We start from the raw sequence: 57671 nt of genomic DNA, 5'->3' as shown, positions 1-57671 counted from the left end.
GACGACTATGTCACAAAGCCTTTTAGTCCAAGAGAAATTCTTGCCCGCATTAAAGCCATATTTCGCCGAACCTCCGTTCAACCTTCAAATGGCCAAGAAGAATTGTATCACTTTCAAGACTTTGACATGAATGTAAACCGTCGGGAAGTCATCGTAAAGGGGAACAACCTTTTTTTAAGACCTAAAGAGTTTGATTTGCTTGTTTATTTAGTTCGACATTCCCAAACAGTTGTGACGCGTGAACAATTGCTTGAACATGTTTGGGGTTACGATTACATCGGTGATATTCGAACTGTTGATGTTCATATTAAACGAATTCGATCCGAGTTTGACCAATTTGATATTGGCTGCATTAAAACAGTGTGGGGGGTAGGTTATCAATTTCAATGTTCAAAAAATTAATGAGGTGGCTGAATCAAAGTTTATTTAGACGGTTGCTTTTTAGCTTTTTCACCATCTTTATTTTAGGAATAGCCTTAATAGGGATCCAAATTTCCATCTCAACAACAGATTACTTAACAAATCAACAAAGGCAAGAAATGTTACGCCAAGCACGAAATGTGAATGCAACGATTCAGAGTACAGAGGAGAGGACAGCAAACATAACTCAGACAATTGAAAACTTAGGTCAATTTTCTTCTTATAATATTTGGTTAATGAATGAATCTGGTGAAATTGTTGCAGCTTCTTCTGGCGATATGATGATTGGAGAGCTTATTCATGATTCATTAATGGAGGACCTTCTCCGAGGGCAAAACAGCATTCAAGTTATGCAGATTGATGAAGAAGAAAGACCCATGTTGTCTGTTGCTGTTCCTTGGTATGATGACGACGAGATTCGCGGTGGAATTATTCTTCATTCTCCAATAGCTGGTATTAAATCCACCGTTCGAAACATTCGTGAAATCGTCCTTTGGGCCATTTTAGGCGGTCTCATCATTGTTGGTCTTTCAGTCTCTTATTTATCTTGGACGATTTCCAAACCTTTGCGAAGGGTGGAAGAAGCAGCTAACGAAATTGCCTTAGGTAATTACCAAAAAAGAGTATCTCATCATTTACCAGATGAAGTCGGTGAATTAGTAAAGTCTTTTAACCGTATGACTGAAAAATTGGATCAGATTGAAAAAGAACGTGATTCATTAGAACAAAAACGCAACGATTTCATAGCAAATATCTCCCACGAACTCAGAACTCCCTTAACTGCGATGAAAGGGTTTCTTGAAGCATTGCAAGATGGCTTAGTTAAAGACCCTGAATCTCAGCAAAAATACTTCAACATCATGTATAGGGAAACTGAGTATCTAAACCATTTAGTGAATGACCTAATGGATTTGATTAAATTAGAGAAAAATGAAGTTTCTCTTGATTTATATGACATTCATATCAGAGAAGTAATAGACGTTGTTGTCTATAATTTAAAACCATCGATTAAAGAAAAAGAAAACAAAATTCATATTCACTGTGACAAAGATGTCCCTCTTATATTAGCTGATTCACTTCGATTAGAACAAATTTTTAAAAACATCATTCACAATGCCAATAAGTTTACCGAAAACGGATCCATCGCCATATGTATAACCCTCGAACAAAACGAGGTACTCGTTTCCATCACTGATAACGGCATTGGAATTCCGTCTCATGATTTGGCACGTATATGGGATCGATTTTTTAAAGTAGACCGAGTTCGAACGAAAAAAGGACGAGGTACTGGACTTGGGTTAGCCATCGTAAAAGAGTTAGTCAATCTTCATAATGGTACGATAACAGCAAGTAGTCAATTAGGAGAAGGAACTACATTCACTGTCAAGTTCCCCGTTCATCGTTATCCAAAACTTTGAAGAAACATACATTAATGAAGGAACTAAAGGATGATTTTATCCTTTAGTTCCTTTTTATGGTTATTTTCACATACGTTGTAGTTTTTTCTGGTAGTTAAAGAGGACGAGTTTGTTCCATTGACTTCAGCTTTAGCTTTCGGAGGTACTTGAATAAGGATCATTCATAGCAACATTCTTTACAAAAACCACTCTTTATATTTAATAGTTTTTTAATATTTTTCTAAAAGTTTGCTCACATTCATTCGTTACAATAATAAACACTTACAAGACTAAACTCTAGGTGATGATGATGATAAAAAATGGTCAAGATCTTTCGCTTAAAACAATCTTTCTACTGTTATTATCGTTAACTGGTCTCATTTGGTTTTTGCCACACGTTCCCCAGCATCCAATTTGGGAACGTTTACAGTTCTTTTTAATTTTGCTGTTTCCGATTATCCTCTCCTATAAATATTTTTATTTCAAAAAGCCTTTAATTAAACAGTCCCTTGTTTATTTAGGCTTTTACATCGTACTGAGCTTAACTACATTTGTCATTCACATTTGGCAATTACAATGGGAGATTGCCAATCCAAATGGATTGTTTGAGTTCAAAGTGTATATCGATCCATTGTTAGCAAGTATCCCATTTAATGATGGCATGTGGTTGTGGGAGTTATCGACGCCTTCGCTTGATCGTTTTTTTGTTTATATTTATATACACGGTTTTGTATTTTGTATTCTTGGATTATGCCTTTATTATTTGGTGACAGGTCAGCCACGCAAAATACTGCTTGCCATGTTTGCCGGCCACTTTTTGCAATATCTTTTGATCCTTCCCTTTCACTTTTGGGTGGATGGTCATCAAGTATGGTATATTCAGAACCTTTGGTATGGAACGAATTATATTGATCCATTATTAGGCTATCGAACTGTTACTGAACCGATCATTCCAAGTTTAAATCACGTTTTTCCAAGTATGCACACCTCGATAGCAATAGTTACCATTTTACTAGCATTACGTGAAAAATCTAAGATGATTAAATATTTTTATACGATTTTAAATATTGGGATTATCTTTTCAACGGTGTATCTAGGGATCCATTGGGTTATTGACTTAGTTGGTGGAGCGTTATTTGGCTATCTCGTCCTTAAGGTAGCTGATAAGATTATGGATGTTGATTGGAAAGAGACATGGTCGGCTGTTGAACAAAAAACGCTCACTTACTTGGAAAAAGATCAACTACCTATGCCAAATAGCCCCATTAGGTATTTTTGGTGGGATGATCAATGAAACAAACGAATACAGTAAATGAAATTTTTTTATTACGGAGCATTGCCTGTTTAAGCATTGTTCTATTACATTCAATTGGGCTAGGACTCAACTCGAGTGAAACACAAATGTACATGGTCACACTACTCGACTCTTTGCACTTGATTTTATACTTTGGGACACCGCTCTTTATCTTTATTTCACAATTTCTAATTTCTTACTCTTATAAAGATAAGGAGCTTCCTCCTTCTTTCTTAAAAAAACGATTTTTGTTTATTTTCTTGCCGTTTTTAAGTATGGCTCTTTTTTATTCACTCCCCTATGCGACCACAGTTTTAGATTGGGGGCAAAAACTATTTTTAAATGCTATAGTGGGCGATTTTCATGGTTACTTTATTTTGATCTTGTTTCAATTTTATTTGTTGCATGCCTTTTTCTCGCACCATCTAACTACATTTAAACCAAAACATGTCCTTGTTACAGCGTTTTTCATAAACTTCATCTACCTAGCCATTTTCAACTTTGGTTCTCCACCACAGTCATGGCCATTTTCAACATATATTTGGGAGCGATTTTACTGGGTACCAATGCCCGGATGGATCTTTTACTATTTCTTAGGCTATTATTGCGGACGAAATTATGAATGGTTTCGTAAGTGGTTGCAAGAAAATAGAAGGTTTATCTTATTAGCACCATTTATAACTACAGGTATATTGTTATTTGCTTATCATAGTGAATTACTAGTCGTTCATAGCTCAAAGCGAATTGACTTGCTTTTCCATACTACTGCCATTTGTTTCTTACTGTTTTACCTCGCACAAAAGATAAGGAAGCTTCCTTTTTTCTTTAAATGGATTAGCAAATATTCGTTTGGTATTTATTTGGTGCACATGTTTTATCTATCGGTCCTAAACATTCTGAATGAATCCGTTGCTCTTCCACAAAACGCAATGTATGTCTTCTTCTTATTTAGTTTCAGTACGCTATTGTCCATTGCGACTATTCATTATCTATCAAAATGGAAGTATAGTATCTACATCATTGGAAAACTTCCAGATCATGAAAAAAGAAAGCCAGTCATTCTAGAAAATCCTAGAGAACATAAAAAGGCGTCTTCTCACTAAGAGAATTTACGCCTTTTTTCCAATTATTTCACTTCGACAGTCCAGTTGTATGGGTCCTCGATTTCCCCTGTTTGAATGCCAGTTAGTGTATCATACAGACGTTGCGACAAATCTCCAATTTGCCCATCATTGAAGATCATTTTTTTCTCTCCCCAATTCAATTCACCGACCGGAGAAATAACAGCCGCTGTTCCTGTTCCAAATGCCTCTTCCACTTGGCCTTTTGAATAGGCGTCGTACAGTTCCTCAAGGGAGATTTTCCTTTCTTTTACTGGAACATTCCAATCTTTTAATACTTCAATGATGGACTTTCTCGTAATACCTTCTAGAATACTTCCATTTAATTCTGGTGTAATCACTTCTCCATTGACTTTAAAGAAAACATTCATGCTTCCTACTTCTTCGATGTATTTCTTCTCTACTCCATCTAACCAAAGAACCTGGGAATACCCTTCTTTCGTGGCTTTTTCTTGAGCTTTGTATGCTGCAGCATAGTTCCCAGCGGTTTTAGCGCGACCTGTACCACCGCGAACAGCCCTTGTATATTCTTCTTCAACATGAATACGAACTGGCTGAATTCCCTCTTTATAATAAGAACCAACCGGAGATAAAATGATGATAAATTGATATGTTTGAGAAGGAGCCAAACTTAAATTGGGTTCTGTAGCAATCACAAACGGACGTATGTATAGAGAGTTTCCTTCTTTCGTTGGAACCCAGTCCTTCTCTACTTCAAGCAACTCCTTTAAACAATCAAGTGCTAAGTTTTGGTCAATTTCAGGGATGCTTAATCGTTCACTCGATAAATTTAGTCTTTTAAAATTTTCTTCAGGACGAAATAATAAAATTCGATCCTCTTTCGTTCGATATGCTTTTAACCCTTCAAATACGGTTTGTCCATAATGAAAGATCATCGCAGCTGGGTCAAGAGTAATCGGTTCATATGGAACGATTCGTGGATCAAACCAGCCCTTCCCTGTCTCATAGTCCATCACAAACATATGATCTGTGAAATGCTTTCCAAAAGCAATTTGATCTGCATTCGGTTTCGGTTTTTTTACACTGTTTTCCAAAAAGTGAACAGTTGTCGTCACAAGCAAACACCCCTTTGTTGAATTTGGCATCATATGTAATAATTGTAAATAGTTCAACGCGAGAATACAAGAACTACTTAACTGACAAGAGTGTTTTCGAGAGATTTACTGTGAAGTTGAAGCGAAAGGTTTTAAAAAAAAAGAGTGCGACAATTAGGAAGTTGCAAAAAGAAAACCCTTTTTGCACACTAACTTGTCCACTCTTGTTCATCGTTATTTCTTTGCCCTTTTGTCTAATTCAGCTTGGACGTCTTGTTGGAATGCTACTAGTTCTTCCGCATCAAGCTGATTAGGACAACTTTCCAACATTTGCTCTAATAACTTCTTATTCTTGTAAAATGGTTCTTTCTCAGCATTATAGTAGAACCTGACTACGTCTTCTTCTTTACAGTATTTTTTTCCTAGTTTCAAAAGAAATGTTACCGGAAGACCACGAACTGATACAGACTCACTAATTGTTTCAGCTTTCTCTTCTTGTTTAACGTTTGCCGTTACTTCTTTCTTACCTTGAACCATCAATAAAATTTCTTTTGCCACTTCATTTTGAGTAAATGCCTTCTTTAAAGCTTTCTGACGAATACGTTTTTTCTTTGATTTCACATTCATTTTTTCAAGACTTAATAAAGCAAATTCTCGTAATTCCAAACCACTTTTTTCAATTGCTTGTTTCACTTCGCCATTATTAATCTCATATGTACGTTTTTGCAAATTCAAAACCCCTTTATACATGTTCTTAAGATGTCTAGTAAATGAGAATAAACATTGACAGATTATCTCCCTTTACTATCATACCAAAAATCTTGTTATGTTTCATAGAACAACGTTGGAAATCTACTATATTTCTCATTATACGTTCTTTTTTTCGAAAAAGGTGTCGGAAATTGTTAGGAGCATTCTTTTTGACTCTATTATTTGTAGGATGTAAAATACAATCCTATTCTACATACTGAAAGGAGATTGAATTGTGGCACAATCATTACAAGGAAAAGTAGCCATTGTTACTGGAGCTGGAAAAGGAATTGGACGAGCTACCGCCATCGCCTTAGCAAAAGAAGGCGTTCAAGTTGGGTTACTGGCACGTACAGAAGCTGATTTAGTAGAGGTAGCAAACGAAATTGAAGCAATTGGACAGAAAGCAGCCTATGCAACAGTCGATGTTTCTTCATTAGAAGAAGTCGAAAAAGCTGTTGAGCAGATTACGAACGAATTAGGACCTGCTGATATTTTAATTAACAATGCAGGTACAGCAAAATTTGGCTCATTTTTAGACTTAGATCCACAAGAATGGAAGAACATCATTGATGTGAATTTACTAGGCGTGTATTATGTAACACGAGCGGTTCTTCCGCAATTAATTGAGAAAAATGGTGGAGACATTATTAACATTTCTTCCACAGCTGGTCAAAAAGGTGCACCTGTTACAAGTGCTTATAGTGCTTCTAAATTCGGTTTGCTCGGTTTAACAGAATCGTTAGCTCTAGAAGTTCGTAAACATAACATACGCGTAACAGCTTTAACACCAAGTACGGTTGCAACCGAACTTGCATTCAAAGAGAATTTAACTGACGGAAATCCAGAGAAAGTAATGCAACCAGAAGATTTAGCTGAATACATGGTTGCTCAATTGAAATTACACCCGCGTATTTTTATTAAATCTGCTGGGCTATGGTCAACAAATCCATAAAATAAAAACCATTAAGGACAGGACTCGTGCTTCCTTAATGGTTTTTCATCATTAAAATTATTTATCAAATTGTTTGTTTGGATTGACGACCATTTCTTCGATTTTTGACTTATTTAATGAAGTCGACAACTGTTCTTTAATGGTCTGTGCTTGCAACCCATGTCCCAATGTACCATATACATTTCCATTACTAGGATCAATTAGACCATGACTATTATAATACGGACGAGGTGTTTTCCATAAAGCGATTAATGCATGATCAAAGCGCATTTCATGATATCGTTCTGGCCACTTTTCCTTAATTAGGTTTTTAACCAATGGATAATATTTAGAGCTCATTCCAGGAAATAAGTGGTGTTCTGTGTGATAAGAAAAGTTGAAATGAAGCACATCTACCCATTTAGGTACTGTTACGGTTAAACTATTAGCTAACGGATCGTTCACTTCAGTCGTTGGGTTCAGGCGATGATTCGTCGATATGTAAGCCATCACAATGACATTTGCTATAAGTAATGGAATCAAAAACATAAAAAGCCATTTTACCGGTCCTACCCAAACAAGTAATCCAATCCATGTCATCCATGGTAAAATCATCTCAAAAAAGACAGCTGGACGCTTTTTCGGGTTGAATTCCTTCACATAGGTCGCAAACATATTCAATGAATGAACCGTAAACTGAAACGATAACGAACACAAGCTAAAGAAAGCACGGATCGGTAATGGCAGCTTGTACACCCAACAAAGAAGACGACTTCTTTTAATTCGGTCAAACGTCGGCCATGAATCGGGGTCTTCTTCCTCGTGCTGTGTGTGAACATGATGAGACAAGTTATGCCACTTTCTCCAAAGCTTCGGGCCCGTACTTAATGGCCAAAAAGCTACTGCCCCTAAAAAGTCACGAAGCCATGGTTTTCTGACAACTGTCCCATGCAAAATTTCATGCCCTAAAAAGCCGAGGGAGGCAAAGCTAAATCCAATTACGATAGATAATGGGACATAAAACAGTGGCGACATCTCGACCATCCCTATTGTAATCAGACAGCCGATGACGATGAGCAAATAAGCTAGGCCTCCCCATAAACGAGCTGGGACAGGATTAAATGCTTTTTTCGGTAAATACGGTTTTAATCTAGCTGCGTACCATCCGAAAGAGTGTAATTCATTCAAATACAAAACATCCTTTCAACCTGTAAAAATTTTTCTACATTTTCTCTTTTTACTATAACATGTTACGAGCCGATTCCCCAAAGTCTATTCATCAACCTGTTCAATAAAACTTTTCGTTCTCATACCATCTCTTCTAATATAAACCGATGCTTCCACTGAAAACTCTGCCTTAGCAAATTCCGCGTCCCAATCATCTTTGTGTTCTTTAAACTTTTTATATTGCTGTTTGCTTAAATGTTCACCAAATCCAAAAATATCAACTCCATATTTTTCTTGAATATCCTCTATTGATTTTTTAATTTTCTCTTCTAAATGCTCTTCCATAATTTTTTGATACTTTTCATACGTAGCAATCTCGTCTAATCCATCCGGACATTGGTTGTCGTGAATATCTCCTTCTATAATGACTCTTAGCTTAAAAGAAGGAACATCATTCTCATAAGATGCTTCAACTTTTGAATTGGAATTATATATTTGTACGGCAAAGTAGCCATCTTCCCCACAAGAAGCAGTCGCTGTCGTTCGATCTAGATCCTGTGTCCACATAAAATTTCTCGATTGTTCCACATCCAAAAAGCCAATTAATTGATCTTTATGAAATAACGCTAAGCCGTCAAACACGATAATGGCGTCGAGATCGATTTCTTTGTTGTCATCAATATGATGGCCTTCTTCCTCATTTCCTTCAATTGTAACCGCTGCAGCAACAGGATGCCTCCCGGGGGACGTTAGCGCGAAAACAAAATCAGTTAGATTGGAATCTGGATAACCTCCCCAATTTTCTTGAATCGTCGAAAATTGTTCATACATCTTCATCGATGGAACTTTTTGAATCGGATAGGTTGTTGTAATAATATCGGTTGCGGGGACACCCTTTGAAACGAGTATCTGAAAATCATTTCGAAATTGTCCACTTTTCTCAAGAAATTGCAGAAAACGTGAAATCCCTTCTTCTGCCACTTTTTCATCCACAATCAATGTTCTCGTGTGAGAGAAATTCAACTCTCTTGTGATTCCCATGTTCATCTTTGTTAACAATTCAGCCATTGTCAAACCTTTTAATTCATATGTGATTGTTGGTGCTAGCCCCTCTGCTGTTCGTTCGCTTAGTTCACTTGCATTTATCGCTTCAATCGTTAAGCTAAATGCCTTATCTTCGCTCTGCTCTAACGCTAATCCTGTAACTAACGATACATCATCAAGCTCCTTCCGATCCCAGCAACCACTAACAAGAAGCAACAAAAGCAACACAACTACAACTACCTTTCTCTTCATGATTGTTCCTCCTTCTGATTTTGTGAAGGGAGCGGCTGTGGCTGTGGTTCTTTTACATCGGCTTTCGGATGAAGATAATTCGGTCTACGTTTCATTAATTGAATTGGCAAGCGAACAAATACATCTTTTTGATCTTCTAATATAAACGGTCCCATTGGCGCTAAATAAGGAACGCCAAATGAACGTAAACTAGCTAAATGAGCAATAATTAGTAAAAAGCCTGTTAATGTGCCAAAAAGGCCTAACGCCGCAGTCATAAGAATGAGCATGAAGCGCAGCAACCTTGTTGCATTCGCAAATGAATACACTGGTGAAACAAACCCTGCCATCGCTGTTAAGGCTACAATGATCACAAGAAAGTGAGAAACTATTCCCGCTTCTACTGCTGCCTGTCCAATAACGAGGGCCCCGACAATGGACACAGTCTGTCCGACAACTCTGGGCATCCGCACACCTGCTTCACGCAATATTTCAAACGTCACTTCCATTAACAGCAATTCTACGACAGCTGGAAAAGGTACTCCTTCGCGCTGCGCTTGAATGCTTACAATTAAACCAGTTGGAATTAACTGATGATGGTACGTTGTTAAACCTATATACATGGATGGCAAAAGTAAAGCAATTAAAAAAGCAAGGTAACGCAACATTCTGAGCATGGATGCCATCATAAAGCCTTGATAATAATCTTCACTTACTTGAAAGAAGTCTGTAAACACAACAGGAGCTAATAACACAAAAGGAGTCCCATCTACAATGACCGCTACTTTACCTTCAACAATGTCAGCGGCAACTGTATCAGGTCGATCTGTATGATAGAGCATTGGAAAAGGTGTAATGACGCGATCAGAAATAAATTCTTCAATGTTTCCAGAATCAAAAACCGCACTACCCTTTATTTCTTGTACTCGCTTCTTAACTTCATCAACGATTTCCTTACTTGCAACATGATCTAAATATGCGACGCACACAGCTGTTTGCGTATCTTTTCCTACTGTGAAGTTTTCCACTTTCAAATGGGGATTTTTGATCCTTCTTCTTATTAAGCTAACATTCGTCGATTTTGCTTCTGTGAAACTGTCTTGAGGTCCACGAATAATCGTTTGCGTTTTGGATTGCTCAACCCCTCTACTCTCGTTTGTTATCGTACTAATTGCTAGTCCTTTTGACACACCATCGACTAGCAAGATCGTATAACCGGAAAGAATATACCATAATACTTCATGGTTGTACTGCAGAGAAACCGTATCATTGCTTGAAAAGTATTCTTTTTGAAATTGATCAAAATCCGTAGCTTTTGAAATGTCTCTTTTTACTTGGTAGGCGTCCGCAAGAGCTGGTCGAATGGTTTCTGAGACCGTTTGCGGATCAACCATACTTGTTAAATAGCAAAGAAGGCCTTCCTGCTTCCCAATAAAGACTTTCTCAGAAATAAAATCATAGGATTGAGCAAACTCTTTGTTAACCACTTCTTCGTTTTTCTTTATGGAAGGTGAGATCGACCTTTTGCCATGTTGATCTTCAATAAGATCTTCTGGAGTCGTGACTTGATTTTGGTCATCAACTTTCATTGAGGAGATGATTTGTTTGAATACTTTCTTCATGATGCAACCCCTCCTGAAACGGATTTTTTCTGCTTCTTCTTTTTCATCCAAATGATGAAAAAGAGCAAAAGAGGTATTCCAAATTGCAGAGGAAGATGGAGAACATAAGGAACAATGACCAATCCTTCTTCGAAATGTTCTACAATATTAACAGAATTTAATACGGCAAAAAACGGAATTAAACAAGCAATTGGAACAATCAGTTTACGATACGGTAGCTTAAACACATGTTCAAGCCCCTTTAACCCAGCATAGAAAAACACACTAACTTTAATAAATACACCAGTCATTAAAATGAAAACAACTAGAATATCAACACGTTCAATAAATTCAAGGAGCATGATTTCTCTAGCCGCCGTCATAAGTGGAAAAAGAGTTCGTGTTTTCAAATCCACACCTAATGCGGTAATTTGAATCATATTTGCATAGGTAATTAATAGACCACTGAGTGCAACTGCCGCCGCCCCTACCTTGCCAACATACGAAAACTTCGTAGTCGCTGTCATAATGACCGTAAATACGATCACTTCTCCGTATGGAAAGGTCAAAAGGGTTGGAAAAAGAGCTTCCCAAACGGGCCCAAATCCGTCTCCCAATACCGGTAGCAAATGAGTTAATTCTAATTCCCCACTAACGAAAAGTAACAATCCAACCAATATTAATATTCCTAATACATAAGGAGAGACAATTTCCGTTACCCGAGCCAGTACTTCAAGCCCTAAATAGACGGTGTAAACGACTGGAATCATCATGACAATCGTTATGACTTCTAGTGGTGTAATCGGTAAAATGGTAATTTTCATTAGTTCCCCAAAGTCACGTATGTTTCTAGATGCAATATAAAAAAAATAGAGTGAATAAAACAAAACAAGCAAAGTCCCCATATACTTCCCAAAAGCAAAAAAGAGCATTTCATATAAATTTCGTTGGTCTGCAAATTTAATTAAATAAAAATATGCGAAGACGATTCCAACACCAAATGATGCTGCAATTAATTCTGCGATCCAATAATCCTGTTTAGCCTCTTCTCCTGCCCCAACAACGACAGTGGTTCCAATGGCAAAAATCATGATCAAAATAAACAATTGCCATAATGAAATTTTGTCATTTCCATTTGCCTTCATAGGTAGCCTCACTCACTTGTTTGTTGATTAGTGCTCTTTTTTCGATCTTTGTAATCAATGTAGACCGCTATTATAAATCCGAGGACGGCGACAGATGAGACAATCGTCCTTCTCGTTCCTAATTCAAACGGATAAATATCAAATAAACTTTGAAAAAAACCACGTTCATAAATAACCGAATCAAAAACTGCCATTAACAACAGCATTAATCCTACATTAATGATAAAGACGAAGGTAACCACTTCATCACCCCCAGGTCCGTTCTTTTGTATTGTTAGGTTTGCCTGAAAAAGCTTATTTATGTAATCTTTCCATTATCCAACATATTAAAGAAAAGAAGCTGCTAAAATTCGACTTTTAGCAGCTCTTAAATAAGTTATTTAATTGTTCCAGTTGACACAATTCGAATTTCAACATGTGTTGTGACATCAGCATTTTTAAACGCTTCAATCCAACGGTCTTTTGACCATCCTCTTGCATTTTTTATGCGAAAATGCTCCCCTATTGCAATCGGATCGATGCCCTGTTCTTGAAATTGAGTTAATGCCGCCATGATCTTGTTTTCTAAAAATGTACTAGCCTCTTCTTCTACTTCTTTCCTATTTTCTGGTTGAGATATATACCGGGTTCCGTCATAATCAACTACTTTTCCTCGTGCATACAAATAAACAAAGATTTCTGGGTTATTTAAATCTCCGTTTACATCAAAATCGACTCTAGTTGTCGTAAACTTCATCACAAATGTTTCATCTCCGTTTCCATCTGCAGATGGAATCAGAAAGGAAACTGGCGGCAAATCTTTTGTCCCTTTCATCGCTTCTACTAGCTTCGCTTCCTCAGGCTCTATCGTATCAATCATTTTATCGTCTTCAAAAAGCGCAACCTTCGTAATTTTTACGGATCCATCCATTCCCTCCAAGTACGGTGCCGAAGGGTCGGCGACTTCATCTGTATTTTCATGAATAAAATCATGAATCGTTGTAAAAGGACTAAAAGCTGTCATCGTCCTTGGAGTCAACAATTCCGTTAAATAAATATTGATTTCTGGTTTATCCTTATACGTACCTGTTAAAATTTCTTCGGCATTCCCTTTGGCAACCGCTACAAAGATATTCGACCCTACTAATGGGTCTCGATAAAGATTTTCGATGATTTTCATTAAGCCTCTTTTTCTTGCAAACTCTTCACTAAACAACAACACACGTAATTGAGCTGGCGTTAACGTTTTCTCCGTTAACGTCGAGATGTCCATTAAGGCTTCATGTGGCAGTTTTACAGTTGAGGTGAAATGCTGAACTTGTTCTTCTGCATCTTTGGATGGCTGTGGTAACGACACAGAAATTTTCACTTTTTCCTCGTCCACATAGTCAAACCCCATGACTCCAATCATTCCTAAATCTTCGATAACCGGTTGTTCTAAGTTTGGATCAGCACAACCACAAGCAGAAAAAAGAAAAACGATAAGCAACATAATTTTTTTTCTATTCATGTCACTACCTCCTTCTTTTGTTGCTGATTCCCTAACTTTGTTTTTACGGCATGAATGAGAAGAAGAAAACTAGGCAATGCAATGACCCCATATCCATAATAAACAACCCATTCGTCATACAACTGCCTTTGAAGATCAATCGGTATTGGACCAAGTATAATTAAAACAGCCAGTATTGCTGCAACATACACATGCCATGTACGGTTTTTATGTTTGTTAAATAGGGCATCCATCCCTTTTTTAGCAATCCACAAGTATGTAGCTGCTGTTGAAAGTACAAGAAATACCCATAATGTTGTTCCGAAATTTTCAATTCTTTCTACAAAAGGCAATTGAATCGCTTGAAATAAATTCAATACTGGGTATAACAAATTATCAATTTGCCACGGAGAAAAATAAATAACCGCCGCAACCGAAACTAAGAAATAGTAAATAACTGCGATCCAAATCCCAATAGAGGCATGTAAAAAGGCTTTTTTCTGCTCTTGGATATAAGGGAAGTAAAACAAGATTAACCCATAACCAAACATCGCAATTGAACCTTCATACATCCCAGTAAGCCAGTCATTCCAGCCTACTTCAAATGTGGGATATAAATGAATCCAGTTCCCAGCTTGAAGTGGCCATTGTAAAAAGGCAATCATCCATCCTGTCATAAAGAAAGAAAACATACAAAAACGAGCAACTGATTTGATTCCCCCTAACACGATGGCAATAACGACAATAAAAGTGGAAATAACAAAAGGATTGATCGTAAAAGTCGGTAAAACAATCCCCTGCACAAGCCGGGAAAAGTCACTGACCACACTTGAAGCGGAAGCTATCCCGTAAAGAAGTAGAGTTGCATTAACGATTTTTCCAACCACTTTTCCTAACAGTTTTTCTGTGATTTTAAATAATGAATCACGTGGATACTTGAGACAGAGCATGACAATTGGGATGAGCGTTATGTTCGCTAAAACCCCTAACAAGATTGGAATAAGCCATTGGTTATAGCCAACAGCTGAAATATCGTTAGGCAATGAAAAGAGACCGATGCCGATCATTGTATTTTGAATTAAAAAAATAACATGATATTTATTTAATTTGACTATATTGCCGTTATCCATAACCCACCTACTCCTCGTCTAACGGTCGGATTAAATCTTTTTTCGCTCGAGCTATGCCTGCTCGCTGTACCATGAAGTTAACAGGTGCTCGTATAACGGAGTTTAATAAATCGCCCCATTTTCTCGGAATGACTGGAGTAATATAAGGAGTTCCCAATGAGGTCATATTTGACAAATGATTCATCATCCACGCAAGCACAATCATTTGACCAAACATTCCTAGTATCCCTGCAACAATAATATAAATGTAGCGGATAAACCGAATCGCATTACTCATTAAATAATTTGGCGAAATAAACGACAATAAAGCCGTAACAGCTACAAGTACGATAAGAATATTACTGGCTAGTCCTGCCTCTACGGCTGCGGTTCCTATTACGATCCCGCCAACAATACCGATTGTTTGACCAATCTTGGTCGGCATTCGCGCCCCCGCTTCCCTAAGCACTTCAATAACAAGTTCTATGATCAGCGCTTCCAACACTGGTGGAAATGGAACTTGAGCTCTTGATTCTGCTAGAAGCCTCAATAATTGTGGTGGAAGCATTTCTGGGTGAAACGTTAACACTGACACATAAGTTGACGTTAAAAAAATGGAAATAAAAAATCCAGCAAGACGTAGCATCCTCAAAAGACTTGCCGTTGTCCAACGTGTATAATAATCCTCAGGTGATAGAAACATTTCCCAAAAAGATGCAGGGAGTATAGCCGCCTCTGGACTTCCATTCATTAAGACAATAATTTTTCCATTTAATAATGCATCCACCGTATTGTCGCTTCTGACCGTAATCCCAAACTGAGGAAAAGGAGAGAATGGTTTATCTTCAAGCATCTGTTTTAAAACAGGCAAGCCAATAAAACCATGAAATTCAACATTCTCCAATCTCCTTTCTACTCGGCTTACATTCTCGTCATTCGCAATATTATCCATATACAGCATGACAACATCATTTTTCGTCTCTGTTCCTAGTAAAAATGATTTTGACTTTAATTGAGGGGATCGAATTCTTTTTTTTATAAGAGCTACATTTGTTGACACACTCTCAACAAAGGCATCTTGAGGTCCCATAACCGTCGTTTCATTTTCAGGGATCGTTATAGAGCGATCTGGTGCACTGAATGTATCTATTTCAATAATTTCTTCCTCAAACATGACAACTGTAAAACCACTACATATATCATGAATCAGTTTTGGTAACTCATCTTTCTTAACGGATGAATAGTTTTTAAATATCTCTTCTGGTTTTGTTGAAGACGATTGATTTAAAGGATTAAATACAAGTTCATCAATAATCGACGTTTCGACGATGCTGCTTAAATAGATGATCGTAACCGTTTTGTCACCAATGGCTACTTCCTTCATCACAAAATCATCTATATCGGCTAAACTCGTTTGTATCGCTTCTTTTGTAATTGGTTCTTTAATGCCCGGATTTGCTGTGTTATCATCATGTGGCTGAGGAGGAAAGAGCTTTTTAAACTTAAACCCCTTTTTTCTCCGACTCATTAAACAACCCTCCCTATCATTTGGTCCCTATGTAAAACGTTCCCTGTACCATCCATAATTATGTAACGAAAAAGAGCAGATCCATCACTGAACGTGACCATCTGCTCTTTTCATTATTCTCTGTGACGAGACATTTCACCACCTTGATAAACCATCCAATCATTTTCCTCTATCATCTGCTCACAAGTAGTGAGGCGTTCACCCTCTACATAAACAAAAGCCTCGACTGTTTTGTCTGTCATGTAAACCGTTCGAATAACTCTTTCATATTCATTTCTAGCACGAGAAGGCTTGAAGTCTTCAAGGTAATCTAATTGGGTTAATTCTCCACTTGTTACTTCGTACAGTTCACCCACAATTCTTCTTGAAGAACGTTCCTTTAAAACTGGATATCCGTAACCGGTATCATGCAATTCCCCTTTTACCCATACAGAAGATGAAATCAACTTCGCTTTTTTTAAGTAGTGATCATTTGTTCCACCTTTACGTAACGTTCCATATACAAATACAAGATATGTCTCTTTGTTCCTCATCCACTGTAACACTCCTTACACAATGGTAGCCATACGTTTGGTCATTCGATTAATGGAGAAATTCGCTTCTCTTAACACTGTATGCTTATCAATCGTCTTCATCATTCGATTTTCCATCACAATGTGACCGTTAATAATGGATGTCACAACGTCCGCCCTAGTTGCTGAGTAAACAATTCGAGAAATGGGATCCACATCAAAAGAAGGATACGTATGAAAATCGTTTAAATCTAATAAAACTAAGTCTGCCTTCTTCCCTACTTCAATGCTTCCAATCTCATTCTCAAGCCCAACCGCTTTCGCTCCACCAATTGTTGCCATTTTAAAAACGGTTTTCGCATTCATCGCTGCTGGACCATGAATAGGCTTTTGAATTAACGCTGCTAAACGCATTTCATTAAACATATCTAAATTATTGTTACATGGTGCCCCATCTGCACCAAGGCTGACAGAAATTTGATCATCCAGCAAACGCGGAACTTCTGCGATTCCAGAAGCTAGCTTTAAATTCGAACCCGGACAATGACTAACGTGTATTCCTTTTTCTTTAATAATTAGCTTTTCATTCTCATCAAGCCAAACACAATGTGCCAATATAAGACGGTCATTGGCTAAACCAATATGGTCCAAATACTCAATATTTCTCATTCCCGTCTCTTGTTCTACAATTTCAATTTCCCCGCGGTTTTCAGACGCATGCGTATGAACATGGACCCCATAAGAAGCCGACAATTGTGCGACTTCTTGAAGCAATGGTTCTGTACACGAAACGACAAACCGAGGAGAGAAAGCATACTTAATTCGTCCATCATCATAATTATGCCACTTTTCTAACAGGTCGACACTTTCTTGAATGGATCGGCTTGTGGATTCTTGTAGCTTCTTTGGTACTTCTTCCCCCTTATCCATCATTACTTTTCCTGACAACGCGCGAATGCCGCTAGAAGCAATCGCCTCAAATGCTGAATTTGTATAATGAACAGTCTCCATATCAACAATGGATGTTGTCCCGCTTTGAATCAATTCACCAATTCCAAGTAACGCTGAATAATAAAGAGATTCTTCATCATGAGCGGCCTCAAGAGGCCAGATTCTCTTCTTTAACCAATCTAACAGTTCCAGATCATCTGCTCTTCCACGAAAAACGGTTTGACATAAATGAATATGCGTTTGAACAAATCCAGGAATCACGGTTTTGTTTGTACCATCGATGATCTTATCAACAGAAGGGGGAGATAAGTTGTGCCCGATTTCTTTAATTCGATCATCCTCTATCAAAATATCACCAATAAAAATGTCTTCATTTGCATTCATCGTCACAATTTCAGCTTGTTTGATTAATATGTTTGCCAAGACTCTCATCACCTCTAGGAATCAATTAGTCACACACAAAAAAGCTACAAAAAATATGCAAGTACGCATATTTTTCGTAGCTAGGAATTTACGGTTCCATGTAGAGACCCTCGGTCCTTATTACTCGAGGTTATACGAAAATTAAACCATTTAGTTGATTAGTTATACGATACAAAAAAGGCCGTTAAAACGCTAGTGATGAGTGAGATTATCTTCCAAACATTATGATGTGCGTTCGATCGTTTGCCTTTTTAGCGTTTGGCCAATTCCTTGTTCAATCATCTCAAGGTAACGAACATCTTTTGGCGCTACAAACGTGATCGCTCTTCCAGCTTCCCCTGCTCGGCCTGTTCTTCCGATTCGATGAATATAGCTTTCAACATCATGGGGGATGTCATAATTAAACACATGGGTAACTCCTTCAACATCCAGACCACGTGCAGCTACATCAGTAGCAACTAAAAATTGTATTTTTCCTTCTCGAAATATTTGCATCACCTGTTCTCGCTTTGCCTGCGTTAAATCTCCGTGTAATTCATCAACAAGATAATGCTGTTCTTTCAATGCTGCAGTTAATTTACTTGCTCGTCTTTTCGTCCGACAGAAAATAATCGCTAAAAACGGTTGTTCACGCTTCATAACTTTTTTTAAATCGGCTTGTTTTGCGCGATCCGTTGTCTTAATCACCAATTGGCTAATCGCTGAAACCGTTTCGTTTTTTCGTTCGACCTCAATTCGAACCGGTTCAATCATATATTCATCTGCAAGTCGATGGACTTCTACAGGCATCGTTGCGGAAAACAATAACGTTTGTCTAGTAGACGGTGTTTGGTGAATAACTTCTTTTACTTCATCTAAAAAACCAAACTGCAACATTTGATCCGCTTCATCTAACACGAGCATCTCAACATGATGCAAATCAACTGTGCCCCTACGCACATGATCTAGCAGGCGTCCCGGTGTCGCAACAATCAAGTGAATTTGGTGCTCTAATCTATGTAGTTGCTGCAAAACGTCCTGTCCTCCGTAAACAGCAAGAACATTTATATCATCAATTGAAGCAAGTAGCTTCTTAGCTTCTGTTGTAATTTGAATGGCTAATTCTCGAGTTGGGGCAACAATGAGTGCTTGAATATGTTCTGATTCTGGATTCAATCTCTCAACAATCGGCAAAAGGAACGCAAATGTTTTACCAGTGCCTGTTTGCGCTTGTCCAATCACATCTTGCTTATTGGCTATAAGAGGAATCGCCTTTTCTTGTATGGGAGTGGGGTGAGTTATGTCCATTTCGTTTAAAATGGTTATCATCTGTTGCGAAATTCCGAGTTCCTTAAATTGGTGCATGATCTTTCCTCTCTTTCATACGATTAAAAATAGAGGTTCACTCCTCAAAAGAGTCAACCCCTACAAATACAGTTTATCGACATCATTTCCAAACCATTATTCTCTTATACAATTATGTTCCTGACGATACAGGAATCGTTTCTTCCGTCGTGTTTTTTCCTTTTTTAAAAAAGATATCTCGATCTCGATACATTAAGATCGATGCAAGTACACAAGCGAAGAAGTCTGAAATCGGAAAAGCTAAAAATACACCGTACACCCCTATGAAATGAGGCAAAATTAACACAAGTGGAATTAAAAAAATAAGTTGACGAGACAAAGAAAGAATCAATGCTTGCTTTGGTTTTCCTAATGCTTGGTACAACCCACTTCCAATCACTTGCCCACCAATTAAGAATACGGCAGAGAACATAATTCTCAAGTACTCAGATCCTGCCTGAATCACTTCTGGATCTGATGTGAAAATCATCATGAGCCAATGAGGCACAGCCATGACGAGGGCAAAAATAAGAAACGATAGAAAAACCGTTACTTTTAAGCCAAGAATAACCGTTTCGCGTAATCGCTCGAAGTTTCTTGCACCATAGTTGTACCCAACAATTGGCTGCATTCCTTGCATAACGCCCATCATTGGCATAACCGTAAACATAATAATCCGTTGAATGATTCCAAATATCCCAACATGCATATCGCCACCAAAACGTATGAGCATCGTATTAATCGCAATCATCATCACACTTCCTGCCGCTTGCTGAGCAAAAGCAGGCAACCCTACTGCAATAACTTCTTTCAAAATGGTTAGTTTTAGTTTTAAATCTACTAAACGGAGTTGTAATGTACTTTTACCAGTTAAAAAATAGTGCAAAATAATAAGAGTAACCGATGCTTGTGAGATGACTGTTGCAATAGCCGCTCCCCGCACTCCCATATTTAATCCAAAAATAAAAATCGGATCTAAAATGATATTGATGACCGCTGGGATAATCATCGTCATCATCGCAAATCTTGCATTTCCTTCTGAGCGAACAATATTGTTTGTTGCAAACGCAAAAGAAAAGAAAAACGTTCCTAGTAAAATAGGAAACATGTAGTCAAAGGCATAGCCAAGAATCTCAGGTGTTGCTCCAAAAAGTCGTAAAATAGGCTCTAAAATCGTAAAGGAGCTTATAATACCTAGCACACTGATAATCAAAATAACGGAAATAATATTTCCAAAAACATGATTGGCCTCTTCTTCTTTCCGCTCTCCTAATCTTCTTGAAATAACAGACGCCCCACCGATACCCATCGCAGCAGAAACGGCCATCATAATCATCATAATCGGGAACGCAACTGTGACTCCCGCGACCGCATCAATTCCAACACCATATGAAATAAAAATGGTATCTACAACATTGTATAACGCCATAACAAACATCCCAATCATAGCTGGGATGGAAAGGCTTTTTAGCAATTTCGGAATCGGTTCAGTTCCTAGTCGCTCGCTTTGCATTTTTTGTTTCATTCCTAGTGACCAACTTTCTACTAGTAAGTAAACGAACAGAAAGACTTTGTTTCTTTTTACCTGAATGCTACTTTATTATCCTAAAATCATACATCCAATTACAATGACAATCAACCATTTTATTTCGAATGACTAAATACTTTTATAAAAAAATGAAAAAAGCTGAGCAACACGGCTCAGCTTTTTTCAATAATCTCTACAACTCTTCCAACTTGACCATCAGCAAGTCGGACTTTGATGCCATGAGGATGGTTTGGTGATTTAGTCAGTAGATCCTTCACAATTCCTCTAGTTGTTTTCCCAGTTCGTTGATCTTGCTTGAGGACGATATCCACTTCCATCCCAGGTTTGATGTTCTTACGTTCTTGCCCTGACTTAGTCATAAAATACTCTCCTTATAAATTTCGTGATTCTTGGTATGCTCATGCTCATGTACCTCACTCGGATGTACAAACTGAAATAGTATAATAACAGTAAGCAAGATCGCAATTGCTGAAAGCACCCACAGACGAACTGTTTTCGTCATTATTCTCTCTCCAATCCTGTTTGAACAATCTTCGCTTTTTGTAGCCGAAGCGCATTTAAAACAACCGATACAGAACTAAACGCCATGGCTGCTCCTGCTACCCAAGGAGCAAGTAACCCAATTGCTGCAATTGGAATTCCGAATGTATTATAAACAAAGGCAAAAAATAAATTTTGTTTAATATTTGTCATTGTTTTTCTGCTCATTATTATGGCGTCTGCAACACTATTTAAGTCGCCACGCATAAGCGTTATATCTGCCGCTTCAATGGCAACATCCGTTCCTGTGCCAATCGCCATCCCAATATCGGCTACTGCAAGTGCGGGAGCATCATTTAATCCATCTCCTACCATCGCTACCTTTTTTCCTTGCTGCTGAAGCTTTTTGATAACGGCGCTTTTCTCTTCAGGAATAACTTCTGCAATAACGTGTTCAATTCCAACTTGTGTGGCAATCGAATGAGCCGTTCGTTTGTTATCACCTGTTAACATCATCACTTCAAGGCCTAGTTTCGTTAGCCTTTCTACTGCTTGTTTTGATGTTTCTTTTACTGTATCAGCTACAGCGATTAAGCCTTTATACTCATTATTAACAGCTATAAGTATGGCTGTCTTTCCTTCATTCTCAAGACGCTGCATCTCAGATTTCGCATCGCAAAAATCAATTTGCGAATTTCGGAATAATTTCCTTGTTCCAATGATGATGATATGGCCATCCACTTGCGCTCGAACTCCATGCCCAGGAATCGCTTCAAATTGTTCGGTTTCTAGTAGTGAAACCATTGAGTCTTTTGCATGTTGAACAATCGCTTGAGCAAGCGGATGTTCAGATTTGTTCTCGCTTGAAGCAACTAACTTCAATAACGTTTCTTCATCATAAGATCCATCATGAATAAAATCTGTTACAACAGGCTCCCCTTTTGTAACTGTTCCTGTTTTATCAAGTACAACGGTCTGAATCGACTGGGTATTCTCAAGATGTTCCCCACCTTTAAAAAGCAACCCTAGTTCAGCAGCACGACCTGAACCAGCCATAATGGATGTTGGTGTCGCAAGTCCCAGTGCACATGGACAAGCAATAACAAGAATAGAGATGGTCGGGATTAACGCGGCCCCTAAATCACCCGGAGTGACAAGCAAATACCATATAAAGAATGTTAAGATGGCAATTACGACAACAACTGGTACAAAAATGCCTGACACTTTGTCCGTCATTCGTTGTATATTTGCTTTAGACCCTTGTGCATTTTCAACAATGTGAATGATTTGTGCTAGCGCGGTATCTTTGCCTACTTTGGTTGCTTTCATCGTAATCGATCCATTTTTATTCATCGTCGATCCAATGACTTCATCTCCGACTTGTTTCACAACAGGCATGCTTTCCCCTGTAATCATTGACTCGTCTATAGCAGACTGTCCTTCTATTATCTCACCATCCACAGGAATTTTCTCCCCTGGTTTTACGAGTAACCAATCATGGACTTGGACTTCTTCAAGTGCAACCGTAACAGCCTCTTTGCCTCGAAGAACAGTTGCTGTTTTCACTTGAAGGCCAAGTAACTTTTGAATAGCCTGATTTGTTTTTCCTTTGGCTCTTGCTTCAAATAGTTTACCAAGGACAATTAATGTAATAATGACAGCTGACGTTTCAAAATACAAATCTGGCATGACAATTCCAAGATGCATCGCTTCATAACCTAAATAAATGCTATAAAAATAAGCAGCCGACGTCCCAAGTGCAACAAGTACATCCATATTCGCACTTTTGTTTCGAAGTGCCTTATAAGCTCCAACATAAAATTGAGCACCGACAACAAACTGTACAGGAGTTGCAAGAGCTAGCTGAACCCATGGATTCATAAACATATCAGGCATCCAAATAAAAGAAGTAAACTCAAAATGAGTAACCATTGACCAAAATAGAGGGAGCGTTAAAATGGCTGCAAATAGAAACTTTCCAAGTTGCGTCTCCATATCTTTTTGCTTTGCATCAATTTGAATACTTGCTTCTTTCTTTTCTTCTAACCGAAATCCAATTTTACTAACAGCATCTTTCATATCGCTTATATCAATCGCTCCATCTACATAGTCAACCGTAGCTGTTTCAAGAGCTAAATTCACTGTCGCATTTTGAACTCCCGGTAAACGATTTAATTTCTTTTCAATCCTACTTGAGCATGCAGCACATGTCATCCCTCTCACATCAAAATCAGCCTTCTGAAGCCTTATTTCATACCCCAACTGTTCAACTTTTTCCTTAAGAATCCCCATATTTGTTTCAGAAGAATCGAACGTCACTTTTGCTCGTTCTGTTGTCAAATTCACATGAACGTCTTCAACTCCATTCATACGTTTAATCCCTTTTTCTACTCTAGATGAACAGGCAGCACAAGTCATTCCCCCAATGGAAAAAGTCACTTCTACTTTTGACAACATTCACTCCTCCTCTCTAAACCAATACCCCCATACCCCTATAGGGTATTTATTTCCCTATAATAAAACGTGCCTAAATAGACACGTTATCCATAAAACTAACTAGACTACATCGTACCCTTGATCTTCAATTTCTTCTTTGATTTCATTAAGAGTTAGAGTAGTAGCTTCGTAATCAACCATTACTGTGCCTTCTGCTAAATTCACTTCAACAGAACGTACTCCTTTTAACTTACCTACGCTTCCTTCTACTGCTGAGACACAATGATTACAAGACATTCCCTTTACTTGAATCGTTGCTTTATCCATATTGTCATCCACCTTTTCTATGATCTTACGTGCATCTTACCATACCCACCTAGGGTAAACAAGAAGCAAGAAGATAGAATCTTTTACGTTTTTGTTAACCTTTCTATTACATCCATTAGCTCTGCAATGGATTCGTCCCCACTACCATTTTTAATCGCGTCTGTTACGCAATGCTTTGTATGATTTTCCATCAACTGCAAACTCACTTTTTTCATAGCTGCATTTATAGCTGAAATTTGAATTAATATATCCACACAGTAGCGGTCATTCTCAACCATATTTTGAATGCCCCTAACTTGGCCTTCAATTCGTTTTAAGCGATTGATTAATTGTTCCTTTTCACGAGAATGACGATGATCGACCTGTTTGAGCTCCATTTCCTTTGACAACGCCATCACCTCCAAGCACTATTTCTTATCACTACTATCGTACAAAAGAGAAGAGTTGTCAATCAATGTGGATACATGGTGATTCTCTGTATCAATACGTTCCTCTGGGAAAAAGGTATCAATCCTTTCTAGTCCTAAAAAGACGAAAAGAACGATAAGGAATGCAATTAATGGGTTTCTTAAAAATGTGACGACAATTGATGGTGATTCACCATGAAATAAACGAACGATGATCAGAAGAATAATTAAACTGATCATAAATAAAAACTTAAGCAGTGTATCTTCTTGACCAATTGGAGACATTTCACCAATCATGGCACCCATCATTCCCCCCATTAATCCAGCAAGCATTCCCTCAATCGTCGTGATTAATTGATGGGGCAGTCCAATAAAAGCGCCAATTGTCATTCCAACGACAATTCCTAAGATCGTCGATTGAACAAAATCACCTCTAAGCAATAATCCCATAATCGTTCCAAATAATACTCCGGCTGTCATACCTCCAGCCATTGCTGTCATCATTAAGCACATTTGTGATTGTTTGCGGTTCTGAACGATTACTAAGTAATAGCAAATAAAAAGAGCCATTGATGCAATAAAAAAGACAAGTAATCCTGTTGACATAGTTATCCCCCCTATCCTTTGCTCTACCATCTTATTTCCGCAAGAAACAAAGTAGTACAAGTTTAAGAAGGTTTATGTCTTAAATGTGTCACCCTACATTTACTCCATCACTTAAAAGATGTATATCGTTGGTAAAAAATCCAAAACGCTTTGCCTATATAGTCCCCAATGCGCCCTTATTTGTCTGTTCGTGTTAGGAGTTGTTTTCATAAGGGGAGATGCAGACACGTTAGTTCCCCTAGTGAAACGGAGCGGAAGTCACTCGACTCCTGCGGGAGCAGTGACCCACGTGTGAGACCCCGCAGGCGACAGTCGAGTTATCATGAACGAAACTAGCTCCTTACTCGTAAAATCGTAGGTTAATTTGGTTAGAATGTTTATTGACATAAAAAACAAAAACAAAATCAGTGCTACATTACGAAAGGAGCTAGTCATTATGAAGGATACCATAAAATATGTAGGTTTAGACGTGTCGAAAGAAAAAATTGCAGTCGCTATTGCAGAAGAGGGTCGTGAAGAACCAAGGTACTACGGTTTGATTCCCCATACAACCGAGGCAATTAAGAAATTATTAAAAAAACTTGGAGAACCATCAGCTTTACGAGTCTGTTATGAAGCTGGTCCAACAGGTTACCCATTATATAGACTATTACTTTCCTTAGGAGTTCACTGCGATGTAATAGCTCCATCGTTAATACCTAAAAGACCAGGAGAACGTATTAAAACAGATCGCAGAGATTCTATTCGACTTGCTCATCTATATCGAGCTGGGGAGTTAACCTCTATTTATGTTCCTACACCAGAAGATGAGGCGTTACGTGACTTAGTTAGAGCTCGCGAAGATGCAAAGGAAGACGAACTAAGGCTAAACATCGCTTAACTAAATTCTTATTACGTAACAATATTAAACCACCAACTGGGGTTAAGAAATGGACCAAAAAGTATCGTGAATGGCTTGATGTCCTAAAATTCGAGAATCAATCCTTACAAATCGTTTTCCAAGAATATTACCATCAGTTACATGAGATGCAACAACGAATCAAGAGATTTGATGAGGAAATAAAGATACAAGCCACTGAAGGTGTACATGCCCCTATGATACAAGCTTTACAAGGATTAAGAGGTATTGCGCTTATAACTGCCACAAGTCTAGTAGCTGAAATTGGTTCTTTTGAGCGTTTTGCCACACCGAGGCAACTGATGTCTTATGTGGGGTTAATTCCAAGTGAATACTCTAGTGGGGAAAGACGTAAACAAGGGGAAATCACCAAAACAGGGAATCGCCATGTTCGACGTTTGTTAGTTGAGTCTGCCTGGAGTTATCGGTATCAACCTGCAGTAAAAGGAGAATTAAAGAAACGATTAAATGGATTGCCACCGAATATACAAGGGATCTCCTGGAAAGCACAAAACCGACTTCACAAAAAATATTTTCGGCTACTTTCTAAAGGAAAGGAAAGTGGTAAAGCAATTACTGCAGTAGCTGGAGAATTGGCAGGTTTCATTTGGGCTATCACTCGTGAAGTAGAGGATGTTCCAAAACCTTAAACTCACTATTAGTACGTGCAGCAAATTTATTGGTGTAAAAATAGAATGATGAGAATAGGGCTCGAAGGCAAAAAGTAATACCGGAAAGGAAAACCCACGTGCCTCCTCTGTGCTAGCCTTTGATAAGGTGAACGCACGCTACGAGTTCGTGGACAAGACCTTTATACGGAAAGATACTTTGTGAAAACCCACGGATATCAGAAAGCTAACCGCAGTAGAGTTTTTGCCTTCGTGCCGTGTTCTTAAATCTATTCACATAACTTCAAGAAGGAGGAGAACTAAATGAAATTTCCTCTTTAGCTTAAATGATTATCTCTACACTTAGAACGGCAGTCAAGGAGAGCACTTGACAACCGTTCTAAGTGTAGAGGTCGAGTCGCTAAGCTAAAGAAAGGAAAAGAATAAGCAACCAAAGGGCATTGCTGAAAAGGGCCAAAAACGACCCTCTTCTTAAGGTTACCCTAAAATAACGCCATATTTAATTTAGAGGGGGAGCCTTGACAGTTTCGTTCATATCAGGAGGCTCACACGGCACCCGCGGAAAGCGTAGTGTCATTCCCCTGCGGCAGTTACGCACTTTTTCAGTGGCCTCAAATAGAGGTAGGGACGAGACCCCACAGGCGCACCCGCAATGGAACAAGCATTGATAGAGGACGTAGCCCATAGAAACAAAAAGGTCTAGAAGTAATTTTTGACAAAAAATGATCCTAATAGAAACGATGCATCACTCTATGTTTCTCTCTAGTAGGCGAGCTAATTCCGCCATTTCATCTACGATTATTTCGATTGGAATCGCTAGTCCATGTCCTTCTTCTTGGCTCCCAATTGATGGAACGCTTCTCGCATAAACAACCCCTACCACTTCCCCTTGTTCCGATAACACAGGGCTTCCACTATGGCCAGGAAAAATCGCATTCGATATTTTTAATACTTGATACGGTTCTTCATCGTTTAGAACTTCACCCTCATTGACAATTTGCGTTTGTGATAATGGACTGCCAATCACATATATTTTTTCTTTCTCAATGGCGTCTTCTTGACGTATCGGCAAATAAGGAACTTCTTCCGCTTCTATTTTTAATAAAGCGACGTCAAGCTCTTCCTTTGATTCAAGAACCTCTGCATGAAAAATATCCCCAGTTGGAAACACAACGGCAAGTGGTGCACGGTTATGAATAACATGATGATTCGTTAAAATATAGCCATCCTCTGAAATCGCAAAACCAGTTCCTCTCCCGCCGTTTCCTTGAATGGTGACGACAGCCTCCTTAAAATCAGCAATGTGCCCATGTTCACTGACAATTTCTTCAGACGTTCTGGCAAGTTCACGTGAATCTGCTGAAAATAAATTCAGCCAAATGTTGGCTACTTGCATGATTAAAAGAAGAGCTAGCCCTAAGCCAATAAATCGAAAAACTAGCTTCTGTGAATGTTTTTTCTTTTTCTCCTCTTCTGTCTCTTCCTCGTCAAAAAGAAAATCCTCAGGAGTTGGAACATACTCCTCTTCTTCTGGACGTTTATCATCTGTCATGAGATCACCTTCTCATCAAGCTGTCAGTATTTGTTACGATTTAACTTGGTTAACTGGTGTGTTAGGCTTTCCACCTTGTAAAACGGAGATAATGTTATCTGCCGCCATTTCAGCCATCTCGCGTCTGGCTTCTACTGTCGCATTTCCAATATGCGGGGTAATAATAACGTTGTCTAATGCTTTCAAACCTTCTGTAACAGATGGTTCAAATTCGAACACATCAAGTCCAGCCCCTGCAATTACTCCCTTTTCTAAAGCGGAAACCAAAGCTTCTTCATGAACAAGTGGTCCTCTTGCAAGGTTAAGGAGTAATGCTTGTGGTTTCATGCTAGCTAGTTCCTCTTCACCGATAAAGTGGTGCAAAGATGGATGATAACTCATATGTAAACTAACAACATCAGCTTGTTTAAGAAGCTGTTCCTTTTCAACATATGTACACTGTAATGCTTGTTCCTCATCTTCGGATAAGCGCGTTCGATTATGATAAACAATCTTCATCTCAAAAGCCTTTGCCATTTGAACAACTTTCTTTCCAATGTTCCCCATTCCGAAAATTCCAAGTGTCTTTCCTCGAAGTTCCGTTCCTAAGTGAAACAAAGGAGCCCATCCTTCAAATTTCCCGGATCGTGTTAAACGATCTCCTTCAACTAGCCTTCTTGCTAATGAAATCAACAGACCCATCGTAAGTTCTGCTGTTGCATACGTTGAAACAACGGGAGTATTGGTTACATGTATATTCTTTTTTGTCGCTGTTTCCACATCAATATTATTAAAACCAGCACCATAGTTTGCAATGATTTTTAAATCTGGTGCTGCTGCCTCCATAACGTCTTGATCAATGGTGTCAGACAATATCGATAAAATAGCTTCTTTTCCTTTAACCATCTCTACGATTTCATTTTTACTCATAGGTGTGACATCATCATTCATGGTTACTTGAAAATGTTGACTAAGCTTTTCATAAGCTATTTCCGGAATTTTCCCTAATACGGCTACTTTTTTCAAGTTGAACACATCCTTTCTTCCATTATCTTTTTAGTTTATCAAAAAAACGCCGTGATGACACTTTTTTACACTAAGACGATATATTGGTCGTTCCTTTGAAATTGCTTTATACTAATGGGAAAGAAATAAAAAGTAGGAGGAACACATGGAGGTCATAAATTTATCCAAAGTGCAAAGCATAATTGATTCATTTTCCAAGCAAGATGTTTACTTACATTTAGAAACAACAAATGGAGCTTATGCGTCCCATAATGATACATCTTTTTTCTCTGCGAGTGCTTACATACGAAATGCAAACATTCAATATGAGCATGGAAAAATTGTTGGTGATGGTCCATACCGAGTTGGACTAAAGCTTGAAATTGGCTGGGTTTATGCTGAAGGGCTAACCCATTTTGAATTAGATGATCAACATCGTTTGCTTCTAGCAGGACATGGGAATGATGGAAAGCTTGCTGTTGCCTTACAAATTAGCCAAACACCTTTTGAATAGAAGGGACTGATAATATGAAAAAAGAACGACAAATTTTAGTAATCTTCCCCCATCCCGATGATGAGACATTTGGAGTAGCTGGAACCATTGCAATGCATGTAGCAAACGGAACGCCGGTTACATATGCGTGTTTAACATTAGGAGAGATGGGGAGAAATTTAGGAAATCCGCCATTTGCAACGAGAGAATCGTTACCAACCATACGAAAAAAAGAGCTTATAAAAGCAGCCGAAGCAATGGGCATTGACGATTTACGTATGTTAGGATTCCGTGACAAAACATTAGAATTCGAAGATGATGAACAAATGGTTCAAATGATGGAGCAACTCATTAAGGAGGTAAATCCTTCATTGCTAATTACGTTCTATCCTGGGTATTCTGTACACCCAGATCATGAAGCAACAGCACGGGCAGTCATTGAGGCAGTCCAGCGCTTAAAAGAGAGTGAACGCTCTACAGTTCACTGTGTTGCTTTCTCAAACAATCATGAACAAGAAATTGGTCCTGCAGATGTTATAAACGACATCTCTTCCTTTGCAGAACAGAAAAAGGCCGCTATGCGCGCCCACCTGTCCCAAACAGAATGGCTGTTAAAAGATTTGGAACCAAAGTGGGATAGCGGGGACGCTGAAGCATTACAATGGATTCAAACAGAACAATTCTGGACGTACCGTTTTTAAATTCTGGCCAATCCTTACACTTTCAGGTTGTCGAAAAGATCGATAAGGGTCTTTTTTCGGCAACCCTTTTTAATTTGCAACTGGACTTGCACGTTTTCACTTCTACCTTTATAATATATAACTTGTGTAACGGAAGATAGATAAAGAGGTGATTCGGTGCTTTTAACAAAGTTAGGGGCCAAGGAGGAAAAAAAGGACCCTGAGGAAGTAGAGCAAGATTTAGAAAATCTAGAATTTCAATTGTTTCGTATGCAAGCTAATGTCAAAGAGATTGCAAAAAAAAGACAAATACTAGGAATTGAACAAACGAAAGAAGAAAAATGGGTGATTGTGTCTATTGTAGATGATGGGCATGCGTGTAAAATCATGCTTAATGACTGTGAATCCGCGTTTCGTGGTAGCTGGGACTTTTCCATTCAAGCAAAGTATGAAAATGGTTCAACGATTTTCATTGGCGACATAAAAGGCGAAGAAAACAAAGGCTACGGTTCGATTTGCATGGATTACCTAAAAGAACATGCCAAAGAACAAAACGTCCAATACATCAAAGGCGACCTAGCCAAACGTGATTGGGATCATCTTGACAGACTCATCCATTTTTATGAGAAACATGATTTTGATGTTCGTGTTGACCACGAGAATCAAAGTGGATCCATTGTTTGCCAGCCCCATTTTTAAGATGGGGTTTTTTGATGCAACATTATTTTTTATGCAAACACAATCCCCAAAAAGTTAAAACGAAACTTTTTGGGGATTGAGGTCGATTAATGCTTAGATCAAGTATTTCTAAAATTCAACTGTTTGTAGCATTGCCCACATACTTGGCTCAATACCTTCGACTGCTTCTGTTTGTGGAAGAAAGAGCGTAAATTGAAGCAAATGTCCATTATATTCTTTTGCTACATGCATAATCATGATGCTTTCGCTTCCATCCTGACTCTTTTCAACTAAAGCATATTCCGTATCATCTAAAGGAACATCCTCCGCCTCTTGAATCGGTCCAGTAGCATGATTCATAATATCTTCTCTTAGGGATTGGGCATCATACGTTTCATGAACCGTAATACGTGTAAAAAATTGACGATCAAACGTTGATAAAATGACGTCTCGATTTGGCTCTTCACTATCCAACAGATAGCCTTCTTGCAAAATGTAAATAGAATACCCTAACCCGCCTCTATGGAACTGAGCATCCCTCATTTCTGTTTCACCCTCAACGAAAACAGAAATCGGTTTGATTTGCGATGCATCACTTGAAAGAGAATCCTCCAAGTTGTTTTCTTCCTTTTGATTACTCATAGTAGGAGTATGTTCGTTATGTTCTACACCACAAGCAAATAAAAGAGAGCTTATAAGCAAAGTCACAAAAGTTAATCGTTTCATTTATCGTTCCTCCAAAAATGTAGTGAATGTATCTCACATATAGAACGACAAAAGATCCAAAAACGTTTCGCTATTTTCCAGTTAACAGATGACCTAATGTGCCTGTCACAATTCCTAACAGAGCTCCCTCCAAAACTTCCTCAGGCATATGACCAAGTCTTTCACGTATTTTCACACTTTGATTTTCGCTTTTAGCGGGATCATGCATTCCTGTTAATCGTTGTAACTCTTCGTCCATGTCATTCACTTTAATCGTTAGTTCACCAGTTTGTCTTCTAATTCCTTGTGCATCATACATAACAATTAATCCAAACACCGTCGATAGTGCAAAATCAACTGAGGGGATACCTCGTTCTAATGCAATATAGGTGGCTAGTGCTGTTACACCTGCAGAGTGAGAACTTGGCATTCCTCCTGTTTCAAACAATATCCCAGTATCCCATTTACCTGTTTTCCACTTATTTATTGGTATTTTTAATGATTGTGCAATTCCTATTGTTGTTAGTGCCGTAATCATTGGTCGATTCATCTATTTCACCTCATCTATATCGTTTGAAATGTTTCGATGAAGTATGCATGTCAGTCGTATCTAAACCCTATTTCTTACCTTTGAAGTCAATGGATCCACCTTTTTTCTTTTTCTTGTATAGAATTAGGAAGAAAATGACCAGGAAAACCGGTATGAATACAGGACTTAATCCGATTAAAAACACAACGAAGCTAGAAAAAAAGAATAAGCATGTATTTATAGTATCAATAAAAAGCTTTTTTGAACGCTCCCACGTTTGCAATGATTCATTTTGAATCGATGACGTCCCAACTGACACTTCTTGGATCGAAATCGTTATTGTTGAAAGGGCGACTTGATTTTTCAGAACATTTTTCCTTCCTATTAATTGCTCCATTTCTTCTTGAACCTTTGCTAACTCTGTTGAGATTTTTAATAAATTTTCAGTGTCATCCGCTTGTTCCATAAAGGTTAATAACCGCTGTTCCACTACCTTTTTGGCTTTTAAACGTGCCTCTATGTCTACGTACTCTTCAGTCACATCCGTTCCATGTGTACTATGTTCCACTACCTTCCCGTCGGTTTCCTTTACAAAGTTGACAAATGATTGAAATGCCTGTTCAGGAATTCGTAGAACAATCGTACCAACTAACGTTCCTTCTTCAAATTCACTCTGATGTGATTCAATTAAATAACCACCTAACTCGAGTGCCCGGGCTTCAATTTTATCGTGCAACATCCGATAATTTTGCGTTTCAATGGTTACATAGCTTTGATAGGCAACCATGCGATCATTGTCTGCTACTCCTTGAATGCCTGTAAAACTTGTTTCCACTTCTCCCTCTACGGCAACATCAGCTGATTCAGCTACAATCGCTCCATCATGAGAGTAGAATTCATTTGCTTCATTTTGGTTACTACAGCCACAAAAAACAAATACTATAAAAATCAGAGCAAACCATCCTTTTCGTTTCCTCACTCTATCCACCTCCATCTATGAGACGTTGGATAAAGATGAATTGTTTCAGTCTGAAAAATTTACTATTCTGTCAACTGTTTGTATAGGCTTACAAACATTTACTCTTTTCATCGTTTAAGGTAAGCTTTATTAGCAAATTGAAAGAAGGAGTATATATTATGGAGATTGTCGAACAAATTACACATTTACAAGTTTTAAATCAGTTTTGGATTTTGCTTTTTTTCCTAGTTCCAATGGTTTTGATTTCAAGAACTGTGGTAGCCGGAACACGATTCTCACCCGTTCTTATCATTGTTATATTCGGGTTACTACTTGGATTTTTATTAGTTAATGTGGGGATTGCCACTCCGGGATTAACTGAATTCCCTTTTGTTGATTTAATGGCACGAACGACGATTATTGCATTAATTGTCTCATTCTTTGTCGGAGGGCAGGAATTACGAAAGATTCTTGCAAATAAGCAATTAGAGGTTGAGGATATCGTTGTACCATCGGATGAAGAAACGATTCTTGGTACATCTAGAACTCAATTCTTTTATATTGTTCGCGCCTTTTTCTTATTATTAGGGATTGAAGGGTTTACGAGAATGATATTAGTTGGACAAGCAGCTGAAGGGCTTGCGCTTTACAACCCTCTTATTGCTTATATTGGGCTTATTATTGCTGTTATCTTAATTGATAACAAAGCAACAATCAAGAACAAACACCGATATATTCGTAAAGGACTACTTGAAATTGGTCTCATTATTGTTGTGTTACTCATTTCTTATTATATCGCTCAAATCTTTGCAACCATTATTGCTTTGCCACAAATTTTCTTTGCGATGATGATGGCTGCAGCACTTGGCGCTATTTTTCACAATTGGACATTCGGTCCAACGGTTCGTGCTTTGCTATTTGCAGGGATTCCAGTCGTACTAGCAGCGAACTTCATGGTCGGGGGGTCACGTATTGGAGATGCCTTTACGATTGAAGGAATGAATTCTGTTTTGGCGTACGGATTTTTCGGCCAATTGTTTTGGATGTTTGGTGGGATAGCTCTTATTATGCTCATAGCCAAAACAGCAAACGCTAGAAATTTAGCACCAGGGATGGCTGGATCTCTTTCCCATTCTGGATTAACAGGCGCGTGTACAGCAGGTGATTTCGGAAAGGTTGCTGCACAAAGGGCACCAATTATGATTAACATTCCATTTTTCGGACATATTTTTGTTTTCTCTATTCTAGCGATTAGTGCGGAACGAGGTTCTTTATGGATTGGCCCCGCAGCCATTTTAGTCGCCATTGGTGTGGGATTAACCGTTCTTGCTCTTATAAACCTACGGAAAGCAAATGGAGATGACCGTAAAGAGGTTAAAGCATTAATGCAGTTTTCTTTCGGTTGGCAAATTTGTGCTGTTTTTGGAGGACTAGCGCTTTTAACTATTAGTACGATGTCCTTTGAGTATTCAACAATGGCTCAAACTTCAGCCATCTCTCATTTTGGCTTATTTGCTGCGATTCAAGGGGAGATGTTTGGAGTTGAAGCAGCATTATTAATTCCATTTATTTTCTCTATGCCATTTTTAGTGCATCCACTTGTTTTCTATATGTTCGGCAAAGCTATGGAAAATGATGGGGAAATGCCCATTAAACCTGTATATATTTTAGCTTTAATTGGTGTTATCGGTGTGGCATACGCATTGCTGTTTGCTTAATTACTTATTTTTCAACAGGAAAGCTATCGTTATCTTAGGATGCTTTCCTGTTGTTTTTTATATGGACTGATACTTTCTTACTAGCTCCTGCAACTTTAATGCAAGACCAATCTTTCCATCTACTTTTACTTTTCCTGTCATAAAAGCCATTGTCGTATTTAACTCATCCTTTAATAATTTCATTAAATCCCCTTCGGACAAAGTCAGAGTCAAGTCTGGTTCCACCTTTTTTTCTTCATACAATGTAATACTGCCCTCTTCTATAATGATCTGAACAGAGCGATCGTTTTTTATATCAAATTGAAAGCCGCGCCTTTTCTCTTCAGCAATGTGTTCTGGATGATTGTTCACTTTGTTGACGAACAATTTCATCTCCTCTATCGCACTCATCTAATCCCCTCCTTTCTTGTCTATAGATATTCAACTTTTATGTAAGCGATTCCTTTTTTTGTTTTGAATAGAATTCTCTGTCTATAGAGACAGTATAAAGAAGGAGGAGATGAGGAAATGGAAACGATGCGAATCTTACAATATGTTTGCTCTTTTTTAGGAACTGGCTGTCTGATTTTTTGTTATATCCAAATGGCTAAAACAAGCCAAAATAAAAAGAGTGACTCCTAGTTGAATCACTCTTTTTTATACGCTTGTTACTCTTTATCTTTATAATACATTAAAGCAATAGCACCAGGGCCAGTGTGTGTGCTAATGATCGGTGAGGTCTCCGTAATGGTTACAGGAACATGCTTTACTTGTTGAAGAGCATCTCTCAATTTATTCGCTAATGATGCTGCCTCAATATGAGCAATTCCCACTGCTTTTACTTTAAAAGCCTCTGTCTCTTCAATAAATTGCTTTTTAAAGTAATCAATCATTTGTAGATGCGTCCGGACTTTCGTAACCGGTGTATATACACCATCAGCTAAAGAAGCAATAGGTTTTATTTTCAATAAAGATCCTAATAACGCTTTTCCACGGCCAATTCGTCCGCCTTTTGCAAGATATTCAAGTGTATCAACCATGAGATATAACGAAGTATTAGCCCGTATTTCACCTAACCGTTCTACAATTTCACTCACACTAGATCCATTTTGAGCCATTTGTGCCGCTTCCACAACTTGAAACCCTAAGGCATGTGAAATGAACTCAGAATTGATGACGGTCACGTTATCCCCAACCATATCTCCTGCGGTCCGAGCCGAGTTAAACGTACCACTCATTCCCTCAGTTAAGTGAATTGAAATAACATTTGTAACACCCGGCTCGTCTAAAAGTCGACGATACGTTTCCTCAAAATACCCCACAGATGGTTGCGAGCTTTTTGGCAACTCGGCAGATGAAGTTAAGATATTGATAAATTCTTGCTTTGTGATATCAACTCCATCTAAATACGTCTTTCCATTTACTGAAATAGATAAGGGTACAACCTCAATACCGTATGTCTTGATAATGTCTTCTGTTAAATCACATGTTGAATCCGTTACAATCTTAATTGTCATTTCTACATTCCCCTTTATCACTAGTACATCTTTCTGTGCTTATATACATTGTGTTTATTTTACCATACATCACTTCTACTTCCCTAAAATAAAACGAATTTCTTGATACGTAATCTCCTCTGGTAAAGCTTCTTTAATCGGTTTGAGGAATTCTGTCCCCACCTCTTTAGCTGCTTTTAATATGAGTTGTTTATGCTCTTCCTTTACTAAATCAGATAAGTTCAGGTTCATACCCTCTTGTTCCGCTCTTACAAGGTGCTTGATAATCGTTTGTTCTGTTAGAGATAGCGTGTTCACCAATTGTTCAATTGTTTCGCCTGCTTTAAAACGTTTGGCAGTCTCCACGTATTGTCCTTTTTTGCTTTTTCGTTTGATTGTTGTATCTCCTGCAATGGCTCCACTTGATTCAATTTGATTAAACGTTGTTAGTACGTCCAAAAAGATCTTTCCGTATTTCTCTTTTTTCTGTTCCCCTACCCCAGAAATCGTTGCAAATTCTTCTATCGTTTGTGGAATAAAGCGACTCATTTCTTTAAGCGTACGATCAGAGAAAATCATATATGGCGGAATATTACTCTCTGTCGATAGTTGTTTTCGTAAATCACGTAACGCCTCAAATACTTCGTCTTGTTCCTGCGGTTCTTCTGGAGAAATCGTTTCTGTAACATAAAAATGTTCTTCCCCTTTTAAGATCGGGAGTGTTTTATCTGTCAACTGAATCGTTGGATAGGTTGTACCAGTTGGTTGCAAATACTCTTCCGCAGTTAGAACATCTATCAACTCTACTACATCTTTTTGAGTCCAATGACTTAGAAGACCGTATGTTGTTACTTTCGTTAATTGCAACTGTTTAAGTTTTTGATTGCTCGAACCAACTAAAATTTGAGCAATCATCGTTTTCCCAAAACGTTCTCTCACTCGCTTAATAGTCGAGAACACCATTTGAGCCTCTCGTGTTCGATCGATTTTCTCACCGGTTTGCATACAGTTTGAGCACTTACCGCAAGTCTTAGTTGTATTTTCACCAAAATAGTGCAAAATATATTGTTGCAAACACCTTTCTGTATGACAAAAACCAGTCATTTGTTGCAATTTTTTGTATTCCATTTCTTGTCGGTCTTCTGTACGATCTGACTGCTCAATTAAAAAGGCCTGAGTTCGAACATCTTGTGGACTAAACAATAAGACGCAATCACTCGCCTCTCCATCTCGGCCAGCTCGTCCTGCTTCCTGGTAATAGGCTTCAATGGTTCTTGGCAAGTTATAGTGTAAGATATAACGGACATTTGATTTATCAATCCCCATCCCGAACGCGTTTGTTGCCACAATTATCTTCGCTTTATCATGAATAAACGCTTCTTGAGCAGCTGAACGGTCTCCTTCGTTCATCCCTCCATGGTAACAAGCGACATCAAATTTTTTGACTTGAAGATCTTGGTAAATCTTTTCTACCTCTTTCCTTGTTGATGCATAAATGATCCCAGACTCATTTTTACGTGATGCCAAAAACGCATGCATATATTTTTGTTTATTTATACCTTTTTTCACTTCAAATCTTAGATTGTCCCGTTCAAATCCAGTTGCTATAACATTTTCTGTATTAATTTGCAAAAATTGTTGCAAATCTGCACAAACTTGTTGTGTCGCTGTTGCTGTCAAGGCAAGCACCGTTACGTTTTGAGGTAGTTGCTCTAACCATGAAGTGATGTGCAAATAACTAGGCCTAAAATCATGTCCCCATTGAGACATGCAATGCGCTTCATCAATGGCTACTAAGGAAATAGATGTGTTAGCAAGAAGGTGCTGAAATTGTGGATGTGTTAACCGTTCGGGTGCTACATAGACGAGCTTATAGTACCCTTCTTTGATTTGTCCAAGCCTCTTCCTTTCTTCAGTCGCCGTTAATGTACTATTTATATATGTAGCCTTTATATCAAGCTCATGTAACGCATCAACTTGATCCTTCATCAGAGAGATCAATGGAGAAATAACCAAAGTAATACCTGGTAACACTAATGCCGGAATTTGATAACAAAGGGATTTCCCTCCACCGGTTGGCATAATTCCAATCGTGTCCATCTGGTTTAGGACATTTTGAATGATTCGTCCTTGTCCTTCTCTAAAATCATCATACCCATAAATCGTTTTTAACTTTTCTTGAGCTAGTTGTAGCATTGTCTGTTCCATCATTGTCCCCCTTGTTTTGAATGATAAATCAATCTTTGGACATTTTAAAAGTAAACACTTACTTTAGAGGTGATAAAATGAACATGACATTAAAACAAAAAAATACATTCTGTTTAGTGATCGTTTCATTAATTATGTTGGCACCTATCTTTATCATGTTGTTTACAGGTGAACGCTTTGTTACAGCCATTCGGCTTTTCCCACTAGATTTTTCACTTTACTTTGCTGTTCTATTAGGTGCAATCATTGTTAATTATTCGATGCGTTCGACTAAATTATTAACAATTACGATGCTTGCGACTGTTGGTGGCTTAGCTGTTTATTTTTTCTCATATATATAGGTCTTATTTATCGTACCATGTCGAAAAGAATCGGTCGAGAGAGCTTTCTTAGAAAAAAAACGTTAGAATACTAGCCCCTTGTCTACAATGAATGGTATAATTCATTCGATTATGGACATTGGAGGCATACATATTTATGATAACTGTTACAAATGTTGGACTGCAGTACGGAGACCGTAAATTATTTGATGAAGTTAATATTAAGTTTACACCAGGAAATTGCTATGGGTTAATTGGAGCAAATGGAGCTGGGAAATCTACCTTCATTAAAATTCTTTCAGGAGAGATTGAACCGCAACAGGGTGATGTTCATTTAAAACCGGGTCAAAGACTTGCTGTATTAAAGCAAAATCATTTTGAATACGAAGAAGTTGAGGTTTTAACGACTGTCATTATGGGACATGCTCGTTTGTACCAAGTTATGCAAGAAAAAGATGCTATTTATATGAAAGAGGAATTCTCTGACGAAGATGGCATTAAAGCTGCTGAACTTGAGGGAGAATTTGCTGAAATGAACGGATGGGAAGCCGAGTCTGAAGCTGCCATTCTTCTTAAAGGTCTTGGCATTACAGAGGAATTCCACACGAAAAAAATGGCTGACTTATCTGGATCAGAAAAAGTGAAAGTTCTTCTTGCACAAGCTTTATTTGGTGAACCTGATGTGTTGTTACTAGATGAGCCGACGAACCATTTAGACATCAAAGCGATTGAATGGCTAGAGGAATTTTTAATTAATTTTGAGAATACCGTCATTGTTGTTTCACATGATCGTCACTTCCTTAACAAAGTTTGTACGCATATTGCTGACTTGGATTTTGGAAAAATTCAAATTTACGTCGGGAACTATGATTTCTGGTATGAATCCAGTCAGTTAGCTCAAAAAATGGCACAAGATCAAAACAAGAAAAAAGAAGAAAAGATTAAAGAGTTACAAGGCTTTATTGCTCGATTTAGTGCAAATGCTTCAAAATCCAAACAAGCAACATCACGAAAGAAGTTATTAGACAAAATTGAACTTGATGATATTAAACCTTCATCACGTAAATATCCATATGTACATTTTGGACTAGGTCGTGAAATTGGAAATGATGTGTTACGAGTAGAAGGCATCACGAAAACAATTGATGGCGAAAAAGTACTAAACAATGTTAGTTTTACGATGGATAAAGAAGATAAAATTACTCTTGTAGGCGATAACGAAATCGCGAAAACGGCCCTTTTCAAAATCTTAACGGGTGAAATGGAACCAGATAGCGGAACATACAAGTGGGGCGTTACAACATCTCAAGCTTACTTCCCTAAAGACAACTCTAAGTTCTTTGAAGGAAGTAACTTAAATTTAGTGGATTGGTTACGTCAATATTCACCTGAAGATGATAGTGATACATTCCTACGTGGATTTTTAGGTCGCATGCTGTTCTCCGGAGACGAAGTGAAAAAGAAAGCAAATGTGTTATCTGGAGGAGAAAAAGTTCGCTGTATGCTATCGAAAATGATGTTAAGCGGAGCAAATGTTCTTCTGTTAGATGAGCCGACGAACCACCTTGATTTGGAGTCGATTACAGCAGTGAATAATGGTTTAATTAATTACAAAGGTGCCATGATCTTTACATCTCATGACCATCAGTTTAATGAGACGATCGCCAATCGGGTTATTGAATTAACAGCAGATGGGGTCGTTGATAAGCAAATGACGTTTAATGAATATTTAGAAACAATAAAATAATTTGGACAATAGGGTGGCGTAAAACGTCATCCTATTTGTACACTGAACAGAACACGAAAACAGCTATCAGCTAATCATTAAGACATATGACGCTGACGCTGTTTTCGTCTTTTGATGAATTGCACAACAATGATTACTGCTAAAACAGCAAACAAGGCATAAAGTAACTGTTGAACGAACGACGTCCAGTCTGTTATCGATTGACCATAATAAAAGCCTATAAAGAAATAAATAGATAACCAGATAAAGGCTGAGCTAAATCCAATCAAGGCAAAGAATCGGTACGTAATACCGGACATACCGATACTAAATGGTACAGCGTGTCGAATAAATGGGAAAAAGTAACTAAAGCTTGCAGCTTTTAATCCGTATTCATCAAGTAGTTCTCTACCTTTTTCAGCACGAGAATGCCAGATTGATTGTTTTCGATGATCAAAATGCGCATGCTGATTTACAGCATATCCGATGACGTACAAAATGGTTCCATGGAGCAAAATGCTGCTGAAAAGAATTAGAAATGTTGGCAACGGATCTAACAATTTGGTTGTTGCTAATAATCCACCACTCATTAAAAGAATTTCATTTGGAACAGGAAAGAAAAACAACCCTACTGCAACGATAAAAAACAACGCAATGTATCCATATTGCCTAATAAAATCAATAAAAATGAAATAATCCACCATATAATCCCCCCTTTGTCCAATGATCAAAAAAGAAAGACAGCCTTCGCTGCCTTATCCTTTGAAGTAATCTTTATAATACCCGCCAATTTTACCCGTATTATCAATCACAAAATAAAATTCTTCCGTTTCATTTTTTAATTCATATGCTTTCCCTGCTGTTAACGCACGATTAACCATATATTTTTTTGCATCTGTATGAACACATTCAATGGTACGAATTGTTTCTTTATTTGCCCATGTTTGATGAATCATTGTACTCAACTCACTTTCATCTCATTCTATATGTATGTTTCCATTATACTGTCAACTACGATAAATGCCAACTTAATTAAACTTTGTTACAAAATTTTAATAATTACAAGCTGTTTTTCGCATACTTTGTTGTTTTGGGGCTGCCTGTTCACATGTTCGTTTCATTGTGCCCTTCTCAATAGGAGGAATACGATTTGCAACAATCTTTAACGAAACAGCCAATAAAAAAAACGAGGCCGACTATACGTCAGCCTCGTTTTTATTAGCCCTCTAAAAGAAGGGATTCTGGGTCTTCTAGTAGTTCTTTTATTTTCACAAGGAAACCTACTGCTTCTTTCCCGTCAACAATACGGTGATCATAAGAAAGTGCAATGTACATCATTGGGCGGTTTTCAAAACGCTCTTGATCAAGCGCTACTGGACGCCATTGAATTTTATGCATTCCTAAGATTCCAACTTGAGGAGCATTTAAGATAGGTGTAGACATTAATGATCCAAATACCCCACCATTTGTAATGGTGAACGTTCCACCTTGTAAATCAGAGATCGATAATTTATTATCGCGAGCTTTCTTACCTAGCTCACCAATTCCTTTTTCAATACCGGCAAAACTTAGTCGGTCTGCATCACGTAATACAGGAACAACTAATCCTTCATCTGTTGATACTGCACAACCGATATCGTAATATTTCTTAATAAGCAACTCATCGCCTTGAATCTCAGCATTAAGAAGCGGGAATTCTTTTAATGCTCCAACTACTGCTTTTGTAAAGAAAGACATAAAACCAAGCTTTACGCCATTTTTATCAACAAATGCGTCTTTACGACGGTTACGAACATCCATTACAGCTGTCATATCCACTTCATTAAAAGTCGTTAACATTGCTGCAGTTTGTTGTGACTCTACTAAACGTTTCGCAATTGTTTGGCGACGGCGAGACATTTTTACTCTTTCAACTGGCTTAGCTGGATCATCTGAAGCCACTGGTGCAGCTGGGCTCTTTTTCGGAGCAGCTGGTGCCTGCGATGGTTGAGCTTGTGGTCTCGAACCATGTGTTTCAACATCTTGTTTGCGAACACGTCCTAATGGGTCAGCTGTAGAAACAGCACTCAAATCAATCCCTTTTTCACGTGCTAATTTTCTAGCTGCTGGTGAAGCTAGTGGACGATCTGTTGAAGATGCTGAAGTCGCTTCTTCTTTCGCAGCTGGCACTGTTTCTTTTTTCGGCTCTTCTTGAGTAGCCTCTGCTTTTTCTTCACTAGTAGCGCTAGTAGCAGCACTACCAGTTTCATCAATAACAGCGATGACTTCGCCAACTTCTACTGTGTCACCAGGTTCTCTTTTAAATTCCTTAATCACACCAGAATGCTCAGCAACAATTTCAATGTTTACTTTATCTGTTTCCAGTTCTGCAATGTACTCACCTTGGTTAATTTGATCCCCAACTTGTTTTAACCATTGAGCTATCGTTCCTTCTGTAATCGACTCTGCAAGTTCTGGTACTTTTATCTCAATCACGGAAAAGGCCTCCTCTTATTGTTTACGTGTCAATGATTCTGTTACAATACGTTCTTGCTCTTTTTTATGTGCGACTGGGTCACCCTCTGCAGGACTTGAACGGTGCGTTCTTCCAATGTAACTAACCGCTGTTCCTTCAGGTGTAATTTCACGAATTCTTGATTCAATAAACGGCCATGCGCCCATATTTTTTGGTTCTTCTTGTACCCAAACAATTTCTTTTGCATTACCAAAGCGAGCAAATAGTTCTCTTATTGGCTTTTTCGGGAATGGATAAAGCTCTTCAACCCGTGCAATGTGCAACCAATCCCAATTTTGATCACTATTTTTTTGAATTCGATCCGCTAAATCAATTGCCACTTTTCCACTACACAACACAATACGCTCAACCTTTTCCGGGCTGTCGCCTAGTCCAACTTGTTCAAAAACAGGCTTGAACTCGCCATCCGTAAATTCATTATGACTAGATGCAACAACTTGGTTACGTAATAAACTCTTAGGTGTCATGATAATAAGTGGACGAACGGAATCTTTTTCAAGGATTTTCGCCTGTCTTCTCAAAATATGAAAATATTGAGCTGCCGATGTACAGTTAGCTATCGTCCAGTTGTTCTCCGCTGCTAAAACGAGGAAGCGTTCTACACGACCACTTGAGTGTTCTGGCCCCTGTCCTTCGTATCCGTGTGGCAATAGAACGACAAGACCTGATTTTTGCCCCCATTTTGCTCGACCAGCTGAAATCCATTGGTCAAACATGACTTGAGCACCATTGGCAAAGTCACCAAACTGAGCTTCCCATAAAACAAGTGTTTCTGGTGCTTGCACATTATAGCCATATTCAAAACCAACAACCGCTTGCTCTGAAAGTGGACTATTGTAAACAGCAAATGACGCATTGGCCTTATCAAATGTTTGAAGAGGTGTATGCACATCATTTGTTTCACGGTCATGTAACACTAGATGACGGTGAGCAAAGGTACCACGTTCTGAATCTTGCCCCGTTAAACGGATCGGCGTACCATCATGTAAGATTGTAGCAAAGGCTAATGTCTCTGCTAACGCCCAATCCACTTTCGCCCCTTCTTCAAATGACTGAAGACGTCGCTTCAAAATTTTCTCCAACTTGGCATTGGCCTTAAACGACTCCGGCCATGCTAACAGTTCATCATTAATCTCTTTCAATGTATTGAAAGGAACACTCGTCTTCACTCTTGGTAAACCATTAACAACATAGTCTGGCGGAGACATTTCTTTTGGTTGATTTGTCTTGTTAGCAATAACATCATCATATTGCGATTGTAAGTACTCTTGTGTTTCGTTATCTAACGTATCCCCATATGTTTGTTCAACAACTGATTTTTCAGCAAGCTGGTCTGCATAAATTTTGCGAACCGTTGGGTGCTTGCGAATAATCGCATAAGTGGATGGTTGTGTCACAGCTGGCTCATCCATTTCGTTGTGCCCGAAACGACGATACCCAATAAGGTCAATTAGGAAGTCTTTCTTAAACCGTTTACGGTATTGGACAGCAAGATGAATTGCTGCTAAACACGCTTCTGGGTCATCAGCATTGACATGGACGATTGGGATTTCAAATCCTTTCGCTGGATCACTCGCATATGTAGTAGAACGAGAATCATACGTTTCTGTCGTGAAGCCAATGTTGTTATTTGCAATTATATGAAGAGACCCGCCAGTCTGATAACCTTTCAATCTGCTAAGGTTCAAGGTCTCTGTGACAATCCCCTGTCCCGGGAATGCTGCATCCCCATGAATTAAGATTGAATAAGCTTTCGACACGGACTGTTCTGGGAACCCTTTTGATGTCCGTACTTCTTGAGCGGCACGTGCATATCCTTCAACAATCGGACTAACAAATTCTAAATGACTTGGATTATTTGCTAATGAAACCGTAGCTTCAGCTGTATTTTCTTCTCTTATTTGACGATCTGCACCTAAGTGGTACTTCACATCTCCTGTCCAACCGTTGATTCCTGCTGACACTCCAGCTGGATCTAAATTTTTGCTCGGTGCATATAAAAACTCTGAGAAGATCATTTTATATGGCTTGCTAAGCGTGTGGGCCAAAACATTTAAACGACCACGGTGGGCCATCCCAATTAATACATTTTGAGTTCCTTCATGAACGACTTCACGAACTGCCTCGTCTAACATCGGAACTAGCATATCTAGTCCTTCAATCGAGAAACGCTTCGCTCCGACAAAGGTACGATGAACGAACTTCTCAAAACCTTCTACTTGTGTTAGTCTCGTTAACAGATTTACACGTTGTTGTTTGGTTAAATTCGGAACGTACATACCGGACTCAACCATTTTGATTAACCATTCTCTTTCTTCCATATCGTGAACATGGTTAAATTCAAAAGCGATTGTCTTTGTATAAACATCTTTTAAGTAATTAATCGCATCCAAGCCATTTTTTACATGGGCTGGAGCGAACTCACAGATCATTTCAACCGGTACTTGCTTCAGAAAATCTTCTGTTAGGTTATAATGACTTAACTCTAAAATTTGCGGATGATCTGATTTAGGGAAAATTGGATTAATATCCGAAACCAGATGTCCTTTTCTTCTAATCATATCTGCTAGTTTAACTGCATTAACATAATTCCTAACCATATTAGGTGAGGCAGCAGAAACACTTGGTCAGCACTTGTACTGGATTGACTTTCGTTATCAGAAGGCGGTGGACCCCAAATATCAAATAACTCTCGTAAATCTTCTTCTACAGCTTCTGGATTTTTAGAATACTCTTCGTAAAGCTCAATTGCTACGCCAAGATTTGGACCATGAAACCCTTGCCATGGTTCTTCCGCTTTGTGCCCCTTGCTTGACATAAGATGATTACCTCCTAGTTTAACTTCAAGTTAAATCTATGATTTTAAAATTGTAACGCTTTCATTACCATTTTAACATAATTGTCACATTTGTTAAAGAATTTCTATCGTTATTCATAGATTTATTTATTCTTTTGTTCTTGACAATGACCGTTACAATAAATGGTGTAGAATAAAAAGATCCTACACTAAAAAGTGTAAATCTTTTTTTTCAGAAAATCTAGTTTTTTCATAAAAAAAGGAATTAATCCCACACTTTTTTTCATGAAACGAAATAGGAAGGAACATTATGATACATTTTGATAAAACCAATAGACAAATTCTTACATCTGCATGTCTACAATGCAATGATGATTGTTTCCAGCCACCTTCTAAAGAGGTCCCTAAAGTAGGGTGTTGTTCTTATAGTCCTACATTTTATTTGCTTGAAATTAAAAATATGGTTCAAACGAATGAAGTGTTCTTTCAAGAGTACTTCTTAAATCATCCGGCTGCGCTTATAGAGCCCTACTCTATAAAGATTCCTGCGATCATTCATCCAATGTATAACAGCAGACCCATACAACAAGGACTAACAAAATTGGAACAAGATGACCTACGTCAATCTTATTCCATTTGTCAATTTTTCAAAACCAATCATGGATGCACTCTTGATCCGTCTTATAAAAATTCTGTTTGTCGTTCATTTATTTGCCTTTCCATTGAAGACGATTTAACAGATAAAAGGCAGAAGAACCTTTTATCCTGGACAAAAGAGATCAAAACCGAGGAACTAAACTTTCAAAAAACACACGAAAAAGTGTTACGAGACCTTAACATCCATTTACAGTCAAACCCTACAGCGGTCGTTCAATATCTACAATCCATATGATCTATAAAAAGCCATGAGCAAGAAAATGTTCTTTTGCCCATGGCTTTTGTCTATGTCCTAATGGTTACATGAATTTTTCTTAACAGTATACAAAAAACAGCCTTTATCATAAGCGTGTTCGAAGTAAGTCCACAGCATAATCTATATCTTCTTTTGTCGTAAAACGACCTAAACTAAATCGGATAGTCCCCATCCCATCCTCTACCTTAACCCCCATCGCTTGTAGAACAGGAGATAGCGTAACCTCACCTGAATGACAAGCGGAACCTGTTGAGGCAGCGATTTCAGGTACAAGACCCAGGATTTCTTGCCCGATGCGATTAGCAAAACTTACATTTAACGTATTAGGTAAACGATTCGTCGGATGACCATTCAAACGAATTTGCCCAGGGAAAGCTTGTTCAAGCAATGAATGAAAATATTGTGTTAACTCGTGAGTTTTATCTTCTTTCATCAGCAGTTTTTCTGCAATCTGACAAGCCGCCCCTAAACCAGATACTAATAGAACATTCTCTGTTCCTGCTCTCATCCCCCGTTCATGACCTGCTCCATGAATAAAGGAGTCTAGCTCAACACCTTCACGAATAAACAATGCTCCTACACCTTTAGGTGCATACAATTTATGACCAGCTATTGATAAAAAATCTATCTTTTGCTTCCGTACATCTACCGGAACTTTGCCAAGCGATTGAGCAGCATCTGTGTGAAAGAGAATTCCCTCTTTTCTCGCAATTGAACCTATTTCTTCAATCGGTTGTAACGTCCCTACTTCATTGTTTGCATGCATCACCGTTATCAAAATTGTATCTGGTCGAATTGCTTTTTTTATTGCTTCGACGGAAACTTGTCCGTATGGATCCACATCGATATAAGTAACTTCCGCACCAAACTTTTTTAGATATTCTAAAGGAGCACGAACAGCTGGATGCTCAATGGTTGTTGCAATCAGATGTTTTCCTTTTGTTTGATGTCGCTCAAATACTTTTTTGATGACATGATTATTAGATTCACTGCCACCACTTGTGAAAATAATTTCCTCTTTTTTTGCTCCAATGAAAGAAGCAACTTGTGAACGCGCCTTCTCAACTGCCTCCTTTGCTCTAACAGCAGCAAAATGAGTCGTCGATGGATTGCCATAATGGTCCGTTAAGAACGGAGTCATTGCTTCAATTACTTCAGGTGCTAACGGCGTACTAGCATTATAGTCTAAATATATTTGCTTCATTAACTTTCCTCCACTTTTCCTTTATAGACATTTTACCAGTTTCATCTAAAGGTTGCATAACAACACGTGTTCAGAAACATCCTAATTAAAAGCTAGAATGAATGGAGGAACTACAAATGGAAATGCATTTACATACGAATAGTGAGGAAACTTCTTGTTCAGTAACGGTTATACCAGAGCACGAAATTTTTACCCTTCACACATTTGATCACAGTAGCCGTGAATTTCACTCTGGTCATGAGATGCTTGCTTGGATTAAAAAGAATTGGAATCCCCATCAATTTGAAAATGAAGAGCAATATCTAGATCTAATTCATGCAATAGCAGATGAATTAAAGGAGCGTTTTAAATAGTAGCACGTAAAAGCCTGTCTCATCCTACTTCTTAAAACAGACAGGCTTGCATATACTTCCACGAAGACATTCCGTGGGGTTGAGTGTATGGTTACGTTTATATTGCTTTTCCTTCTTTCGATACTTGTTAGCATTGATGCATTTGCAATTGGTTTTCTTTTAGGTTTAAAGAAAATTAGGATTCCCCTTGTTGTCGTTGCAATGATTGCCTTTTTTTCCGGTTTTATCGTTTTTTTTTCAATGGGAATTGGAAGATTGCTCGGTGAATTTGTCCCAACCTCTATCGTTCAAACAGGGGCAGGGATTTTCCTTATCGGAATTGCCATTTACAATTTCATTTATGAACTACCTTTATACCGTCGTTCATATTACCTTATGATTGCATTATTAATGAATGTAGACAGTTTTGGATATGGGATCCAAGCTGGTCTATCTGATCGATCATTTTGGTTTGCTCCGATGGCTGGAGCCCTTATATTTGCAGCCTTTGTAATCGGAGTTATTTACGGGCATGAAATTAAAAGTCGTTTTATTATTAGATATATGTCCTATATTCCTAGTATTCTTTTTTTATTGCTAGGTTTAAGTAAATTGTTATTTTAAAGCATCGCTTCCGACTTTCCAAAATACATGGGTGAATAACTGAATTTTTTGTCTCTTTTTATCGTTTCTTGCGCTTGCCTTGGAAATAATGCTACACATACAAAAAAGGATGTCACATAGACATCCTCCTTCATTATCTTACAATCCCTCTGCTATGCTGCTTTGCTACAGAAATTTCAAAATAGCTATCATCATCTTCATAAATACGATCAATGATAATCAATACGTCTTCAAATGCAACAGAGTGATTATTCGTATTGTTTTCAATCATAAAATGAATCATACTCTCCACTTCTTGATTAATTTTATGGTTAAGATCTTCCTCGCTTGTTTTTTTGCTTCTAATACTATCATTAAAATCCATTGGATATTTTGGTATATTCATGTATTTCCCTTCTTCCATCCTCATTTACTATTATCATAATCGTTTAAAACGCCTGAATCAAGAATTGAAAAATCAACCCTAATCTGCATCACTCTTTACGTATACAACCTTTACATAACCCTTCTATTCCTTTTTCATAAAATAGGTTGTCATCTATACGGAATTCAGTTGGTTGAATACCTTACTAATGACAAAGAAATATTGGAGGGAATATGATGGCCGAAGAACTCATCAAACCATGGGATTTAGATGGGACGTTGGATGATGATTCATACGTACCGTCCTATATAGAAGAAATGGCAAAGAACGTTATGACTCATTATGATTTAACCGTAAGATCGTATGTAGTGATGGCAACAAAAGCAGATAAAGGCGGGTTGATATGGAAGATTGAAACGGACAAAGGCCCCTTCAGTTTAAAGGTCCTACACCGTCGCCCTACTAGGAGCCTATTTAGCCTCGGCGCCCAAGCCTATTTAGTAGAAGAAAAGAAAGCAAGAGTTCCTCCCATTTATAAGACAAAAACAGGAGAAGACTTTGTTGAAGCCGGAGGGAAGCTTTGGTTTGTAGCTGAATGGATTGCTTTAGAGGAAGCCTCGGCAGATTTAGAAGGCGCCAAAAAGCTTTGCGGAGGTCTTGGAGAGTTTCACCGTCTATCAAAAGGATATGAACCTCCCTACGGTGCTGAAAAACCTTCTCGCCTTTATCGTTGGCCAAGGAAGTATGAAAAAATGATCAAAAAAATGTCATGGTTTCGCGATCTAACGACAGCTTATTCTGAAATGCCAGCAAGTTCCATTATTCTTTCCGTTGTTGATAAGTTTGAACAACAAGCTATACAGGCATTAGAACAATTAAATGAGTCACGTTACAGTGAGTTAATTAAAAAAGGGGACAAAGAATGGGGACTTGTGCACCAAGATTATGGTTGGGCTAATGGTCAACTTGGTCCAGGAGGCGTTTGGCTTATCGACTTAGATGGTGTTGCCTATGATCTTCCTATAAGAGACTTGCGTAAGTTAATCACGAACCAGATGGAAGAGCTAGGCAAATGGGATGTTGAATGGATAAAAGGGATGATCGAAGCATATCATGAAACAAATCCAATTGATGAAGATCTTTATCATTTACTATTAATTGATATGTCTCTTCCAAATGAATTTTATTTGCAAGTTAAAGATATGGTTTATGAACCTACATCCTTTTTAGATGAAGAAGTAAAAATGACTGTTGAACACATTATTGCATTAGAAGAAACAAAATGGCCAGTACTCAAAGAGCTGCAAGAATGGAAAGGAGCCATTACATCATGAACATCTTGATGATTTGTACAGAAAAGCTTCCAGTTCCAGCCGTAAAAGGAGGTGCCATTCAAACCTATATTGATGGAGTTTCAACTAGTTTAAGCGATAAGCATCAGTTAACGATTTTAGGAACAACTGATCCAAGTTTACCAGATGATGAAACCAAAAATAACATTCGATATGTGCGAACACAAGGCGGTTTAATCGAAGTATACCGTGAAGGGGTGAAAAGATTTCTCAAAGAAAACCCCTCTTTTGATGTGATTCATATTTTTAACCGTCCACGCCTCGTCCTACCGGTTCGTGAATGTGCCCCAAATGCCAGGCTTATTTTAAGTATGCATAATGATATGTTTAAACCTGAGAAAATTGACCAAGAAGAAGCATCAAAAGTGGTAGATGAGTTAGATCACATTATAACTGTAAGTGATTATATTGGTAAGACCATTTATGAACCGTTCCCAAAAGCAAAAAATAAAATTCAAACGATTTACTCAGGGGTAGACATCTCTCGTTTTGTTCCCCCTTCTTCTACTAAAGCGAAAGAAATGAGAGAACAAATAAGAAAGGAAAACAACCTTGAGGGAAAAAAGGTCATTCTATTTGCTGGACGCCTCTCTCCTAACAAAGGAGTCGATGTCCTAATTAGAGCTGTGCCGGAAATTACAAAAAAGCATCCTGATATTGCTCTGGTTATAGTAGGAAGCAAATGGTTTAGTGTTGATGAGGTAACGGACTATATAGGATATGTTCGAGCTCTTGCAGCAAGATTGCCTGTTCCTGTTATTAACACCGGATTTGTTCACCCGAGTGAAATCCAAAAGTGGTTTGCTGCTTCTGACGTTTTTGTTTGTACGTCACAATGGCAAGAGCCATTAGCACGAGTGCACTATGAAGCTATGGCATCAGGGTTGCCGATTGTTACAACAAATCGTGGGGGAAATGCTGAGGTCATCATTCCTAATGGAAATGGCTTTGTCATTGACAATCCAGAAGACCCTCAAGCATTCGCAGATCAAATTTCGCACTTATTATCTAACCCATCTCTTTCAAAAGAATTAGGAAAAAAAGGAAGAGAACTAGCTGAAAGCCAATATACTTGGTCTCGAGTTATAAGTGAAATCGACAGCATATGGAGTGAAATGAAAAAACGTATTGAAAAGGGAATCAGTGTTCAAATGATCGATCAAACAAATGATGAAACCCCTGTAAAAACAGTTGATGAACACCGTGATCAACTAGCTGATGAGCCTACTCAATTTGATCAGCTTTCACCCGTGTTAGATGAAGTTGAACAAACAAAAGATCGTTTGATTGATGATCGCACAGACTCAAATGATCAGATGAGTTCTATTGATGAAGACCATACTTCTTTGGAACAAGAACCAGAACCTACCGAAGACGTTATACCTCTTAATGAGATCATCGAAGACCTCAATGATCAAGTCAATTCTGAGGAAGATTCATCGGAAACCCTCGTACCCTCTTTGGATGATAAGGTGTCTCTTGATGAGGTGATTGATGACCTAAATGATCAAATTAGTTCAAACGATGAAGACGACACACTTGCACCTAGCGAAGACAACAAACCTCTTAATGAGATCATCGAGGACCTCAATGATCAAGTGAATTCTGAGGAAGATTCACCGGAAACGCTCGTACCCACTTTTAATGATAAGGTGCCTCTTGATGAGGTCATTGATGACTTAAATAATCAAATTAGCTCAAACGATGAAGACGACACACTTGCACCTAGCGAAGATAACATGCTTCTTGAGGACGTGATTAAGGACTTAAATGACGCAGCAAGCTTTGATGAAAATGACATGCAAGAGGAATACAAGGACATTGATGACATTACTCATGATCTAACAGAACAGGTGAGCTTTTTTGAAGAAGACGACAAACATGAAATAAAAGAATTCTTACAGGAATCAATGAACAAACCAACGATGAAGAAAAAGAATCGAAAACAATTAATTATTCAAGAGATCTCTGGTCAAGATGAATTATTAAAAGTTCTTATTTATCGAATTCAAGAAAAAAGAAAAACAAATAAGCCTCATTCAATGAGATCAAAGCAATGGTCCCAGAAAGATGTGTTAAGTGATATCCAAAATCTGATCCAATCACAATCCGTTTCTAACGAACAGCAAAATACGTTGTCACAAGAGGATCGAAAAAAGGTATTCTTCGAGGCCGTAAACGACATTACAACAGCCAAACTATTTGAAAAACTAGCAGAAAAAAGAAAACGAAAAACCCGAACAAAAAAAAGACAATAGAGAAAAGGTGTCGCAAAATCTGCGACACCTTTTTCTACCTTTTATAAATCGTCTCTAAATAACACAACTCTTCCTTCAAACCTGTTACGAGATCAACTTCTGGCTTATAAGCGAGCAATTTTTCTGCTTTGTCGATATCCGCCCACGTATGCTTCGGCTCCCCGATTGCTTCTTTCTTAAAAACCATTTTCGCCTTATAACCAACAAGTTTCTCCATTTCCGTAATGATATCCAATATGGAGCACGTTCTTTCCCGCCAATATTAATGATTTCCCCAATCACTCCATCTGCGTATAACACCGATGCAGTTGCTTTGACACAGTCATGCACAAATGTAAAATCACGCGTTTGCGATCCATCGCCAAAGATTGTAATAGGTTTGCCTTGAATGATGTTTTTAATGAAACGATGAAAAGCCATATCGCTTCTTTGTCTCGGTCCATATACGGTAAAATACCTTACAATTACCGTTGGTACACCAAAACTCTTTCGATACACATGGCACAAATGTTCCCCTGTTAATTTCGTTATCCCATATGGCGATAACGGCTCGGTTCTTGCATTCTCCGATACTTTTCCAACAGTTTCCCCGTACACAGAAGAGGTGGAAGAATAAATAAACTTTTTTAACGGAACATGTTTACTAGCTTCAAGTAACCTTTGTGTCACATCAATATTATTGATCACATATTTTTGAAAATCCGATCCCCAACTAGACCTGACACCTGGCATTCCAGCTAAATGATAAACATATTCAACATCTTGTAAATAAGCTTCCCAATTTATTGTCTCTAAGTTTTCTTCAACAAAACGAAAACGAGGATGCAGTAATAAGTTTTTTAGATTTTGGCGTGAAATAGATTCGGGTGTAGGCCCTATAAACGTATCAATACCGACAATATTAACATTGTGATTTTCTAGTAGTTTTTCACAAAGATGAGAACCTATGAATCCACCACATCCCGTAACAAGAATTTTCATCTTGCCACCCCCCGATAACGGATTCCATGCTCTTCTAAAGTCGACGGTTCGAGGCAATTTCGACAATCAAGGACAGCCTGATTGGTCATTGTTCTTTTTACACGCTCCCAATCAGCTTCAACGAATTGACTCCATTCCGTCGCAATCACTAATAATTCACTGTCCTCGATCGAATCATATAGTTTCGTATGAGTTGTTACGCCTTCAATAGAAGGTGTAACCATTGGATCATACAAATGAACTTCAGCGCCCTCTTCAACTAATTTTTCTACTAACTTTAAGGCCTGTGAATGCCTAGTATCATCGGTATTTGGCTTAAATGTTGCTCCCCAAACCGTTATCTTTTTATGTTGTAGATTGATCAGTTCTAATTTCATTTTCTTGATATACTCGCTAATGATACTATTATTCACTTTTTGTGCAGCTTGCAGGATTTGAGGTGTGATGTTTTTCGTTAAAAATTGATGTTCCAATGAAGACAAATCCTTCGGTAAGCAAGATCCCCCGTAACCCAGTCCAGCTTGAAGGAACGGGTGACCAATTCTAGGATCGAGCCCAATCCCATATGCGACATCTGTGATATCGACCTTACTTCGGTCAGCCATTTTTGCCAACTCGTTAATGAAAGATACTTTCAGAGCTAAAAACGCATTAGAAGCATATTTAATCATTTCAGCTCCGCTTAAACTAGTAATAATATAAGGAGCTTCTATAAAAGAATATAGTTTTTTGATGAAAGGAATAGGCGTTTGCTCCTTTGTACCTACCACAATCTTATCTGGATAAAGCATATCGTTTATGGCTGTTCCTTCTCGTAAAAATTCTGGATTCGAAACAATATCAAAATGAGATTTCTCTACTCCTTTTTTCATAAACTTTTGATAAAGTTCTTCATTTGTCCCAACTGGAACCGTACTTTTTGTAATAATGACTTTATAGGAATCAATTAGTGGGATTACTTCATTCGTCACGTTCTCAAAGAAACGAAGGTCTGTTTTCCCGCTTTCATCTTGAGGGGTTCCTACTGCAATAAAAATAAGAGTGCTTTTCTTGACTGCTTCTTTAAGATTTGTTGTAAACGTTAAATGGCCGCTTTTTATATTTTTTTGAAGCATTTCTTCCAAACCTGGTTCATAAATAGGCACTTCTCCTCTTCCTAGCTGATTGACTTTATCTTCTATTTGATCTACACATGTTACGTGATGTCCATAGTTAGCTAACACTGTAGAGGTTGTCAAACCTACATACCCTGCTCCTATTACACATACATTCATCATGTTTTGTCGACTCCTCTTTACATAAATAATATCTAGATTTGTATATTCTATTTCACGCAAAGGCTATAAGTGAGCTAAGAAGTCATTTTCAGAATAAAATAAGCGTTTGTCTCTAGTTCGTTCTCTTTCAACCAAGAAAATGGCCTAGATATAGAAGATTCATACACGGACAACTTCCTCTTCATTCTTTGGACGAATAGTATGTGATATGTAAAGGGGGAATGAACGTGAAAGTAAGAAAGGCAATCATACCTGCAGCAGGATATGGTACTAGAAGTCTCCCAATAACAAAAGTGGTTCCAAAAGAAATGTTTCCTATTCATGGGAAGCCCGCCATTGATTATATTGTTCAAGAAGCTATGGAATCCGGGATTGAAGAGATCTTAATTGTCGTTTCAAGAAATAAAAATATGATCATCGATTATTTTGATCGTTCTATAGAATTGGAGACTTTTTTAGAGCAAAATAATAAAACTCATTTATTAAAGTCCATTTCTGTCCCTGATATTCATGTTCAGTTTGTACGTCAGCCTGTAGCGAAAGGACTTGGCGATGCCATTCGTCTAGGTAAGCCGTTTGTTAACAATGAGCCATTCGCTGTTTTACTTCCTGATGATTTATTTATAGATGAACAACCAGCCATCGGCCAACTTATACAGGCGTACGATGATGTTCAGTCAAATGTCGTCGGTGTTCGTAAAGTAAATGACGAATTATTAAAACAATATGGCGTAATCGATGGAACTCCACATAAGAAACATTTGTATAAGATTCATGACCTTGTTGAAAAACCACAATCGAACGCTCCATCAAACTTGGCTGTGATGGGTCGCTACGTTCTGCATTCAGATATCTTTGAGTACTTAGCACAAGTCAAACCAGGAAGTGGTGGAGAAATTCAACTAACAGATGCTATAAAAGAAATGCTCAAAACGACCACTAGTTTTGGTTATCAGTTGTCTGGAACACGCTATGATATTGGGATAAGAGAAGACTATTATAAACTTCTAACGTATATGAACGAAAACAAAGAAAGCTAGCAATAGAGCTTTACCTCTATGCTAGCTTTCTAGACTATTATCTATTATCAATCGTCTCCGGATACATATCATGATTCATCATACGGTGTTCTGCCATTTTTTCGTATTTCGTTCCTGGCTTGCCATAGTTTGTGTATGGATCAATTGAAATGCCGCCACGTGGTGTGAATTTGCCCCACACTTCAATGTAACGCGGATCCATTAACTCAATAAGATCGTTCATAATAATATTCATGCAATCTTCGTGGAAATCCCCATGATTACGGAAGCTAAATAAATAGAGTTTTAACGACTTACTTTCAACCATCTTCACATCCGGAATATAACTAATATAAATCGTTGCGAAATCTGGCTGATTCGTCATTGGACATAAGGATGTAAACTCAGGACAGTTAAACTTAACAAAATAATCACGATTTTGGTGTTTATTTTCGAACACCTCTAAAACAGAAGGGTTGTATGAAAAGTCATAGGCTGTTCCTTGATTCCCAAGAAGTGTAACCCCTTCTAATTCTTCTTTCTTTCTACCACTCATTCTTCTCTCTCCTTTTAAACGCCACGCTTGTTGCCCCAAATCAAAGTGTGAAGCTGCGGCAAAACTTTCGCATCATTCATGATCGTTGATTTAGTCGCACGATCAATTAACCATTCATAGGCATGTAGCAACTTAGAGAGCAATGCCTCGTCGTCTGTCGTGCTAATATCCTCATTGCCAATTTGCAAATAAAAAGGCACTTTGGGATAACGTACATGAATTTGTTCGGCATAACGAAAATCTTCCTCCGTAAATACAACCACTTTCAAACTGAACTTTCGGTCTTTCAACTGTTCTACATAAAAATCAAGTTTTTCAAAGTCTGTTTTCATATTAGAACTTGGAGGTTTCGGGGAAATGGTGACATCATCGATCTCTTTCATCCATTCCTGCCAAATCGATCCTTGAGTTTCTATCGCTACTTTCCAGCCTTCTTCATGACATCGGTCTACCAGTTCACCTATTCCTTTATGAAGAGCCGGATTCCCTCCAGAAATCGTAACATGGGAAAAATACTCTCCACCGGTTTCTTTTATCTTTTTTATAATTGCTTCTACTTCAAGTAATTCACTTCGCGCTGTACCGTCCCACGTAAAACTAGAATCACACCAAGAACAGGAATAGTCACAACCTCCTGTCCGGACAAAC

The 57671-nt window shown here is 38.2% G+C and carries 54 protein-coding genes, 3 pseudogenes and 1 riboswitch (2 of these 58 only partly in view); of the genes and pseudogenes, 19 read left to right on the top strand and 38 right to left on the bottom strand.

Annotated features, from left to right (window positions below):
• The 4 genes from JCM9140_RS01990 to JCM9140_RS01975 all read left to right on the top strand — a co-directional run.
• Positions 1-402 carry the 3' portion of a response regulator transcription factor gene (locus JCM9140_RS01990; protein ID WP_034741600.1) on the top strand. The gene continues 291 nt to the left of window position 1, outside the view, so the window shows 402 of its 693 coding nt (coding positions 292-693); the start codon falls outside the window, past its left edge; its stop codon occupies positions 400-402.
• Positions 387-1838, top strand: coding sequence for a sensor histidine kinase (locus JCM9140_RS01985; RefSeq protein ID WP_052002002.1), 1452 nt, complete (start codon positions 387-389; stop codon positions 1836-1838). The genes JCM9140_RS01990 and JCM9140_RS01985 overlap by 16 nt, the downstream gene beginning before the upstream one ends.
• Before the next feature lie 289 nt (positions 1839-2127).
• A complete protein-coding gene (locus JCM9140_RS01980) occupies positions 2128-3111 on the top strand; it encodes a phosphatase PAP2 family protein (RefSeq protein WP_034741597.1) in 984 nt (327 codons plus the stop codon).
• Entirely contained in the window at positions 3108-4214 is a 1107-nt protein-coding gene (locus JCM9140_RS01975) for an acyltransferase family protein (protein WP_052002001.1), read from the top strand. The genes JCM9140_RS01980 and JCM9140_RS01975 overlap by 4 nt, the downstream gene beginning before the upstream one ends.
• Before the next feature lie 23 nt (positions 4215-4237).
• On the opposite strand, the gene JCM9140_RS01970 is transcribed toward JCM9140_RS01975, so the two are convergent.
• Both JCM9140_RS01970 and JCM9140_RS01965 read right to left on the bottom strand, forming a co-directional pair.
• Positions 4238-5338 (bottom strand): branched-chain amino acid aminotransferase, encoded by a 1101-nt coding sequence (locus JCM9140_RS01970; protein WP_052002009.1) that lies wholly within the window; start codon positions 5336-5338, stop codon positions 4238-4240.
• A gap of 183 nt (positions 5339-5521) precedes the next feature.
• Positions 5522-6016, bottom strand: a complete 495-nt coding sequence (locus JCM9140_RS01965; protein WP_034741595.1) for a hypothetical protein — start codon at positions 6014-6016, stop codon at positions 5522-5524.
• A 256-nt stretch (positions 6017-6272) separates the two neighbouring features.
• Here JCM9140_RS01965 and JCM9140_RS01960 point away from each other — a divergent pair, with 256 nt between their 5' ends.
• Positions 6273-6992 carry a 3-ketoacyl-ACP reductase gene (locus JCM9140_RS01960; protein WP_034741593.1) on the top strand — a complete coding sequence of 240 codons (720 nt, stop codon included), beginning with the start codon at positions 6273-6275 and terminating at the stop codon, positions 6990-6992.
• Positions 6993-7049: 57 nt separating this feature from the next.
• Here JCM9140_RS01960 and desB read toward each other — a convergent pair whose 3' ends face one another.
• The 18 genes and pseudogenes from desB to JCM9140_RS22235 all read right to left on the bottom strand — a co-directional run bounded on the left by desB (position 7050) and on the right by JCM9140_RS22235 (position 25278).
• On the bottom strand, positions 7050-8159 hold the full coding sequence (desB, locus tag JCM9140_RS01955) for a Delta(10) desaturase DesB (protein ID WP_052002000.1): 1110 nt from the start codon (positions 8157-8159) through the stop codon (positions 7050-7052).
• An 84-nt stretch (positions 8160-8243) separates the two neighbouring features.
• Positions 8244-9434 (bottom strand): Ger(x)C family spore germination protein, encoded by a 1191-nt coding sequence (locus JCM9140_RS01950; protein WP_052001999.1) that lies wholly within the window; start codon positions 9432-9434, stop codon positions 8244-8246.
• Positions 9431-11035, bottom strand: coding sequence for a spore germination protein (locus JCM9140_RS01945; RefSeq protein ID WP_034741588.1), 1605 nt, complete (start codon positions 11033-11035; stop codon positions 9431-9433). Before JCM9140_RS01945 ends, JCM9140_RS01950 begins: the two co-directional genes overlap by 4 nt.
• Entirely contained in the window at positions 11032-12159 is a 1128-nt protein-coding gene (locus JCM9140_RS01940; RefSeq protein WP_034741585.1) for a GerAB/ArcD/ProY family transporter, read from the bottom strand. Before JCM9140_RS01940 ends, JCM9140_RS01945 begins: the two co-directional genes overlap by 4 nt.
• Before the next feature lie 8 nt (positions 12160-12167).
• Positions 12168-12401: a hypothetical protein gene (locus tag JCM9140_RS01935; RefSeq protein ID WP_034741583.1), complete on the bottom strand. Its 234-nt coding sequence runs from the start codon at positions 12399-12401 to the stop codon at positions 12168-12170.
• Positions 12402-12535: 134 nt separating this feature from the next.
• A complete protein-coding gene (locus tag JCM9140_RS01930; RefSeq protein ID WP_034741579.1) occupies positions 12536-13648 on the bottom strand; it encodes a Ger(x)C family spore germination protein in 1113 nt (370 codons plus the stop codon).
• Entirely contained in the window at positions 13645-14757 is a 1113-nt protein-coding gene (locus tag JCM9140_RS01925; protein WP_034741576.1) for a GerAB/ArcD/ProY family transporter, read from the bottom strand. The genes JCM9140_RS01930 and JCM9140_RS01925 overlap by 4 nt, the downstream gene beginning before the upstream one ends.
• 7 nt (positions 14758-14764) lie before the next feature.
• On the bottom strand, positions 14765-16264 hold the full coding sequence (locus tag JCM9140_RS01920; RefSeq protein ID WP_081727529.1) for a spore germination protein: 1500 nt from the start codon (positions 16262-16264) through the stop codon (positions 14765-14767).
• Between the two features lie 113 nt (positions 16265-16377).
• Positions 16378-16797: a gamma-glutamylcyclotransferase family protein gene (locus JCM9140_RS01915; protein ID WP_034741573.1), complete on the bottom strand. Its 420-nt coding sequence runs from the start codon at positions 16795-16797 to the stop codon at positions 16378-16380.
• 15 nt (positions 16798-16812) lie between these two features.
• A complete protein-coding gene (locus JCM9140_RS01910) occupies positions 16813-18150 on the bottom strand; it encodes a 5'-deoxyadenosine deaminase (protein WP_034741570.1) in 1338 nt (445 codons plus the stop codon).
• 57 nt (positions 18151-18207) lie between these two features.
• A riboswitch (purine riboswitch) is annotated at positions 18208-18308 on the bottom strand.
• Positions 18309-18381: 73 nt separating this feature from the next.
• A pseudogene (locus JCM9140_RS01905) lies at positions 18382-19494 on the bottom strand (DEAD/DEAH box helicase); the annotation flags it as partial.
• 112 nt (positions 19495-19606) lie between these two features.
• Entirely contained in the window at positions 19607-20998 is a 1392-nt protein-coding gene (locus JCM9140_RS01900; protein WP_034741567.1) for an MATE family efflux transporter, read from the bottom strand.
• Positions 20999-21174: 176 nt separating this feature from the next.
• Entirely contained in the window at positions 21175-21381 is a 207-nt protein-coding gene (locus JCM9140_RS01895) for a YwbE family protein (protein ID WP_034741565.1), read from the bottom strand.
• Positions 21378-21524: a hypothetical protein gene (locus JCM9140_RS23485; RefSeq protein WP_156314719.1), complete on the bottom strand. Its 147-nt coding sequence runs from the start codon at positions 21522-21524 to the stop codon at positions 21378-21380. The genes JCM9140_RS01895 and JCM9140_RS23485 overlap by 4 nt, the downstream gene beginning before the upstream one ends.
• A complete protein-coding gene (locus tag JCM9140_RS01890; RefSeq protein ID WP_034741561.1) occupies positions 21524-23959 on the bottom strand; it encodes a heavy metal translocating P-type ATPase in 2436 nt (811 codons plus the stop codon). Before JCM9140_RS01890 ends, JCM9140_RS23485 begins: the two co-directional genes overlap by 1 nt.
• A 99-nt stretch (positions 23960-24058) precedes the next feature.
• Complete coding sequence (copZ, locus tag JCM9140_RS01885) at positions 24059-24265, bottom strand: copper chaperone CopZ (protein ID WP_034741559.1); 207 nt, start codon at positions 24263-24265, stop codon at positions 24059-24061.
• Between the two features lie 83 nt (positions 24266-24348).
• Positions 24349-24642, bottom strand: coding sequence for a metal-sensing transcriptional repressor (locus JCM9140_RS01880; RefSeq protein WP_034741743.1), 294 nt, complete (start codon positions 24640-24642; stop codon positions 24349-24351).
• Positions 24643-24672: 30 nt separating this feature from the next.
• Positions 24673-25278, bottom strand: coding sequence for a hypothetical protein (locus JCM9140_RS22235; protein ID WP_052001996.1), 606 nt, complete (start codon positions 25276-25278; stop codon positions 24673-24675).
• A gap of 436 nt (positions 25279-25714) precedes the next feature.
• On the opposite strand from JCM9140_RS22235, the gene JCM9140_RS24280 reads away from it, so the two are divergent.
• Entirely contained in the window at positions 25715-26158 is a 444-nt protein-coding gene (locus tag JCM9140_RS24280; protein WP_235715250.1) for an IS110 family transposase, read from the top strand.
• Between the two features lie 23 nt (positions 26159-26181).
• Complete coding sequence (locus JCM9140_RS24275; protein ID WP_235715254.1) at positions 26182-26826, top strand: IS110 family RNA-guided transposase; 645 nt, start codon at positions 26182-26184, stop codon at positions 26824-26826.
• A gap of 724 nt (positions 26827-27550) precedes the next feature.
• Here JCM9140_RS24275 and JCM9140_RS01865 read toward each other — a convergent pair.
• Entirely contained in the window at positions 27551-28357 is an 807-nt protein-coding gene (locus JCM9140_RS01865; protein WP_034741556.1) for a S1C family serine protease, read from the bottom strand.
• 33 nt (positions 28358-28390) lie between these two features.
• Positions 28391-29362, bottom strand: a complete 972-nt coding sequence (locus JCM9140_RS01860) for a 2-hydroxyacid dehydrogenase family protein (RefSeq protein WP_034741553.1) — start codon at positions 29360-29362, stop codon at positions 28391-28393.
• 145 nt (positions 29363-29507) lie between these two features.
• On the opposite strand from JCM9140_RS01860, the gene JCM9140_RS01855 reads away from it, so the two are divergent.
• From JCM9140_RS01855 to JCM9140_RS01845, 3 genes are all read left to right on the top strand, one after another.
• The gene (locus tag JCM9140_RS01855) at positions 29508-29855 is read left to right on the top strand and encodes a YojF family protein (protein WP_034741550.1); all 348 of its coding nucleotides are present in this window, start codon (positions 29508-29510) and stop codon (positions 29853-29855) included.
• A 14-nt stretch (positions 29856-29869) separates the two neighbouring features.
• Positions 29870-30535 (top strand): bacillithiol biosynthesis deacetylase BshB2, encoded by a 666-nt coding sequence (bshB2, locus tag JCM9140_RS01850; protein WP_034741547.1) that lies wholly within the window; start codon positions 29870-29872, stop codon positions 30533-30535.
• Positions 30536-30691: 156 nt separating this feature from the next.
• Positions 30692-31213 carry a GNAT family protein gene (locus JCM9140_RS01845; RefSeq protein ID WP_034741543.1) on the top strand — a complete coding sequence of 174 codons (522 nt, stop codon included), beginning with the start codon at positions 30692-30694 and terminating at the stop codon, positions 31211-31213.
• Between the two features lie 108 nt (positions 31214-31321).
• Here JCM9140_RS01845 and JCM9140_RS01840 read toward each other — a convergent pair whose 3' ends face one another.
• The 3 genes from JCM9140_RS01840 to JCM9140_RS01830 all read right to left on the bottom strand — a co-directional run bounded on the left by JCM9140_RS01840 (position 31322) and on the right by JCM9140_RS01830 (position 33405).
• Positions 31322-31918, bottom strand: a complete 597-nt coding sequence (locus tag JCM9140_RS01840; RefSeq protein ID WP_034741541.1) for a DUF8580 domain-containing lipoprotein — start codon at positions 31916-31918, stop codon at positions 31322-31324.
• 70 nt (positions 31919-31988) lie between these two features.
• Positions 31989-32447, bottom strand: coding sequence for a divergent PAP2 family protein (locus JCM9140_RS01835; protein WP_034741538.1), 459 nt, complete (start codon positions 32445-32447; stop codon positions 31989-31991).
• A gap of 67 nt (positions 32448-32514) precedes the next feature.
• Positions 32515-33405, bottom strand: a complete 891-nt coding sequence (locus JCM9140_RS01830) for a DUF4349 domain-containing protein (RefSeq protein WP_052001995.1) — start codon at positions 33403-33405, stop codon at positions 32515-32517.
• Between the two features lie 158 nt (positions 33406-33563).
• Here JCM9140_RS01830 and JCM9140_RS01825 point away from each other — a divergent pair, with 158 nt between their 5' ends.
• The gene (locus tag JCM9140_RS01825; RefSeq protein WP_034741535.1) at positions 33564-35102 is read left to right on the top strand and encodes a hypothetical protein; all 1539 of its coding nucleotides are present in this window, start codon (positions 33564-33566) and stop codon (positions 35100-35102) included.
• 57 nt (positions 35103-35159) lie between these two features.
• On the opposite strand, the gene JCM9140_RS01820 is transcribed toward JCM9140_RS01825, so the two are convergent.
• The 3 genes from JCM9140_RS01820 to recQ form a co-directional block, all read right to left on the bottom strand.
• Positions 35160-35492, bottom strand: coding sequence for an SCP2 sterol-binding domain-containing protein (locus JCM9140_RS01820; RefSeq protein ID WP_034741533.1), 333 nt, complete (start codon positions 35490-35492; stop codon positions 35160-35162).
• Between the two features lie 257 nt (positions 35493-35749).
• A complete protein-coding gene (locus JCM9140_RS01815) occupies positions 35750-36598 on the bottom strand; it encodes a DegV family protein (RefSeq protein ID WP_034741530.1) in 849 nt (282 codons plus the stop codon).
• A 75-nt stretch (positions 36599-36673) separates the two neighbouring features.
• Entirely contained in the window at positions 36674-38785 is a 2112-nt protein-coding gene (recQ, locus tag JCM9140_RS01810) for a DNA helicase RecQ (RefSeq protein WP_052001994.1), read from the bottom strand.
• An 83-nt stretch (positions 38786-38868) separates the two neighbouring features.
• On the opposite strand from recQ, the gene JCM9140_RS01805 reads away from it, so the two are divergent.
• Together JCM9140_RS01805 and JCM9140_RS01800 are read left to right on the top strand one after the other, a co-directional pair.
• Positions 38869-39126, top strand: coding sequence for a hypothetical protein (locus tag JCM9140_RS01805; protein ID WP_156314717.1), 258 nt, complete (start codon positions 38869-38871; stop codon positions 39124-39126).
• A gap of 136 nt (positions 39127-39262) precedes the next feature.
• A complete protein-coding gene (locus tag JCM9140_RS01800) occupies positions 39263-40852 on the top strand; it encodes an ABC-F family ATP-binding cassette domain-containing protein (RefSeq protein WP_034741524.1) in 1590 nt (529 codons plus the stop codon).
• Between the two features lie 77 nt (positions 40853-40929).
• Here the strand turns inward: JCM9140_RS01800 and JCM9140_RS01795 are convergent, their stop codons facing one another.
• From JCM9140_RS01795 to JCM9140_RS01780, 4 genes and pseudogenes are all read right to left on the bottom strand, one after another.
• Positions 40930-41535, bottom strand: a complete 606-nt coding sequence (locus tag JCM9140_RS01795) for a DedA family protein (RefSeq protein WP_034741521.1) — start codon at positions 41533-41535, stop codon at positions 40930-40932.
• A gap of 51 nt (positions 41536-41586) precedes the next feature.
• Positions 41587-41787: a DUF6501 family protein gene (locus tag JCM9140_RS01790; protein ID WP_034741517.1), complete on the bottom strand. Its 201-nt coding sequence runs from the start codon at positions 41785-41787 to the stop codon at positions 41587-41589.
• 262 nt (positions 41788-42049) lie between these two features.
• Entirely contained in the window at positions 42050-43306 is a 1257-nt protein-coding gene (odhB, locus tag JCM9140_RS01785) for a 2-oxoglutarate dehydrogenase complex dihydrolipoyllysine-residue succinyltransferase (protein ID WP_034741514.1), read from the bottom strand.
• 15 nt (positions 43307-43321) lie between these two features.
• Positions 43322-46164: pseudogene (locus tag JCM9140_RS01780) on the bottom strand (2-oxoglutarate dehydrogenase E1 component).
• 289 nt (positions 46165-46453) lie between these two features.
• Between JCM9140_RS01780 and JCM9140_RS01775 the strand changes: the two are divergent.
• Positions 46454-47035 (top strand): hypothetical protein, encoded by a 582-nt coding sequence (locus JCM9140_RS01775; protein WP_034741511.1) that lies wholly within the window; start codon positions 46454-46456, stop codon positions 47033-47035.
• 106 nt (positions 47036-47141) lie between these two features.
• Here the strand turns inward: JCM9140_RS01775 and JCM9140_RS01770 are convergent, their stop codons facing one another.
• Entirely contained in the window at positions 47142-48260 is a 1119-nt protein-coding gene (locus tag JCM9140_RS01770) for a cysteine desulfurase family protein (protein WP_034741508.1), read from the bottom strand.
• Positions 48261-48376: 116 nt separating this feature from the next.
• Here JCM9140_RS01770 and JCM9140_RS01765 point away from each other — a divergent pair, with 116 nt between their 5' ends.
• Both JCM9140_RS01765 and JCM9140_RS01760 read left to right on the top strand, forming a co-directional pair.
• Entirely contained in the window at positions 48377-48613 is a 237-nt protein-coding gene (locus JCM9140_RS01765) for a hypothetical protein (protein ID WP_034741506.1), read from the top strand.
• 87 nt (positions 48614-48700) lie between these two features.
• Positions 48701-49216 carry a manganese efflux pump gene (locus tag JCM9140_RS01760; RefSeq protein WP_034741503.1) on the top strand — a complete coding sequence of 172 codons (516 nt, stop codon included), beginning with the start codon at positions 48701-48703 and terminating at the stop codon, positions 49214-49216.
• Positions 49217-49349: 133 nt separating this feature from the next.
• Here the strand turns inward: JCM9140_RS01760 and JCM9140_RS01755 are convergent, their stop codons facing one another.
• Positions 49350-49601, bottom strand: a complete 252-nt coding sequence (locus JCM9140_RS01755) for a hypothetical protein (RefSeq protein WP_156314715.1) — start codon at positions 49599-49601, stop codon at positions 49350-49352.
• A 215-nt stretch (positions 49602-49816) separates the two neighbouring features.
• Between JCM9140_RS01755 and JCM9140_RS01750 the strand changes: the two genes are divergently transcribed.
• Both JCM9140_RS01750 and JCM9140_RS22915 read left to right on the top strand, forming a co-directional pair.
• A complete protein-coding gene (locus JCM9140_RS01750; RefSeq protein ID WP_034741497.1) occupies positions 49817-50914 on the top strand; it encodes a CotS family spore coat protein in 1098 nt (365 codons plus the stop codon).
• Positions 50911-53190 (top strand): glycosyltransferase family 4 protein, encoded by a 2280-nt coding sequence (locus tag JCM9140_RS22915; RefSeq protein ID WP_081727527.1) that lies wholly within the window; start codon positions 50911-50913, stop codon positions 53188-53190. Before JCM9140_RS01750 ends, JCM9140_RS22915 begins: the two co-directional genes overlap by 4 nt.
• A 34-nt stretch (positions 53191-53224) precedes the next feature.
• Here JCM9140_RS22915 and JCM9140_RS01740 read toward each other — a convergent pair.
• Together JCM9140_RS01740 and JCM9140_RS01735 are read right to left on the bottom strand one after the other, a co-directional pair.
• Positions 53225-54171 (bottom strand): annotated as a pseudogene (locus JCM9140_RS01740) (NAD-dependent epimerase/dehydratase family protein).
• Complete coding sequence (locus JCM9140_RS01735; RefSeq protein ID WP_235715249.1) at positions 54168-55448, bottom strand: UDP-glucose dehydrogenase family protein; 1281 nt, start codon at positions 55446-55448, stop codon at positions 54168-54170. Before JCM9140_RS01735 ends, JCM9140_RS01740 begins: the two are co-directional and overlap by 4 nt.
• Positions 55449-55669: 221 nt before the next feature.
• Here JCM9140_RS01735 and JCM9140_RS01730 point away from each other — a divergent pair, with 221 nt between their 5' ends.
• The gene (locus JCM9140_RS01730; RefSeq protein ID WP_034741494.1) at positions 55670-56488 is read left to right on the top strand and encodes a UTP--glucose-1-phosphate uridylyltransferase; all 819 of its coding nucleotides are present in this window, start codon (positions 55670-55672) and stop codon (positions 56486-56488) included.
• A gap of 37 nt (positions 56489-56525) precedes the next feature.
• Here JCM9140_RS01730 and queF read toward each other — a convergent pair whose 3' ends face one another.
• Both queF and queE read right to left on the bottom strand, forming a co-directional pair.
• Positions 56526-57023 carry a preQ(1) synthase gene (gene queF / locus JCM9140_RS01725; RefSeq protein WP_034741492.1) on the bottom strand — a complete coding sequence of 166 codons (498 nt, stop codon included), beginning with the start codon at positions 57021-57023 and terminating at the stop codon, positions 56526-56528.
• Between the two features lie 14 nt (positions 57024-57037).
• Positions 57038-57671: the 3' portion of a 7-carboxy-7-deazaguanine synthase QueE gene (gene queE / locus JCM9140_RS01720; RefSeq protein ID WP_034741490.1), read on the bottom strand. 74 nt of this gene lie beyond the right edge of the window; only the last 634 of its 708 coding nucleotides appear in the window; the start codon falls outside the window, past its right edge — the gene reads right to left on this strand; the stop codon is at positions 57038-57040.

This window comes from Halalkalibacter wakoensis JCM 9140 (assembly GCF_000513095.1).
Lineage (GTDB): Bacteria > Bacillota > Bacilli > Bacillales > Bacillaceae_D > Halalkalibacter > Halalkalibacter wakoensis.
The sequence above is the reverse complement of the archived record's forward strand: the minus strand, read 5'-3'. Positions and strand labels throughout refer to the sequence as shown.

Excerpts from the sequence above, each read along its gene's own strand:
- JCM9140_RS01800 (WP_034741524.1), top strand. The coding sequence starts at position 39,263 with ATGATAACTGTTACAAATGTTGGACTGCAGTACGGAGACCGTAAATTA.
- JCM9140_RS01795 (WP_034741521.1), bottom strand. The coding sequence starts at position 41,535 with ATGGTGGATTATTTCATTTTTATTGATTTTATTAGGCAATATGGATAC.
- JCM9140_RS01750 (WP_034741497.1), top strand. The coding sequence starts at position 49,817 with ATGGCCGAAGAACTCATCAAACCATGGGATTTAGATGGGACGTTGGAT.
- JCM9140_RS01825 (WP_034741535.1), top strand. The coding sequence starts at position 33,564 with ATGGAGATTGTCGAACAAATTACACATTTACAAGTTTTAAATCAGTTT.
- JCM9140_RS22235 (WP_052001996.1), bottom strand. The coding sequence starts at position 25,278 with ATGTCAACAGGATTACTTGTCTTTTTTATTGCATCAATGGCTCTTTTT.
- JCM9140_RS01755 (WP_156314715.1), bottom strand. The coding sequence starts at position 49,601 with ATGAATATACCAAAATATCCAATGGATTTTAATGATAGTATTAGAAGC.
- JCM9140_RS01835 (WP_034741538.1), bottom strand. The coding sequence starts at position 32,447 with ATGAATCGACCAATGATTACGGCACTAACAACAATAGGAATTGCACAA.
- queF (WP_034741492.1), bottom strand. The coding sequence starts at position 57,023 with ATGAGTGGTAGAAAGAAAGAAGAATTAGAAGGGGTTACACTTCTTGGG.
- JCM9140_RS23485 (WP_156314719.1), bottom strand. The coding sequence starts at position 21,524 with ATGACGAAAACAGTTCGTCTGTGGGTGCTTTCAGCAATTGCGATCTTG.
- JCM9140_RS01930 (WP_034741579.1), bottom strand. The coding sequence starts at position 13,648 with ATGAATAGAAAAAAAATTATGTTGCTTATCGTTTTTCTTTTTTCTGCT.
- JCM9140_RS01730 (WP_034741494.1), top strand. The coding sequence starts at position 55,670 with ATGAACGTGAAAGTAAGAAAGGCAATCATACCTGCAGCAGGATATGGT.
- JCM9140_RS01985 (WP_052002002.1), top strand. The coding sequence starts at position 387 with ATGTTCAAAAAATTAATGAGGTGGCTGAATCAAAGTTTATTTAGACGG.
- JCM9140_RS01925 (WP_034741576.1), bottom strand. The coding sequence starts at position 14,757 with ATGGATAACGGCAATATAGTCAAATTAAATAAATATCATGTTATTTTT.
- JCM9140_RS01815 (WP_034741530.1), bottom strand. The coding sequence starts at position 36,598 with ATGACAATTAAGATTGTAACGGATTCAACATGTGATTTAACAGAAGAC.
- JCM9140_RS01950 (WP_052001999.1), bottom strand. The coding sequence starts at position 9,434 with ATGAAGAGAAAGGTAGTTGTAGTTGTGTTGCTTTTGTTGCTTCTTGTT.
- JCM9140_RS01880 (WP_034741743.1), bottom strand. The coding sequence starts at position 24,642 with ATGGAGCTCAAACAGGTCGATCATCGTCATTCTCGTGAAAAGGAACAA.
- JCM9140_RS01770 (WP_034741508.1), bottom strand. The coding sequence starts at position 48,260 with ATGAAGCAAATATATTTAGACTATAATGCTAGTACGCCGTTAGCACCT.
- JCM9140_RS01790 (WP_034741517.1), bottom strand. The coding sequence starts at position 41,787 with ATGATTCATCAAACATGGGCAAATAAAGAAACAATTCGTACCATTGAA.
- JCM9140_RS01890 (WP_034741561.1), bottom strand. The coding sequence starts at position 23,959 with ATGTTGTCAAAAGTAGAAGTGACTTTTTCCATTGGGGGAATGACTTGT.
- JCM9140_RS01775 (WP_034741511.1), top strand. The coding sequence starts at position 46,454 with ATGATACATTTTGATAAAACCAATAGACAAATTCTTACATCTGCATGT.
- JCM9140_RS01915 (WP_034741573.1), bottom strand. The coding sequence starts at position 16,797 with ATGAGGAACAAAGAGACATATCTTGTATTTGTATATGGAACGTTACGT.
- JCM9140_RS01900 (WP_034741567.1), bottom strand. The coding sequence starts at position 20,998 with ATGAAACAAAAAATGCAAAGCGAGCGACTAGGAACTGAACCGATTCCG.
- JCM9140_RS01855 (WP_034741550.1), top strand. The coding sequence starts at position 29,508 with ATGGAGGTCATAAATTTATCCAAAGTGCAAAGCATAATTGATTCATTT.
- JCM9140_RS01920 (WP_081727529.1), bottom strand. The coding sequence starts at position 16,264 with ATGAGTCGGAGAAAAAAGGGGTTTAAGTTTAAAAAGCTCTTTCCTCCT.
- JCM9140_RS01805 (WP_156314717.1), top strand. The coding sequence starts at position 38,869 with ATGACATTAAAACAAAAAAATACATTCTGTTTAGTGATCGTTTCATTA.
- JCM9140_RS22915 (WP_081727527.1), top strand. The coding sequence starts at position 50,911 with ATGAACATCTTGATGATTTGTACAGAAAAGCTTCCAGTTCCAGCCGTA.
- JCM9140_RS01940 (WP_034741585.1), bottom strand. The coding sequence starts at position 12,159 with ATGAAGGCAAATGGAAATGACAAAATTTCATTATGGCAATTGTTTATT.
- recQ (WP_052001994.1), bottom strand. The coding sequence starts at position 38,785 with ATGGAACAGACAATGCTACAACTAGCTCAAGAAAAGTTAAAAACGATT.
- JCM9140_RS24280 (WP_235715250.1), top strand. The coding sequence starts at position 25,715 with ATGAAGGATACCATAAAATATGTAGGTTTAGACGTGTCGAAAGAAAAA.
- JCM9140_RS01970 (WP_052002009.1), bottom strand. The coding sequence starts at position 5,338 with ATGCCAAATTCAACAAAGGGGTGTTTGCTTGTGACGACAACTGTTCAC.
- JCM9140_RS01760 (WP_034741503.1), top strand. The coding sequence starts at position 48,701 with ATGGTTACGTTTATATTGCTTTTCCTTCTTTCGATACTTGTTAGCATT.
- JCM9140_RS01895 (WP_034741565.1), bottom strand. The coding sequence starts at position 21,381 with ATGACTAAGTCAGGGCAAGAACGTAAGAACATCAAACCTGGGATGGAA.
- JCM9140_RS01765 (WP_034741506.1), top strand. The coding sequence starts at position 48,377 with ATGGAAATGCATTTACATACGAATAGTGAGGAAACTTCTTGTTCAGTA.
- JCM9140_RS01820 (WP_034741533.1), bottom strand. The coding sequence starts at position 35,492 with ATGAGTGCGATAGAGGAGATGAAATTGTTCGTCAACAAAGTGAACAAT.
- JCM9140_RS01865 (WP_034741556.1), bottom strand. The coding sequence starts at position 28,357 with ATGACAGATGATAAACGTCCAGAAGAAGAGGAGTATGTTCCAACTCCT.
- JCM9140_RS01980 (WP_034741597.1), top strand. The coding sequence starts at position 2,128 with ATGATAAAAAATGGTCAAGATCTTTCGCTTAAAACAATCTTTCTACTG.
- JCM9140_RS01945 (WP_034741588.1), bottom strand. The coding sequence starts at position 11,035 with ATGAAGAAAGTATTCAAACAAATCATCTCCTCAATGAAAGTTGATGAC.
- bshB2 (WP_034741547.1), top strand. The coding sequence starts at position 29,870 with ATGAAAAAAGAACGACAAATTTTAGTAATCTTCCCCCATCCCGATGAT.
- JCM9140_RS01975 (WP_052002001.1), top strand. The coding sequence starts at position 3,108 with ATGAAACAAACGAATACAGTAAATGAAATTTTTTTATTACGGAGCATT.
- JCM9140_RS01735 (WP_235715249.1), bottom strand. The coding sequence starts at position 55,448 with ATGATGAATGTATGTGTAATAGGAGCAGGGTATGTAGGTTTGACAACC.
- copZ (WP_034741559.1), bottom strand. The coding sequence starts at position 24,265 with ATGGATAAAGCAACGATTCAAGTAAAGGGAATGTCTTGTAATCATTGT.
- JCM9140_RS01840 (WP_034741541.1), bottom strand. The coding sequence starts at position 31,918 with ATGAAACGATTAACTTTTGTGACTTTGCTTATAAGCTCTCTTTTATTT.